Annotated in this window: 49 protein-coding genes and 1 pseudogene (1 of these 50 only partly in view); 28 read left to right on the top strand and 22 right to left on the bottom strand. The window is 59.6% G+C overall.

Features of this window, described 5'->3' with window-relative positions:
• The 4 genes from pdxA to B3N48_RS19995 form a co-directional block, all read right to left on the bottom strand.
• Positions 1 to 929 carry the 5' portion of a 4-hydroxythreonine-4-phosphate dehydrogenase PdxA gene (gene pdxA / locus B3N48_RS20010; RefSeq protein ID WP_296186748.1) on the bottom strand. It extends 73 nt beyond the left edge of the window, so the window shows 929 of its 1002 coding nt (coding positions 1–929); its start codon is at positions 927 to 929; the stop codon falls past the left edge of the window.
• Positions 922 to 2217, bottom strand: a complete 1296-nt coding sequence (locus B3N48_RS20005) for a four-carbon acid sugar kinase family protein (protein WP_296186746.1) — start codon at positions 2215 to 2217, stop codon at positions 922 to 924. Before B3N48_RS20005 ends, pdxA begins: the two co-directional genes overlap by 8 nt.
• On the bottom strand, positions 2214 to 3218 hold the full coding sequence (locus tag B3N48_RS20000; protein ID WP_296186745.1) for a 2-keto-3-deoxygluconate permease: 1005 nt from the start codon (positions 3216 to 3218) through the stop codon (positions 2214 to 2216). The genes B3N48_RS20005 and B3N48_RS20000 overlap by 4 nt, the downstream gene beginning before the upstream one ends.
• Before the next feature lie 171 nt (positions 3219 to 3389).
• A complete protein-coding gene (locus B3N48_RS19995; RefSeq protein WP_296186743.1) occupies positions 3390 to 4010 on the bottom strand; it encodes a helix-turn-helix domain-containing protein in 621 nt (206 codons plus the stop codon).
• 385 nt (positions 4011 to 4395) lie between these two features.
• On the opposite strand from B3N48_RS19995, the gene B3N48_RS19990 reads away from it, so the two are divergent.
• The 12 genes from B3N48_RS19990 to B3N48_RS19935 all read left to right on the top strand — a co-directional run bounded on the left by B3N48_RS19990 (position 4396) and on the right by B3N48_RS19935 (position 17456).
• Positions 4396 to 5439 (top strand): ABC transporter substrate-binding protein, encoded by a 1044-nt coding sequence (locus tag B3N48_RS19990; RefSeq protein ID WP_414704262.1) that lies wholly within the window; start codon positions 4396 to 4398, stop codon positions 5437 to 5439.
• A 32-nt stretch (positions 5440 to 5471) separates the two neighbouring features.
• Positions 5472 to 6239: a class II aldolase/adducin family protein gene (locus tag B3N48_RS19985; RefSeq protein WP_296186740.1), complete on the top strand. Its 768-nt coding sequence runs from the start codon at positions 5472 to 5474 to the stop codon at positions 6237 to 6239.
• A gap of 80 nt (positions 6240 to 6319) precedes the next feature.
• The gene (locus B3N48_RS19980; protein ID WP_296186736.1) at positions 6320 to 6781 is read left to right on the top strand and encodes an Lrp/AsnC family transcriptional regulator; all 462 of its coding nucleotides are present in this window, start codon (positions 6320 to 6322) and stop codon (positions 6779 to 6781) included.
• Positions 6782 to 6912: 131 nt separating this feature from the next.
• Positions 6913 to 8607: a flavin monoamine oxidase family protein gene (locus B3N48_RS19975; RefSeq protein ID WP_296186735.1), complete on the top strand. Its 1695-nt coding sequence runs from the start codon at positions 6913 to 6915 to the stop codon at positions 8605 to 8607.
• Positions 8608 to 8617: 10 nt separating this feature from the next.
• On the top strand, positions 8618 to 9418 hold the full coding sequence (locus B3N48_RS19970) for a carbon-nitrogen hydrolase family protein (protein ID WP_296186733.1): 801 nt from the start codon (positions 8618 to 8620) through the stop codon (positions 9416 to 9418).
• A gap of 204 nt (positions 9419 to 9622) precedes the next feature.
• Positions 9623 to 12058, top strand: coding sequence for a pyrroloquinoline quinone biosynthesis protein PqqF (gene pqqF / locus B3N48_RS19965; RefSeq protein ID WP_296186732.1), 2436 nt, complete (start codon positions 9623 to 9625; stop codon positions 12056 to 12058).
• A gap of 174 nt (positions 12059 to 12232) precedes the next feature.
• Positions 12233 to 12307, top strand: a complete 75-nt coding sequence (pqqA, locus tag B3N48_RS19960; protein WP_003422658.1) for a pyrroloquinoline quinone precursor peptide PqqA — start codon at positions 12233 to 12235, stop codon at positions 12305 to 12307.
• Between the two features lie 119 nt (positions 12308 to 12426).
• On the top strand, positions 12427 to 13338 hold the full coding sequence (pqqB, locus tag B3N48_RS19955; protein ID WP_296186730.1) for a pyrroloquinoline quinone biosynthesis protein PqqB: 912 nt from the start codon (positions 12427 to 12429) through the stop codon (positions 13336 to 13338).
• 139 nt (positions 13339 to 13477) lie between these two features.
• Positions 13478 to 14233: a pyrroloquinoline-quinone synthase PqqC gene (gene pqqC / locus B3N48_RS19950; RefSeq protein WP_296186729.1), complete on the top strand. Its 756-nt coding sequence runs from the start codon at positions 13478 to 13480 to the stop codon at positions 14231 to 14233.
• Complete coding sequence (gene pqqD / locus B3N48_RS19945; RefSeq protein ID WP_296186727.1) at positions 14230 to 14505, top strand: pyrroloquinoline quinone biosynthesis peptide chaperone PqqD; 276 nt, start codon at positions 14230 to 14232, stop codon at positions 14503 to 14505. The genes pqqC and pqqD overlap by 4 nt, the downstream gene beginning before the upstream one ends.
• Positions 14477 to 15664 carry a pyrroloquinoline quinone biosynthesis protein PqqE gene (gene pqqE, locus B3N48_RS19940; protein WP_296186725.1) on the top strand — a complete coding sequence of 396 codons (1188 nt, stop codon included), beginning with the start codon at positions 14477 to 14479 and terminating at the stop codon, positions 15662 to 15664. The genes pqqD and pqqE overlap by 29 nt, the downstream gene beginning before the upstream one ends.
• Positions 15630 to 17456, top strand: coding sequence for a S9 family peptidase (locus B3N48_RS19935; protein ID WP_296186723.1), 1827 nt, complete (start codon positions 15630 to 15632; stop codon positions 17454 to 17456). The genes pqqE and B3N48_RS19935 overlap by 35 nt, the downstream gene beginning before the upstream one ends.
• Before the next feature lie 191 nt (positions 17457 to 17647).
• On the opposite strand, the gene B3N48_RS19930 is transcribed toward B3N48_RS19935, so the two are convergent.
• From B3N48_RS19930 to bioB, 10 genes are all read right to left on the bottom strand, one after another.
• Positions 17648 to 17809 carry a YqaE/Pmp3 family membrane protein gene (locus tag B3N48_RS19930; RefSeq protein WP_045484381.1) on the bottom strand — a complete coding sequence of 54 codons (162 nt, stop codon included), beginning with the start codon at positions 17807 to 17809 and terminating at the stop codon, positions 17648 to 17650.
• 487 nt (positions 17810 to 18296) lie between these two features.
• Entirely contained in the window at positions 18297 to 20075 is a 1779-nt protein-coding gene (locus tag B3N48_RS19925; protein ID WP_296186719.1) for an acyl-CoA dehydrogenase C-terminal domain-containing protein, read from the bottom strand.
• A gap of 224 nt (positions 20076 to 20299) precedes the next feature.
• A complete protein-coding gene (locus B3N48_RS19920; protein ID WP_296186717.1) occupies positions 20300 to 21595 on the bottom strand; it encodes a GGDEF domain-containing protein in 1296 nt (431 codons plus the stop codon).
• A 319-nt stretch (positions 21596 to 21914) separates the two neighbouring features.
• A complete protein-coding gene (locus tag B3N48_RS19915) occupies positions 21915 to 23720 on the bottom strand; it encodes a phenylacyl-CoA dehydrogenase (RefSeq protein ID WP_296186715.1) in 1806 nt (601 codons plus the stop codon).
• 355 nt (positions 23721 to 24075) lie between these two features.
• Complete coding sequence (locus tag B3N48_RS19910; RefSeq protein WP_296186713.1) at positions 24076 to 24372, bottom strand: pyrroloquinoline quinone biosynthesis protein PqqE; 297 nt, start codon at positions 24370 to 24372, stop codon at positions 24076 to 24078.
• Between the two features lie 148 nt (positions 24373 to 24520).
• On the bottom strand, positions 24521 to 25201 hold the full coding sequence (gene bioD, locus B3N48_RS19905; protein ID WP_296186824.1) for a dethiobiotin synthase: 681 nt from the start codon (positions 25199 to 25201) through the stop codon (positions 24521 to 24523).
• An 88-nt stretch (positions 25202 to 25289) separates the two neighbouring features.
• On the bottom strand, positions 25290 to 26138 hold the full coding sequence (bioC, locus tag B3N48_RS19900; protein WP_296186710.1) for a malonyl-ACP O-methyltransferase BioC: 849 nt from the start codon (positions 26136 to 26138) through the stop codon (positions 25290 to 25292).
• Positions 26131 to 26862, bottom strand: coding sequence for an alpha/beta fold hydrolase (locus B3N48_RS19895; RefSeq protein ID WP_296186707.1), 732 nt, complete (start codon positions 26860 to 26862; stop codon positions 26131 to 26133). Before B3N48_RS19895 ends, bioC begins: the two co-directional genes overlap by 8 nt.
• Positions 26855 to 28060, bottom strand: a complete 1206-nt coding sequence (gene bioF / locus B3N48_RS19890) for an 8-amino-7-oxononanoate synthase (protein WP_296186706.1) — start codon at positions 28058 to 28060, stop codon at positions 26855 to 26857. The genes B3N48_RS19895 and bioF overlap by 8 nt, the downstream gene beginning before the upstream one ends.
• Positions 28061 to 28232: 172 nt before the next feature.
• A complete protein-coding gene (gene bioB / locus B3N48_RS19885; protein ID WP_296186704.1) occupies positions 28233 to 29288 on the bottom strand; it encodes a biotin synthase BioB in 1056 nt (351 codons plus the stop codon).
• 108 nt (positions 29289 to 29396) lie between these two features.
• Here bioB and B3N48_RS19880 point away from each other — a divergent pair, with 108 nt between their 5' ends.
• From B3N48_RS19880 to B3N48_RS19865, 4 genes are all read left to right on the top strand, one after another.
• A complete protein-coding gene (locus B3N48_RS19880) occupies positions 29397 to 30131 on the top strand; it encodes a ComF family protein (protein WP_296186703.1) in 735 nt (244 codons plus the stop codon).
• A 218-nt stretch (positions 30132 to 30349) separates the two neighbouring features.
• Positions 30350 to 31114 carry a TOBE domain-containing protein gene (locus B3N48_RS19875; protein WP_296186702.1) on the top strand — a complete coding sequence of 255 codons (765 nt, stop codon included), beginning with the start codon at positions 30350 to 30352 and terminating at the stop codon, positions 31112 to 31114.
• 104 nt (positions 31115 to 31218) lie between these two features.
• Positions 31219 to 33147, top strand: coding sequence for a PhoX family protein (locus B3N48_RS19870; protein WP_296186700.1), 1929 nt, complete (start codon positions 31219 to 31221; stop codon positions 33145 to 33147).
• Positions 33148 to 33394: 247 nt separating this feature from the next.
• Entirely contained in the window at positions 33395 to 34369 is a 975-nt protein-coding gene (locus B3N48_RS19865; protein ID WP_296186698.1) for a serine/threonine protein kinase, read from the top strand.
• Positions 34370 to 34640: 271 nt separating this feature from the next.
• On the opposite strand, the gene B3N48_RS19860 is transcribed toward B3N48_RS19865, so the two are convergent.
• Complete coding sequence (locus B3N48_RS19860) at positions 34641 to 35159, bottom strand: glycine cleavage system protein R (RefSeq protein WP_296186696.1); 519 nt, start codon at positions 35157 to 35159, stop codon at positions 34641 to 34643.
• A gap of 433 nt (positions 35160 to 35592) precedes the next feature.
• On the opposite strand from B3N48_RS19860, the gene B3N48_RS19855 reads away from it, so the two are divergent.
• The gene (locus B3N48_RS19855; RefSeq protein WP_296186695.1) at positions 35593 to 37770 is read left to right on the top strand and encodes a malate synthase G; all 2178 of its coding nucleotides are present in this window, start codon (positions 35593 to 35595) and stop codon (positions 37768 to 37770) included.
• 200 nt (positions 37771 to 37970) lie between these two features.
• Here the strand turns inward: B3N48_RS19855 and B3N48_RS19850 are convergent, their stop codons facing one another.
• Complete coding sequence (locus tag B3N48_RS19850) at positions 37971 to 38417, bottom strand: response regulator (protein ID WP_166595652.1); 447 nt, start codon at positions 38415 to 38417, stop codon at positions 37971 to 37973.
• A gap of 224 nt (positions 38418 to 38641) precedes the next feature.
• On the opposite strand from B3N48_RS19850, the gene B3N48_RS19845 reads away from it, so the two are divergent.
• The 10 genes and pseudogenes from B3N48_RS19845 (at position 38642) to B3N48_RS19800 (ending at position 49428) form a co-directional block, all read left to right on the top strand.
• Complete coding sequence (locus B3N48_RS19845; RefSeq protein ID WP_296186691.1) at positions 38642 to 40576, top strand: putative nucleotidyltransferase substrate binding domain-containing protein; 1935 nt, start codon at positions 38642 to 38644, stop codon at positions 40574 to 40576.
• Between the two features lie 10 nt (positions 40577 to 40586).
• On the top strand, positions 40587 to 41306 hold the full coding sequence (locus tag B3N48_RS19840) for a 3'-5' exonuclease (RefSeq protein WP_296186688.1): 720 nt from the start codon (positions 40587 to 40589) through the stop codon (positions 41304 to 41306).
• A gap of 264 nt (positions 41307 to 41570) precedes the next feature.
• Positions 41571 to 42089 (top strand): RNA polymerase sigma factor, encoded by a 519-nt coding sequence (locus B3N48_RS19835; protein ID WP_296186685.1) that lies wholly within the window; start codon positions 41571 to 41573, stop codon positions 42087 to 42089.
• The gene (locus tag B3N48_RS19830) at positions 42086 to 43075 is read left to right on the top strand and encodes a FecR family protein (RefSeq protein ID WP_296186683.1); all 990 of its coding nucleotides are present in this window, start codon (positions 42086 to 42088) and stop codon (positions 43073 to 43075) included. The genes B3N48_RS19835 and B3N48_RS19830 overlap by 4 nt, the downstream gene beginning before the upstream one ends.
• 198 nt (positions 43076 to 43273) lie before the next feature.
• On the top strand, positions 43274 to 45709 hold the full coding sequence (locus tag B3N48_RS19825; RefSeq protein ID WP_296186681.1) for a TonB-dependent siderophore receptor: 2436 nt from the start codon (positions 43274 to 43276) through the stop codon (positions 45707 to 45709).
• A gap of 82 nt (positions 45710 to 45791) precedes the next feature.
• Positions 45792 to 46925: a PepSY-associated TM helix domain-containing protein gene (locus B3N48_RS19820; RefSeq protein ID WP_296186678.1), complete on the top strand. Its 1134-nt coding sequence runs from the start codon at positions 45792 to 45794 to the stop codon at positions 46923 to 46925.
• Positions 46922 to 47113 carry a hypothetical protein gene (locus B3N48_RS19815; protein WP_296186677.1) on the top strand — a complete coding sequence of 64 codons (192 nt, stop codon included), beginning with the start codon at positions 46922 to 46924 and terminating at the stop codon, positions 47111 to 47113. Before B3N48_RS19820 ends, B3N48_RS19815 begins: the two co-directional genes overlap by 4 nt.
• A 280-nt stretch (positions 47114 to 47393) precedes the next feature.
• Positions 47394 to 47882: pseudogene (locus B3N48_RS19810) on the top strand (Hcp family type VI secretion system effector).
• A gap of 12 nt (positions 47883 to 47894) precedes the next feature.
• Positions 47895 to 48380, top strand: coding sequence for a hypothetical protein (locus tag B3N48_RS19805; protein WP_296186675.1), 486 nt, complete (start codon positions 47895 to 47897; stop codon positions 48378 to 48380).
• 433 nt (positions 48381 to 48813) lie between these two features.
• Positions 48814 to 49428, top strand: a complete 615-nt coding sequence (locus tag B3N48_RS19800) for a glutathione S-transferase (protein WP_296186822.1) — start codon at positions 48814 to 48816, stop codon at positions 49426 to 49428.
• A 177-nt stretch (positions 49429 to 49605) separates the two neighbouring features.
• Here B3N48_RS19800 and creD read toward each other — a convergent pair whose 3' ends face one another.
• The 4 genes from creD to B3N48_RS19780 all read right to left on the bottom strand — a co-directional run bounded on the left by creD (position 49606) and on the right by B3N48_RS19780 (position 53876).
• The gene (gene creD, locus B3N48_RS19795) at positions 49606 to 50979 is read right to left on the bottom strand and encodes a cell envelope integrity protein CreD (RefSeq protein ID WP_296186674.1); all 1374 of its coding nucleotides are present in this window, start codon (positions 50977 to 50979) and stop codon (positions 49606 to 49608) included.
• A 199-nt stretch (positions 50980 to 51178) separates the two neighbouring features.
• A complete protein-coding gene (creC, locus tag B3N48_RS19790) occupies positions 51179 to 52600 on the bottom strand; it encodes a two-component system sensor histidine kinase CreC (RefSeq protein WP_296186673.1) in 1422 nt (473 codons plus the stop codon).
• Positions 52600 to 53283 (bottom strand): two-component system response regulator CreB, encoded by a 684-nt coding sequence (gene creB / locus B3N48_RS19785; protein WP_296186672.1) that lies wholly within the window; start codon positions 53281 to 53283, stop codon positions 52600 to 52602. The genes creC and creB overlap by 1 nt, the downstream gene beginning before the upstream one ends.
• 92 nt (positions 53284 to 53375) lie before the next feature.
• Positions 53376 to 53876 (bottom strand): ATP-dependent zinc protease, encoded by a 501-nt coding sequence (locus B3N48_RS19780; RefSeq protein WP_093468517.1) that lies wholly within the window; start codon positions 53874 to 53876, stop codon positions 53376 to 53378.
• A 193-nt stretch (positions 53877 to 54069) separates the two neighbouring features.
• Between B3N48_RS19780 and B3N48_RS19775 the strand changes: the two genes are divergently transcribed.
• Positions 54070 to 54963, top strand: coding sequence for an acyltransferase (locus B3N48_RS19775; protein WP_296186669.1), 894 nt, complete (start codon positions 54070 to 54072; stop codon positions 54961 to 54963).
• A 248-nt stretch (positions 54964 to 55211) separates the two neighbouring features.
• Here the strand turns inward: B3N48_RS19775 and B3N48_RS19770 are convergent, their stop codons facing one another.
• Entirely contained in the window at positions 55212 to 55772 is a 561-nt protein-coding gene (locus tag B3N48_RS19770) for a DUF2780 domain-containing protein (RefSeq protein WP_296186668.1), read from the bottom strand.
• Positions 55773 to 56284: 512 nt separating this feature from the next.
• Positions 56285 to 57484, bottom strand: a complete 1200-nt coding sequence (gene fdhA / locus B3N48_RS19765) for a formaldehyde dehydrogenase, glutathione-independent (protein ID WP_296186667.1) — start codon at positions 57482 to 57484, stop codon at positions 56285 to 56287.
• Positions 57485 to 57671 lie beyond the last annotated feature (187 nt).

Here is a 57671-nt window from a genome sequence, read left to right as displayed (position 1 = left end):
TTGCCTGCGATATCGAACGCGGTGCCATGGTCCACGGACGTGCGAATGACTTCCAGACCCACTGTCACGTTGACCCCCGCTTCGAGGCCCAACACTTTCACCGGGCCATGACCCTGGTCGTGATACATCGCCACCACCAGATCGAAATCGCCACGACCGGCGCGGAAGAACAGCGTGTCTGCCGGCAACGGCCCCGTCACGTCCAGCCCTTGCGCTTGCAGGACTTTAACGGCCGGGATGATTTTTTCTTCCTCTTCGCCATAGCCGAACAGGCCGTTCTCGCCCGCGTGAGGGTTGATGCCGCACACGCCAATACGCGGTCTGGCGATGCCCGCTTTGATCAAGGTGGCGTTGCCGCGCTCGATAGTGCGCTGGACCAGTCCCGGCTCGATTTTGCGAATCGCATCGATGATGCCGATGTGAGTGGTCACGTGAATGACGCGCAAGTGCGGCGCGACGAGCATCATCGAAACTTCATCGACATGGGTCAGGTGCGCGAGCATTTCGGTATGACCGGGGTATTTGTGGCCCCCCGCGTGCAGCGCTTCTTTATTGAGCGGCGCAGTGCAGATGGCGTCGATCTGACCGGCCTCGGCCAGTTGCACGGCACGGGCGATGTACTGAAACGCGGCATCCCCGGCAATCGGCGACAGTTGGCCAAACGGCAGGTCAGTTGGGATCAGGTTCAAGTCGATGCAATCGATAACCCCCGGCTCGTATTGAGCTTCGGAAGCTTCCTTGATCCGACGGACCTTCGCGTTGCCGTTGACGATTGTGTTTGCCAGCTCCAGGCGCCCGGCATCGCCGATGACCAAGGGCCGGCATTGTTGATAGACCACGTCATGAACGAGGCTCTTGACGACGATTTCCGGGCCAACGCCCGTCGCGTCGCCCATGGTGATGCCGATGACGGGCAGATAGTTACTCATGATATTTACCTTGTGACGCAGAAGTCGGGACAGGGTCTGCGCTGTATCGCGCAGGTTCTACAGCGTTATTCATGTGCAGCCAGGCGGCGTAAAGCGCGTGGTCGGTGCCGAACGCGCCAGCCTTGGTCACGACGCCGGGGCGATGACCGTCTTGAGTTGAAATGGGCAGCCCGAATGCGACGCCGGCTTCGATCTCGCACAGCAACTGCAGGCTGCCGATGCCCGCTGCGCCGAGCATGGCGCGCGCGGTCTCGCCGCCAGTGGCCACCAGACCGCCGACGTGAGCAAAATGCGGGCGCACCATCGCGGCCAGTTGAGTCGAGAGTTGAGCGCCCTCGGCAGGATTGAACGCGTCGTCGCGGCCTATGCGCAGCAGCAGATCGTCGCCACCGCGCAGGTACGCACGAATCCGCAGTTCCCAGCCGGCCCAATCCCCATGCGCTGGGCCCTGCCGCAGCACCGCTGGCGGCACTACCAATTCGCCAATGTCCGCGCGTTCTTTCAGCAAGGCGCATTGGCGTTCGGAAACGCTCGACAGGCTGCCGACCAACACCAATGTCGGCGCATATTTTTCACGTGGAGCGACGGGCGTTTGTGCGGGCGTGGATAGCAGATACGGCAGCGCAGCGAGCTCGCGCGCCAGTCCACCCGAGCCCACCCAGAACAGCGGCGCGTTGATGGTCGTCGTGGCGACCGCAAGGGTACGCAGGTCTTCAGTGGTCTCGGCATCCACAATCAGCGCATCGGCTTCGCTGTGGGCGACTTCGGTGATGTGCTGCAGCAGTGCGGCAGAACTCCCCCGCAGCGCCTCCAACGAGAGCTTGGCGACACGCAGGCCGGCATCGCCCAACATCGACGCGATGTCTGCCGAGCGATCAGCGTGCTCGAGTTTCCAAGTGTCAGTGGTTTCCAGCGGCTGCCCGTTGACCATCACTCGGCCGCTCAAGGTCGTGCGACCTGTGGCGGGAAAGGCCGGGGCGATGATGGCCAGCCCGACGTGCGGCTGCAAGGCGGCCACCTCAGCGGCCCAGTTGCCGCGCAGGGTCGAGTCGATTTTTTTGTACAGACGTTGCCCCGGTTTGCGCAGGGTCTGCCAAGCGGTCAGCGTGCGCTCGCCTGCCTGCGCCACCGACAAGCGACGGGTGTCGGTGTCGATGGCGACCACACTGGCCGCACCCGTGTCGTGGGCGGCGTCAAGGGTCACCACCGTGCTCAGTCCTGCGCCGGCAAAGGCGATCGCGCAATCTGCCGCGCCCGACAGATCATCGGCAATGATCAGCAGTGTCATCGAACGACCTCCCGCTCCGTATTCACGTCCGCGGTTTTTGCCGGGTGACGCTCTTTGTAGCGTTTGGCGACGGAGGCCGTGAGAATCGGCGACAGGACAGCCGTCACCACCACACAGGCAGCCACCAGCAAGGTCGCGGAATTGGCGGCCTCGGTGTAAACCGGGTTAGCGGCGGCCACGAGTGCGGGCACCGCCGCCGCGTTACCGGCCGTGTTCGCGGCTGCGACGCCTGCCACCCCCGTACCGCCAGACACGCGATCAGCGAAATACAGCGGGATACCGGTCAGCACCACCACGGCCAAGCCGAGGCCGATACCGAGCAGCCCGGCTTGCCAGACCTTATGCAGGTCCAGACTTGCGCCCAATGCCAACGCAAAGAACGGGATCATCACCGGCACGGCCTTGGCCAGAAAGTCGCGCATCTCGCGGTCAAGATTTCCCAACAGCATGCCCAGGAGCAACGGCAGAATCGCGCCGACCAGGGTTGGCCAGGGGAACGCGGCCAACCCGGCAACGCCCAATGTGACCATGGTCAAGAACGGGCCGGATTCCAGCGACATCACCGAGTACGCGCCCACGTCTTCGGAACGCCCGTACTGGCCCATCAACGCCATGTACAGGCCGCCGTTGGTGTCGTTCATCGCGGCCACGACCGCCAGAGTCGAAAGTCCGGCGAAGATGCCTGAGGTGATCGGCTGCTCGCCAAGGAAGTGGCCCATGATCACGCCGATCACAATCGCGGTGCCAACTTTGGTGCCGAACAGCACCCCGCCTTTTTTCAGCAGGTAAGGCGTGGCTTTGATGTCGATGCTGGCGCCCATGCACACGTAGAACACCGCGAGAATCGGCAGTGAACCGGTAAACAGTGCATTGGTGAACGAGCCGAAGAATTTCGGCATGTCAGGGAGGAAGGTCGCAACGAGTGAGCCAATCAACAGCGGCACGATCATCATGCCGCCGGGTACACGTTCAATACTGCGCTTGATAGGAATCTGGGCCATGGCGGGTACTCTTTGTTTTTATAGTGCGTGCGATGAATGCGTTTGAGTTGAGCGAAATGATCATATGCCTGATCGATTTGCTCAAAAGAGCTTATTCCAACGCCACGAAATGCGCAAATCGATCATTAGCATGATCGATTCGAGCATTTTTTATGAGGACGGGTAAGAGAATCAGTACGTGGGTGGGGTAATGACCCAGAGCACCACAGCATCGCTATCGCCGGGGTTGCCGTAACGGTGGGGCTCCTGACTGGAGAACCGGAAACTGTCGCCTTCTGCAAGCTGGAAGTGCCGCTCGCCTACCCACAACTCGAATGTGCCGCTCAGCACGTAGCCGACTTCCTCACCTTCGTGGGTATAGCTGGTGCGGTTGTAAGCGCCGGGCGGGAATCGCGAATGGACCATTTCGATCTGGCCGCTGGGGCTAGGCGTGAGCAATTGGTCGTAGATGCCATCGTCGTAATGAATGTTTTGTCGGCTCTCCTTGCGCACCACGTACCCGGCATCCGCTTCGCTGACGTCGGATTTGGTGGAGAAAAACCACTGGATGTTCACACCCAGGCAACGACCGATTTTCAGCAACGTGTCCACCGATGGGCGCGACAGGTCGCGCTCCAGCTGGCTGATGTAGCCCACTGAAAGCTGACTGCGTTTTGCCAGCTCGGCGAGAGTCAGCCCTTGGCGCTTGCGCAGGCCACGAATGCGCTCGCCCAGAAAGCTTTCGCCCGCCGTCAGGTGTTCGGCTTCTGAATCTACCGTCTTGGCGCGGTCGTGGATTTTTCCATTGCTCATCGTGCTGCTCCGATACCTGTGTGCGAGGTCCGCCAAACGTGGCGCAGTTTAAGCGGCTGAGGCTGAAAAAAGTCGATCCGCACAAGGCACTGGGATCGATTTTTGGGCGAAGTGAAAATTTAGCTATTTTTTTCACTAAAAAATCATTGTGATCTTCTTTTTTCATAAACCGTGGATTAGTCTCTAGGCACCCCGCTGTCAGTTTCGCGGGCCTAAAACAAAAATGAACACCCTGCGGACGGCGGGTCCGTCGTCACACATGTGCAGCCTTGCTTTCCCGTTTTTCAAACCATTGCCTGTTTCTATCCGTTTACCCCTGTGCAGCCGGGGTACGCCCTTGTGCGCCTTCGTCTGCGAAAAAAGAGCCCTACGGCCGTAAGGAAAAATGTCGATGAACAGTAAGAAACTGAAAATTGCATGTGCGGTATTGATGCTTGCTCCTTTGTCCGCATTCGCCGCCGAAAACCTGGTGATCGTGGGCTTCGGCGGTGCGGCGCAGAAGATTCAGAACACCACCCTCTTCGAGCCCTTCGCCAAAAAAGCAGGCGTGAGCGTGGTGCAGACCGAATACAACGGGGAAATGGCCAAGATCAAGGTGATGGCCGAAACCGGGCACGCGGACTGGGACGTTGTGCAAGTCGAAGCCCCGGACCTTGAGCGTGGGTGCGCCGAGGGACTGTTCGAGAAGCTGGAATGGCCGAAGCTGGCGGGCGGCCAGTCATTGATAGAAGGCGCCCAGCAAGAATGTGGCTCTGCGGCGCTGGTCTGGGGCATGCCGCTGGTGTACGCCACCGACAAAGTCAAAACGGTGCCTTCAAGCTGGGCGGATTTCTGGGACACCGACAAATACCCTGGCAAACGCGGCCTGCGCAAAGGCGCCATGTACACCCTCGAGTACGCACTGCTGGCGGATGGCGTAGCCCCCGCCGATGTCTACAAAGTGTTGAGTACTCCGGCTGGCGTCGATCGTGCATTCGCCAAGTTGGACAAACTCAAACCCTACATCCAGTGGTGGGAAGCTGGCTCGCAACCGATGCAATGGCTGGCGTCGGGCGACATCGTCATGACCACCACTTTCAGCGGGCGCGGTGCAGTGGCGGCCAGCGAAGGCCTGAAAGTGGCGCCGATCTGGAAAGGCTCGCTCTACAGCATGGATTACTGGACCATCGTCAAAGGCTCGCAGCACAAGGACGCGGCGAACAAATTCATCACCTACGCCAACGATCCGGTGCCGCAGCAAGCCTTTTCTCAAGCCATTGCCTATGGCGTGACCAATAAGGCCCTGAGCGACAAACTGGACCCGAGCAAAGCCCCGTGGATTCCGACTTCGCCGCAAAACATGGCCGTCGCAGTGCCGTTGAATATCGAGTTCTGGGTCGATCACGGTGAAGAGTTGGAAGAACGCCTGAATGCCTGGCTCGCACGCTGAATAGGCCAGTGACCGACACCCTCGGAGGAAACATGACACACGCGTACAGCCCGCAGGAATGGCAACTCAGGCAGGAACTGGCGGCCTGCTATCGCCTGATCGCACACTTCAAGATGACCGATCTGATTTACACCCATCTGTCCCTGCGTATACCGGGGCCTGAGCATCATTTCCTGATCAACCCGTATGGACTGATGTTCGAAGAAATCACAGCCTCCAATCTGGTGAAAATCAACCTCGACGGCAACAAGGTCGAGGCCTCTCAGTACCCGGTCAACCCGGCGGGATTCGTGATTCACAGCGCGATCCACCGGGCTCGGGACGACGCACAATGCGTGCTTCATACGCACACCAAGGCGGGTTGTGCAGTGGCGGCGCAGGAGGAGGGCTTGCTGCCGGTGAATCAGATTTCGATGGAGTTCTATGGCCGCGTGGGCTATCACGACTATGAAGGCATCGCGCTGGACTTCAGTGAGCAGCAGCGTCTGGTGGCGGACTTGGGCGATCACTCGGTCATGATCCTGCGCAACCACGGCTTGCTGACCGTCGGGAGCAGCGTCAAGCAAGCGTTCCTGCGCATGTATTACCTGGAAAAAGCCTGCGAAATTCAGATCGCGGCGCAGGCGGGTGGCACGTTGCGTTTACCCCCGGAGGACGTACGCGTGCGCACTGAGCGCCAGTTCAACGCGCCGGGCCAAGGGGTGGCGGAAGGTGAGTTGAGCGACGCGGATTCGGTCGATTTTGCCTGGGCCGCGCTGTTGAGAATGCTGGATCGCGTGGCGCCGGACTACAAACACTAACGTCACCGACCTTCGGTAGCAGCCTGCCATCCATCCTCGGCAACGGGTAACATCACCCGCTTGCCGATGGAGATCTCCCCTTGTCCGACTCACGCCCACCCGCCCTTGATGACGTCGACCGTCAGTTGATCGCTGCGCTGCAAATCAATGCGCGGGAGCCGGTCGCCAATCTCGCCCGCCAGTTGGGCATTGCCCGAACTACTGTCACCTCGCGTCTCGCCCGTCTGGAGAGAGCGAAAATCATCACCGGCTATGGCGTGCGTCTCAGTCAGCGAGTGGTAGACGGGGGGTTGCAGGCCTACGTCGGCATCACGGTGCAACCGCGCTCGGGCAAAGAAGTGTTGCGCCGTTTGAGCGCCCTGGCCCAAGTGCAGCAGCTGTGCGCGGTGAGCGGCGAGTTCGACTACGTCGCCTGGTTGCGCACCGATTCGCCTGAACAGCTGGATCAATTGCTGGACCTGATCGGCAGCGTCGACGGTGTGGAAAAGACCACGACTTCAATCATCCTCAGCAGCAAAATTGATCGTGGACAGCCCGTCTGATGGTCGTTACGACGTATGAAGTCGTCATATCGCACAGAATCGCGACGAAACGACGACACTTTGCGTCTTATTAACGTCGCAACTGTTATCTAGACTTTCCCCTTTCGCGCCACAGCCGATTAAGGTCAGTCATGAAGAACAATCGCCACCCCGCCGACGGCAAAAAACCGATCACGATTTTTGGCCCGGATTTCCCGTTTGCCTTCGACGACTGGATTGAGCATCCCGCAGGGCTGGGCAGTATTCCAAGTGACAACCTCGGCAAAGAAGTGGCGATCGTCGGCGCAGGCATTGCCGGACTCGTTGCTGCCTACGAGCTGATGAAACTGGGCCTCAAACCGGTGGTTTACGAAGCCTCAAAAATGGGCGGTCGTTTGCGCTCGCAACAATTCGAGGGCGCCGAGGGCATCATCGCCGAGTTGGGCGGGATGCGTTTTCCGGTGTCGTCCACCGCGTTTTATCACTACGTCGACAAGCTCGGCCTTGAATCGAAGCCCTTCCCCAACCCGTTGACCGCAGCGTCTGGCAGCACGGTGATCGATCTGGAAGGCACGACGCATTACGCACAGAAGCTGTCAGATTTGCCTGCGCTGTTTCAGGAAGTGGCTGACGCCTGGGCGGACGCCCTGGAAGATGGCGCGCAGTTCGCCGACATTCAGCAAGCCATTCGTGATCGTGATGTGCCGCGTTTGAAAGAGCTGTGGGACAAGCTCGTCCCGCTGTGGGACGACCGCACCTTTTACGACTTCGTCGCCACGTCCAAAGCTTTCGCAAAACTTTCGTTCTATCACCGTGAAGTGTTCGGCCAGGTCGGCTTCGGCACGGGCGGCTGGGACTCGGACTTCCCGAACTCGATGCTGGAAATCTTTCGCGTGGTCATGACCAACTGCGACGATCACCAGCACCTGATTGTCGGCGGCGTCGAGCAAGTGCCGCTGGGCATCTGGCGGCATGCGCCGGAGCGTTGTGCTCACTGGCCTGAAGGCACCAGCCTCTCCACCCTGCATCACGGCGCCCCCCGCACCGGGGTCAAACGCATCGCCCGCGCCGCCGACGGCCAGTTCGCGGTCACTGACAATTGGGGCGACACCCGTCACTACGACGCCGTGCTAGCCACCTGCCAGAGCTGGCTGCTGACCACACAGATCGAATGCGAAGAGTCGCTGTTCTCGCAAAAGATGTGGATGGCGCTGGACCGCACCCGCTACATGCAGTCGTCGAAAACCTTCGTAATGGTCGATCGCCCCTTCTGGAAAGACAAAGACCCGGAAACCGGTCGCGACCAGATGAGCATGACCCTCACTGACCGCCTGACGCGCGGCACCTACCTGTTCGATAACGGCACCTATTCCAACGGCACCGAGAAGCCGGGAGTAATTTGTCTGTCGTACTCGTGGATGAGCGACGCGCTGAAAATGCTGCCGCACCCGGTGGAAAAACGCGTGAGCCTGGCGCTCGGCGCTTTGAAAAAGATCTACCCAAAGGTGGATATCGCCGCGCGCATCATCGGAGATCCGATCACCGTGTCGTGGGAAGCTGACCCGCATTTCCTCGGCGCATTCAAAGGCGCGCTGCCAGGCCACTATCGCTACAACCAGCGGATGTACGCGCACTTCATGCAAAAGGACATGCCTGACGAGCAACGCGGCATTTTCATCGCGGGCGACGACGTGTCCTGGACACCCGCCTGGGTAGAGGGCGCAGTGCAGACCTCGCTCAATGCGGTGTGGGGCATCATGACCCATTTCGGCGGCAAGACCCACGCCGAGAACCCAGGGCCGGGCGATGTGTTCCACGAAATCGGCCCCATCGTGCTACCCGAATAAGGAGACCGCCATGCGCGTTGCCCTGTATCAATGCCCGCCTGTGCCATTGGACGTGAGTGGCAATCTGTCGCGGCTCCGGACACAAGCGACGGAAGCGGCTAAACAGGGCGCCGCGCTGTTGGTGCTTCCGGAGATGTACCTGAGCGGCTACAACATCGGCGCACAGGCCGCTCACGACCTGGCGCAGCCCTGCGATGGGCCTGCCGCTCAGGCGATTGCCGACATCGCCAAAGAAAACGGCATTGCCATTCTGTATGGCTATCCCGAGTTGAGTGCCGAAGGGCGTGTCTATAACGCCGTACAGTTGATCGACGCGCAAGGGTCATCTCGCTGCAACTACCGTAAGACGCATCTATACGGCGACCTGGATAAGTCGATGTTCAGCGCAGGCGACGAGCATTTTCCGGTGGTGGAATTCAACGGCTGGAAGCTCGGATTTCTGATTTGCTACGACGTGGAATTTCCCGAGAACACACGGCGTCTGGCGTTATCGGGCGTCGACCTGATTCTGGTGCCAACCGCCAACATGGCCCCCTACGATTTCGTCTGTGAAGTCACCGTTCGGGCCCGGGCGTTCGAGAACCAGTGTTATCTGGTGTACGCGAATTACTGCGGCAGCGAAGGCCAAATTCAGTACTGCGGACTGAGCAGCATTTGCGCGCCGGATGGCAAACAGATCGGGCGCGCGGGACATGAAGAGGCGTTGGTCATTGCCGATCTGGATCGGCAGGTGATGAGCGAGTCGCAGGCGATCAACACTTACTTCAAGGATCGGCGGCCGGGGTTTTATTCGGGGTTGGCCAAAAACTGAAAGGCGGTTGTGCTCCTCTGGCCACTTGCCTTCTGTGGGAGTGCCTTCGCTCACGAATGGGCCGGTACATCTCCAACAGACTCAACGAACGAGAGTAAGCCTTCGTGCGCAAGCTCACTCCCACAGCTACTGGGTGGCTACACCCGAATCTCTACAATCCGCTAGCATGACGAATCACTTTCCTACGCTATCGCGGATATCTTCATGCCGGTGCCCGATTCAACCACCCATCGTTCTCTGACCTTGCCCAACGGCTTGCGAGTGGTGCTGTGTTCCGCGCCGCGCCTGAAGCGTTGTGCAGCGGCGTTGCGGGTGGCGGCGGGCAGTCATGATGTGCCGACACAATGGCCCGGCTTGGCGCACTTTCTTGAGCATCTTTTCTTCTTGGGCACAGAGCGGTTTCCCGCAGATCAGAATCTGATGGCCTACGTGCAGCGCCACGGCGGGCAGGTGAACGCCAGCACACGCGAGCGCACCACCGATTTCTTCTTCGAGTTGGCTCCGCCGCTGTTCAATGCGGGGGTGGAGCGGCTGTGCGACATGCTCGCTCATCCGCGCCTGCGCCTGGCCGACCAGTTGCGCGAACGAGAGGTGCTGCACGCGGAATTCATCGCATGGTCGCGCGACGATGGGTCTCGCGATCACCTGAAACGCCTTCAGCCGCTCTCGGCCCTGCACCCGCTGCGCGGGTTTCATGCGGGCAATCGCTTCAGCCTCCCCGTTCCACGTCCGGCGTTTCAGCGGGCGTTGCAGGATTTCTACCAAACGTTCTATCAGGCCGGTCAGATGACCCTGAGCCTTGCCGGCCCGCAGACGCTGGAAGAATTGCAGGCAATGGCGACAACATTTGGCCGCGTTTTCCCTGCCGGCCGTAGGGTCGAACAGCAGAAACCGCCTGCATTGATGCATAAGCAAGCCGGTGAGTCGCCGAGCGAAGATGAGCCGCGTCAGATGCATTTGATGTTCGCGTGCGAAGGCCTGCCGCAGGGACACGAACAGGCGGCGGTATTTCTTTGCACCTGGGTGAACAATGCGCAGCCGGGCGGGTTGGTGGCGCAACTGCGGGAACGAGGGCTGATTGAGTCGCTGAAGGCTCATGTGGTGTATGCGTTTGCCGGACAAGTCTTGTTCGAGATCGAGATTGCGCTTGCTGACGCCATCGCGAGCGATTCCACTCCTACAGATCACCTGCAGCCGCCTGCAGGAGTGAGCGTGCTCGCGAAAACGTCGGTGCAAGCCACGCACATCTACGGCCTGATCTTCAATTGGCTGACGTTCTTCAAAGCGAACTACCCCGCACTGCTTGACGAATACGAGCGGCTGCAACAGCGGCATATGGACGTCAGCAACGCCCTCGCCCTTGCGAGGCATTACAGTGCGGGTCACGCACCCTCGGGCGTGCAAGCCGAAGCCATTGACGCGCTGCTTGATCAACTCACGCCAAGCCACCTGCTGTACCCCATCAGCCCCGCCGCTATCAATGACGTCACTTGGCACCTGCCCAGTCCCAACCCGTTCTTGCGCGAAAGCGAGACGCCCGAAACCGCTGTGTCGTTACCGCCTGCACTGACCGTCAGCGATGCTCTCCCAGCCATCGGCGAAGCCACGATTTACTTGCGCTGGACGCTCCCCTCACCGCAGCCCACGTTGCATCGCATGCTCGTCGAAAGCCTCAAGCCTCTCATTGCCGACGCACAACAGGCGGGCGTCACGCTGGCGTTTGAAGCGTACGGCCCTTACTGGCAACTCAAACTGAGCGGTTTCGCCGACCCTTTCCCGGCCATCTTGGAGCAAGGGCTGACACTCCTTGGCGAACCGTCTGATGAATCCCTCGCCCGTTACGCAGCGCCAAGCCGCGAGCCCGCGCCGATTCCGATTCGCCAATTGCTCAAGACCTTGCCTGATCATTTTTTGAACAGCCCAGTCGGCAAGGAATCGATCGACCTGCGAAGCATCTGGTCAAACGCGCGTTGGACGGGGTTTGCCGCTGGATTCCCACACAATGACCGAGGACCATTAGCCCTCGCGCTGACGCGTATTCCGGGCATCCCCGAACATCATTCGGCGTCTGCCGCGCTGCAGGCCGCGGATCAACGTTGGCAAATCGAGACGTCAGAATCGTCCGAAGATGCTGTGCTGATGTTTTACCCGACGCCGACAAACAGCATCGAAGATGAAGCGGCCTGGCGATTTTTCTCACATTTGACGCAGGCACCTTTCTACCAACGCCTTCGCGTCGAACTGCAGTTGGGCTACGCGGTATTCAGTGGTTTCCGACAGATTGCCGGGCATGGCGGGATGTTGTTTGGCGTGCAATCCCCCAGCGTCAGCGCGTCGCAATTGGTGGAACACATCAAGACGTTCATGAACACGTTACCAGCGCAAATCGAAACCGCTGATGTACCGGCGCAACTCCTCGCGCTACAGAACCAGCTCGACCCTGCCGTCATGGACTTTCAAACCTCTGCCGAAATGTTGTGGCAGGCGCACCTTGCAGGGCACGGCGCCGACTACGTCGCTCGTCTGCAACATTCATTTGCACATCTTCATCGAGAAGACATATTGGACGCCGCGAAAAGGGTAGCGCTGTCTTGCACCCCTCTATTGTGCCTATCCAACCGCGCCGGGCCAGGCAGATAGGGACGCAAAGGCCTACGATCATTGCCTGAGATGCAAAACGCTTTCTCCGAACTTTCATCATTGGCCCTGCGATATTTTTAGTAACATAGCTGCCTAAGCATTTGAACGTCTCCTCTTGCAGGTGTACTAAAGATGTACCTACCCACCGCTGCATTCACCCGGAAGGAGTTTCCTATGTCGTGGACTAAACCTGCTTACACCGATCTGCGTATCGGCTTTGAAGTCACCATGTATTTCGCTAGCCGTTGATGGTTGCGCGATGAAAAGCCTCGGTTCGCCGGGGCTTTTTTGTTACAGGATTAAAGATTTTCAGGCGTGGCGTTCAGCACGTCTTCGGGCAGCACAGCCCTCTTTGGTACGGAGTACACATGCACATCCAGATTCTCGGCTCGGCGGCAGGCGGCGGTTTTCCTCAGTGGAATTGCAACTGCGTCAACTGCGCAGGCTTCCGCGAGGGTAGCCTGAGGGCTCAGGCGCGCACTCAGTCGTCCATCGCCTTGTCAGATGACGGCGTGAATTGGGTCTTGTGCAATGCGTCTCCCGACATCCGCGCGCAGCTTCAAGGCTTTGCGCCCATGCAGCCGAATCGTGGTCTGCGCGACACCGGCATCAGTGCCATCGTCCTGATGGACAGCCAGATCGATCACACCACAGGCCTGCTGAGTCTGCGCGAAGGTTGCCCGCACCAGGTCTGGTGCACGGACATGGTTCACGAGGACCTGACCACAGGGTTTCCGCTGTTCAACATGCTCAAGCACTGGAACGGCGGCTTGGTCTGGAATCGCATCGAGCTGGGGGGCAGCTTCGTCATCCCCGCCTGCCCTAACCTGCGGTTTACGCCTTTTCCTCTGCGCAGCGCCGCACCGCCCTACTCGCCCCACCGATTCGACCCACACCCCGGCGATAACATTGGCTTGCTGGTCGAAGATACACGGAGCGGCGGCAAGCTGTTTTATGCACCAGGCCTGGGCAAAGTCGACGACGCCCTCATGGAGAAAATGAGCGGCGCCGACTGTCTGTTGGTAGACGGCACGATGTGGGACGACGACGAGATGAAGCGTCGCGGCGTAGGCACCCGCACGGGTACAGAGATGGGCCACCTGGCACAGAACGGCCCCGGCGGCATGCTGGAAGTGCTGGAAAAACTGCCGACGCAGCGCAAGGTGCTGATTCACATCAACAACACCAACCCGATTCTTGATGAGGACTCCCCCGAGCGTGCCGAACTGGCCCGCCGCGAGGTTGAAGTCGCCTTTGATGGCATGAGCATCGAGTTGTAGGAAAACGCAGGTCAACCTGAGGGCGTGAGCTTGCTCGCGAAAGCGTCGGATCAGCCAGCATTTAAGGCACAGACATATCGCATTCGTGAGCAAGCTCACTCCCACAGGATCTGCAGAAACTCTTGAGGAAAAGTCCGACATGAGTGAGCAAACGCCACTGTCCCCTGCCGAATTCGAACAGGCCCTTCGCGCCAAAGGCGCGTACTACCACATCTATCACCCGTTCCACGTGGCGATGTACGAAGGCCGCGCTACTCGCGAGCAGATTCAGGGCTGGGTCGCCAACCGCTTCTATTACCAGGTCAACATCCCCCTGAAAGACGCCGCGATTCTGGCCAACTGCCCTGACCGCGAGATTCGTCGCGAATGGATTCAGCGCCTGCTCGACCACGACGGCGCCCCCGGCGAAGACGGCGGCATTGAGGCGTGGTTGCGTTTGGGGCAGGCCGTAGGTCTGGATCCTGACCAACTGCGTTCGCAGGAATTGGTCCTGCCAGGCGTACGATTTGCCGTGGATGCTTATGTGAATTTCGCCCGCCGCGCCAACTGGCAGGAAGCGGCGAGCAGCTCGCTGACGGAGCTGTTCGCGCCGCAGATTCACCAGTCGCGTCTGGACAGCTGGCCGCAGCACTATCCCTGGATCGATCCCGCAGGTTACGAATACTTCCGCACCCGCCTGGGTCAGGCCCGTCGCGACGTTGAACACGGCCTTGCGATCACCCTGCAGCACTACACGACCCGGGAAGGCCAACAGCGCATGCTGGAAATCCTCCAGTTCAAACTCGACATTTTGTGGAGCATGCTGGACGCCATGAGCATGGCCTACGAACTGAATCGCCCGCCTTATCACAGCGTCACCGACCAGCGCGTCTGGCATAAAGGAATCGCCCTATGACCTTCAATCGTAACCAGGTGCCAAGCTGGCGCCGGGGCTACCGCTTCCAGTTCGAGCCCGCGCAAAACGGCCATGTGCTGCTGTACCCCGAAGGCATGATCAGGCTGAATGAAAGCGCCAGCGAGATCGGCAGCCTGATCGACGGCCAACGCAGCGTCGGTGAGATCATCGCGCTGCTCGACGCTAAATTTCCCGGCGTTCCCGAGCTCGGCACCGACGTCGAGCAATTCATGGAGGTCGCCCGTGCCGAACACTGGATCGAACTTGCCTGAGTCCGCGATCAACGACACCAAGATCCACATCCCGCCCACCCCTCCGGTCGGGCTGCCATTGTGGCTGCTCGCCGAGCTGACCTACCGCTGTCCGCTGCAATGCCCGTATTGCTCCAACCCGCTGGATTTCGCCAAGCAGGGTCAGGAGCTGACGACCGAACAGTGGTTCAAAGTGATGGCCGAAGCGCGGCAAATGGGCGCCGCGCAGATTGGTTTTTCCGGTGGCGAGCCGCTGGTGCGTCAGGACTTGGCCGAGCTGATCGCCGAGGCGCGACGGCTGGGCTTCTACACCAATCTGATTACGTCGGGCATCGGCCTGACCGAGCAGAAAATCATCGACTTCAAGGAAGCAGGTCTCGATCACATCCAGATCAGCTTTCAGGCCAGCGACGAGCAGGTGAACAACATGCTCGCGGGGTCGAAAAAAGCCTTCGCGCAGAAGCTGGAAATGGCCCGGGCCGTGAAGAAACATGGTTACCCGATGGTGCTGAACTTCGTTACGCATCGGCACAACATCGACAAAATCGACAAAATCATCGAGCTGTGTGTGGCGCTGGAAGCCGATTTCGTCGAATTGGCGACTTGCCAGTTCTACGGCTGGGCGCAGTTGAACCGCGTGGGCCTGCTGCCCACCAAGGATCAACTGGTGCGTGCCGAACGCATCACCAATGAATACCGCGAGAAGCTCGCCGCCGAGAACCACCCGGTCAAGCTGATCTTCGTCACCCCTGATTACTACGAAGAGCGGCCGAAAGCCTGCATGAACGGCTGGGGCAATCTGTTCCTGACGGTCACGCCCGACGGCACCGCCCTGCCTTGCCACGGCGCGCGGCAGATGCCTATTCAGTTTCCCAACGTGCGCGATCACACGATGCAGCACATCTGGTACGAGTCGTTCGGCTTCAACCGCTTTCGCGGGTACGAATGGATGCCCGAGCCATGTAGGTCGTGTGACGAGAAAGAGAAGGACTTTGGCGGCTGCCGCTGTCAGGCCTTCATGCTCACGGGGGATGCCAGCAATGCAGACCCGGTGTGCAGCAAGTCGCCGCAACACAGCCTGATCACCCAAGCCCGCGACGAAGCCGAGTATGCTAGCCAGACCATCGAGCAACTGGCTTTCCGCAATGAACGAAACTCTCGCCTCATCGCCAAATCCTGACCTCTTTTCTGCCGCCCAAGCTGTGGCGGCAGGCATCGATTTCGCCGAACTGAGCGTCAGCCCAGCAGGCCTTTTCTGGAATGAATTTCGCCCTCAGGATGCCGCTTCACGCATTTGGCGCTGGCACGACGGTACAACCACCTGCCTGACGCCGGACGGTTTCAGCGCTCGTAGCCGGGTTTACGAATACGGCGGCGGATCGTTCTGCCTCACCGACGACGCAGTGGCGTTCGTCAACGAGGCTGACCAGCAGATCTACGTTCAATCTTTCGATTCCAACGTCCCGCAAGCACTGACCGAAGGTGACAAACGCTACGGCGATGTCCGATTCGCTCGTGGACAAATTCTGGCCGTTGAGGAAGAAAAAGACGTTCACCGTCTCGTGGCGATCAATCTTGTGGATGGCCGGCGCGAGGTGCTGGCCGAGGGCGCCGACTTTTACGCATCGCCAACCCTGAGCCCCGATGGTCAGCGGCTGGTGTGGATCGAATGGTGGCGCCCCCATCAGCCGTGGACGTCTACCCGGTTGTTAAGCATGGAGCGCCAGCCCGATGCGACGTGGGGGCGCGCGCATTGCCTGGCGGGAGGACTCGGTCTTGAAGCGCTGCAACAACCGCGTTTCGACGCCCAGGGCCGCTTATATTGCCTGACCGACCGCGCCGGGTTCTGGCAGCCGTGGGTCGAGACGCTGGAAGGGCTGGAAGCCTTGCCTGCAGCCAAAGCCGACCATGCGCCAGCGCCTTGGCAGCTGGGCGGGTCGAGCTGGCTGCCGTTAAATGATGGCGCTTACCTCGCCACTTGGTCCGAAGAAGGAACGGGGGTGCTGGGGGTGCGTTCGGCTGACAACACGCTGGAAAGTTTCGGCGCTGATTACAGCCGTTTTCGCAGCCTGGCGATGGACGATCAGTACCTGTATTGCATCGCCGCATCGGCCGTTAGTCCTTCCGCCGTGCTCGCGATCAGCCGCAACGATAAGCGCATTCAAGTGCTGGCTGGCGGTGTCGCGCCCCTGCCTGTCGAGCGCATTAGTCGGCCGCAAACCCTGCGCTATCCAAGCGGACATGCAGAAGCCCACGGGTATTTCTACCCGGCCATGAACGGTGAAGCGAGACCGCCGTTGGTGGTGTTCATCCACGGCGGGCCTACGTCGGCCTGTTACCCGGTGCTGGACCCGCGCATTCAATACTGGACGCAGCGCGGCTTCGCAGTTGCCGATCTCAATTACCGAGGCAGCACCGGCTACGGCCGAGCGTACCGTCAGGCGCTGTTTCTGGAATGGGGCGTGGTCGATGTGGAAGACGCCTGCGCGGTGGTCGAGCATCTTGGCAATCAGGGCTTGGTTGATCCGGACAACGCGTTCATCCGCGGCGGCAGCGCAGGCGGCTACACGACCTTATGCGCGTTGGCGTTCAAGGATGTGTTCCGCGCAGGCGCGAGTCTTTACGGCGTAAGCGATCCCTTGGCGCTGGCCGAGGCGACGCATAAGTTCGAGGCAGATTATCTGGACTGGCTGATTGGCGATCCGGACATCGACATGGCCCGTTACAAAGCGCGCACACCGCTGTTACATGCTGACCGGATCAAAGTGCCGGTGATCTTCTTCCAGGGCGAACTCGACGCCGTGGTCGTTCCCGCCCAGACCCGCGACATGCTTAACGCGCTACAGGAAAAGGGCATCCCCGCCGAAGCTCATTTCTACCCCGACGAACGCCATGGCTTTCGCAAGGCCAGCAATCAGGCTCATGCGCTGGAGACCGAATGGGCGTTTTATCGGAAGGTGATGGAGGGGTGATGCGCTCGCTTTCTAAGGGACGACGCTGACTTTTGTGGGAGCCGGCTTGCTGGCGAATCTGACTTCTGTGGGAGCCGGCTTGCTGGCGAAGGCGATCTGTCTGTGACGCTTAGGGCGACTGAGACACCGCTCTCGCCAGCAAGCCGGCTCGCACAGGTATTGCGGCGTACACCGCAATACCTGTGCAGGGCTTATTTCCGGCTGGCAATGATGTAAACGGCGTGGATGATGCCGGGGAAATAACCCAGCAGCGTCAGCAGGATGTTGAGCCAGAACGCGCCGCCGAAGCCGACTTGCAGGAACACGCCCAGGGGTGGCAGCAGAATGGCGATGATGATGCGAATGATGTCCATGGGTGGAGCTCCTGATTAAGAAGATGGCCCATCGGGCCACACAGCTAATCGACTCTGCTGCGCTACAGGGGTTCCACAGCTTGAGTCAGGGAGTCTCTATCCGGTGGATAAAAAGTCGCCTTGGTTCTTTGGTGAAGATGCCGCTACAAATCGGGCAGGTGTCGTGCGACGCACTGAGGCAGCAAACGAGGTTCGAGCTTGGAACATGAAGAGGCAGAGCATCCCGGACCGGGGGCTGCGCACGCGCTAGGCGATTTTGAGAAGCCAGATAAAAGAAAACCCCGCCGAAGCGAGGTTTTCCAGACTGTTTCCCTTTTGACTTCCCTTTCTTCCTACCGTCCTGGCAGGCATTCCCTACGTGTCCCTGTTGTCTGTTTGCGCATCCTGCGCGACGTCCATGTGTGTAGATTAACTTTGGATCCCATGATGCGATAGAGCTATTTGTCATCACGTCGTGTAAGCCAAAGCTTACATGACGTGTTCGGGATCAGAACTGTGCGGCGTCCAGCAGGTACAGCGATTCACTGCCAGCCCGCACCGATGCGGCAAGCGACTGTATCCGCGGCAGAAGACGCGCGAAATAGAAACGCGCGGTGCCCAGTTTGCTGGCGTAGAAATCTTCCTGTGTCTCTTTACCCAGCGCCGCCTTTGCCGACATCGCCCACATGTAGGCGTATGCCGTGTAGCCGAAGACATGCAGATATTCGACGGACGCAGCACCGATTTCGTTAGGGTTGCTTCGCGCGCGATCCAGTACCCATTCCGTCAATTCATCAAGAGTCGTCAGCGCGGCGCTCAGAGGCTTGGTGAACTCGCCCAAAGACGCATCAGACGACGCGATGAACGCTCTGACTTCGTCAGAGAACAACCGGTAATGCGCGCCGCCAGTAGCGACGATTTTGCGCCCCATCAAATCCAGAGCCTGAATGCCGTTGGTGCCTTCGTAAATCTGGGTGATGCGCACGTCACGGACCAACTGCTCCTGGCCCCACTCGCGAATGTAGCCGTGGCCGCCGAACACTTGCTGACCCAGCACGGTGGTGTCGAGCCCCATGTCGGTGAGGAATGCCTTGGCGACTGGCGTCAGCAACGCAACCAGCGCGTCGGCACGGTGGCGAACGTCGTCGTCTTCGCTGTACTTGGCAGTGTCCAGTTGCAGGGCGACGTAGGTTGAAAACGCACGACCGCCTTCGTTCAGCGCCTTCATGGTCAGCAGCATGCGACGCACGTCAGGGTGAACGATGATCGGATCAGCGATGGTGTCTTTGGATTGTGCGCCGGTGGGTGCACGGCTTTGCAAACGATCGCGGGCGTATTCGATAGCGTTCTGATAAGAGCGCTCGCCAGACGCCAGCCCTTGGATACCGACGCCAAGCCGCTCGTAGTTCATCATCGTGAACATTGCCGCCAGGCCTTTGTTCGGCTCGCCAACCAGATAGCCTTCAGCTTGATCGAAATTCATCACGCAGGTCGCGGACGCCTGGATACCCATCTTGTGTTCAATCGAGCCGCACGAAACGCTGTTGCGCGCGCCCAGGCTGCCGTCGCCATTGACGAAGAATTTGGGCACCAGAAACAGCGAAATGCCTTTCGGCCCCGCAGGCGCGTCTGGCAGTTTCGCCAGCACCAGATGGATGATGTTGTCGGTCAGATCGTGCTCGCCACCGGTGATGAAAATCTTGGTGCCGCTGATCTTGTAGGAACCGTCCGTTTGCGGCTCGGCCTTGGTGCGAATGATCCCGAGGTCGGTCCCGGCATGGGCTTCGGTGAGGCACATTGAACCGGCCCAGATGCCTGCGTACATGTTTGGCAAGTAGGTGGCCTTCAGCGCTTCGCTGGCGTGGGTGTTGATCGACACGCACGCGCCGGAAGTCAGCATCGGGTACAGGCCGAAGGCCAGACTCGACGAGTTGACCATTTCCTCGACTTGAGCCGAAACCGCCTTCGGCATGCCCATACCGCCAAACTCGGGGTTGCCACCCACTCCGACCCAGCCGCCTTCGGCGTAGGTTTTGTAAGCCTGAACGAAACCTTTCGGCGTCGTGACAACGGTGTCAGCCCAGTGGCAGCCCTCTTCGTCAGCCGCACGACTCAGCGGCGCGACTGATTTGCCGGTGACCTTGCCGGCCTCCTCAAGAATCGCCTCGACGGTTTCCGCATCCACTGCTTCGGACAGCTCGGGCAACGTGGCCCAGAGTTTGGAGACTTCGAACACTTCATTGAGGACGAAGCGCATATCGCGTAACGGCGCTTTGTAGTCGGCCATGGCAAACCTCGCAAACAGCAACAGATACCGGGGGAAAGAGACGCAACGGGGGAGCTTGCAGCGTCGGTGTGTCAGTGATGCCGAGTGTACAGGAACACCATTTGCGACACATAGGGTCGATTGGTGACCATTTATCGCATTTTGGTCACTAATAGGTTTGAAACGCGTGCGAGCCTTCACAGAGGACGTGAAAGCCATTGATTACAAAGAGAAAGAAATGAACCCTAGCTGGCGGCGGCCATTCGGACTGCGCCACGTTTATTCATGTGGCTATGCGCGATGACACAGTTACGACCCGCGCCTTTGGCGGCATAGAGCGCCTGGTCAGCAGCTTTGAGCACCTCTTCAGGATTGCGATGCTCGGGCAATCGTTCGGCAACGCCCATGCTCACCGTGACTGAAACCGTGGACGCCTGGGAGCCCGCGCGCCGTTGACGTCCTTGCTGGTCGTCTTGCGGGCGGCTGTCCTGATTGCGCAGATGGATCGAGTAATTGGCGATGGTCTCGCGAATCACTTCCAGGTGCGGCATGCATTCGTCCAGCGTCTTGCCAGCAAAGACGATCGCGAATTCTTCCCCTCCATAGCGATAGGCGCGTCCCCCGCCATTGGTGATCTTCGACAGTTTGCTCGCCACCAGGCGCAGCACTTGATCGCCCACATCGTGACCATGGGTGTCGTTGAATTTCTTGAAATGGTCGACATCGCTCATCGCCAACACGTAGTTGCGGCCCAGACGCTGCATCCGCTCGTTGAGTGCCCGCCGGCCCGGCAATCCGGTCAGCTCGTCGCGGAAGGCCATTTGATACGCCTCATGTGCGACCCCGGCCGCGATCATCAGCATCACCTGACTGCACATGATGTTCAGCGTGAACGGCAAAATGAAGGTTTTCGGCAACGCCCAAAACAGCCCGAGCAGGCCCACCAATTGCGCGGCATGCAGGGGCCTTGGCTTGTGAATGTATTGCGTGATCAGCAACGCGAAGGCGATGAGGAAGGTGGCGTAAGACAGTTGGATCAGGCTCATCCATTCGCCATGCAGCGCGGGCCAGCGAATGTCGGCGAGCCAGGCGAGCAGGCTGTCCGGAAAGCTTTGCTCAAGCCCCAGTGCGACGCTGCCGACGGCGACCAGGACGGCCAGACGCGCGACCAGATCCTGCAACAGGTGCGTGCGTTCTTCCCACGCTGCAAACAGCCCGAACATGATCGGCAGCAATAGGCAGCAGAGGTGGAACACGACCGCCGCGTCTTCTCGGACTTTTCCGTTGTCACGGTAGTAATCAGTCTGCGTGTCGAGCAGGAAATACGCGATGTACACGGTGATCATCAGGAACAGCTCACGCTGGCGCTTGTAAACGCCGCAATACGCGCCGCCGAGTAACAGCACCAACGTGGGCAGCACATTGAACAGCGAAGTGAAGAAGACGTTGAGGTCCTTCACATACGCGGCCGCAAGCCCGGCGATCAACAGCGCCAGTGAGGGCACAAAATGGCTGAGGCGTGCAGCTGAAGGGCGCAGCAAGAGGCCGGTCTCCGACTCGTTCAAATCAATGGCATTGTGCCTGTATCGGCCGAATAACAGATTTAATGAGGAGAAATTGTGAGATGGATCACTCTTTTTTATGACGTTCCTGATCGCACAGTCACATTGATGCCCGCTCAGATACCTGACTGTGGGAGCCGGCTTGCTGGCGAAAGCGGTGTATCAGTGCACAAATGGTGGCTAACCCTGCGCATTCGCCAGCAAGCCAGCTCCCACAGGGAAGCGTGAACATGCCGAGCACAAAAAAACCGCCTGCCCCGAAGGACAAGCGGTTTTGCATGTGGAGCGCAGTGTTGACTCAGTACGCCAGACCGAAGTGCTCTTCGTTCATGTCCATCAGGTTGTTGGCGCCCGACAGCATGGCCGCCACGTGGGTGCGGGTGCGTGGCAGGATGCGCTGGAAGTAGAAGCGCGCGGTTTGCAGCTTGGCGGTGTAGAAGGCCTCTTCGGACGTGCCCGCAGCCAGTTTCTCGGCGGCGACACGTGCCATGTCAGCCCAGAAGTACGCCAGGCAAACGTAACCGGAGAACATCAGGTAATCCACCGAAGCGGCGCCGACTTCTTCGCGATCCTTCATGGCTGCCATGCCGACCTTCATGGTCAACTCGCCCCATTCTTTGTTCAAGGCAGCCAGCGGCGTGACGAATTCGTTGACCGCTTCGTTACCTTCCTGCGCCTGGCAGAATTTGTGGACGATTTTGGTGAAGCCTTTCAACGCCTCGCCTTGGGTCATCAGCACCTTACGACCCAGCAGATCGAGGGCCTGAACGCCAGTGGTGCCTTCGTACAGCATCGAAATACGGCTGTCGCGAACGTTCTGCTCCATGCCCCACTCGGCAATGAAGCCGTGGCCGCCGTAGATCTGTACGCCGTGGTTGGCGGACTCAAAGCCGACCTCGGTCATGAACGCCTTGGCGATCGGGGTCATGAATGCCAGCAGGCCATCGGCTTGCTTTTTGGCGTCGGCGTCTTCGCTGTATTTGACGATGTCGACCTGCTTGGCCGTGAAGTACACCATCGCGCGAGTGCCCTCGGCGAAGGCCTTCATGGTCAACAGCATGCGACGCACGTCAGGGTGGACGATGATCGGATCGGCGGCCTTGTCCGGCGCTTTCGGGCCGGTCAGCGAGCGCATCTGCAGACGTTCGCGCGCGTATTTCAAGCCGCCCTGGAAACCGATTTCGGCGTGGGCCAGACCTTGCAATGCGGTGCCCAGACGTGCGGTGTTCATGAAGGTGAACATGCAGTTCAAGCCCTTGTTCGGCGGGCCGATCAGGAAGCCAGTGGCGCCGTCGAAGTTCATTACACAGGTAGCGTTGCCGTGGATGCCCATCTTGTGTTCGATGGAACCGCAGTTGACAGCGTTGCGCTCGCCGACGCTGCCGTCAGCCGCTGGCAGGAATTTCGGAACGATGAACAGCGAGATGCCTTTGGTGCCCGCAGGCGCGTCCGGCAGGCGGGCCAGCACGATGTGGACGATGTTATCGGCCATGTCGTGTTCGCCAGCGGAAATGAAGATTTTGGTGCCCGAGACTTTGTACGAGCCATCGGCCTGAGGTTCAGCCTTGGTGCGCAACATGCCCAGGTCGGTGCCGCAATGAGGTTCGGTCAGGCACATGGTGCCGGTCCACTCGCCCGACACCAGCTTGGTCAGGTAAGCCTCCTGCTGTTCGGGGGTGCCGTGTTCGGAAATGGTGTTCATTGCGCCATGAGACAGGCCTGGGTACATGCCCCACGACCAGTTGGCTTCGCCGACCATTTCGCTGACCGCCAGGCCGAGCGACTCAGGCAGGCCTTGGCCACCATGGGCGACGTCATGGGCCAGGCTCGGCCAGCCGCCTTCGACGAACTGTTTGTACGCTTCCTTGAAACCCGTTGGGGTTTTAACGCCGGATTCGCTCCAGGTGCAGCCTTCGTTGTCACCTACGCGATTCAGCGGGGCCAATACCTGCTCACAGAACTTGGCGCCTTCCTCGAGAATGGCGTCGACCATGTCAGGCGTGGCGTCCTGGCAGGCTGGCAGACTCTGATAGTGCGCTTCGTAGCCGAGCAGCTCGTCACGGACGAAGCGAATATCACGCAAGGGGGCCTTGTAGTCAGGCATAGCGATAAACCTCTGCTGATGAATCCTGGATTTGGATGACCGAAGGGTCACTGTAGGGACTTGCCCCTGCACCGAGGTGTCGTTGTTATTCGGTGGTCAAACAGATGTTTGAAACATACGTTTACGCCTAATTGATGTCAAGGGTGCGCCGTGCACCTTTCATCGACGGCATGAAAAACGTCACGCCGCTGTTCAGACGCAATGGGTCGGATCAAAAGAGTTTAGGCGCGCCAAGCCCGTGAGGCAGACAGCAGTCTGCCGCGATTCAGCCGGGTGATAGGGCGTAATTCAGCGGGAGGCAAACACAAGAACGCGCACAGAGCGTGCGCGCTTTGAAGAAGGATTTTGCAAAGAATCAGACGAAGGTGTCGATCAACGTGCCAAGCGCTTCATCGGACGCTTTTTCGACTTTGGCGCCCAGTTGAACCTGAATGCGGCCTTCAGTCAGCTCAACAACATTAGTGGCCATGTCGGAACGTTGGGGACGATCGACCGAACGCAGGCGCTCAAGCTGGAAATCGGAGGACTGACTGCGGCCCGACACTTCAGTCGCCGGGCTCGCCAACTGAGAGGCGGCCTGATCGACACGATCCTGCCCGACCTGCATTGCACTCAGGCCTGGATACAGCGTGTTGTTCAGCGTGATTTGCATGATCGAAATCCTCTGTTCATAAAACGAACAATGCCATTAAAGCAGCAACGCCAGTGAAACACCCGGCAAAAACACTAATGGCATTGCGCCTTGTGATAGAGGTCACAACCCGGCTGCTCGGGCATAAACAGAACGGATCAAATCGACGCTAATCCAGCAACTCCAAATGCAAATGCTCGGCGATCTTTTCAGGCGAGGCTTTTTTCATGTGCGGCACGCGCCCCAGGCAGGGGGCCGGCAGGCGTTCGGCCAAGGTGGCAAGGTTTTCTTCGAGGCGGGAGGTTTTGGGATCGATGATGTTCGCCACCCAACCCGCCAGTTGCAGGCCATCGTTGGCGATCGCCTCGGCGGTCAGCAACGCGTGACTGATGCAGCCCAGACGCACGCCCACCACGAGTATCACAGGAAGTTTCAACGCGATGGCCAGGTCCGACAAATTGGCCTGATCCGCCAGCGGCACACGCCAGCCACCCGCACCTTCGATCAGGGTGAAGTCAGCATTTTTGTCGAGAATGTGGCGCATCGGCCCGAGCAGCGATTGCACGGTCAGTGCGACACCTGCCTCGCGAGCAGCGAGGTGCGGAGCGATGGCCGGTTCGAACGCGACCGGGTTAACTTCGTTGTAGGTCAGCTCAACCGAACACTCAGCGCGCAATGCAACGGCATCAGGATTACGCAGCCCCTTGGGTTTCACGTCACAGCCGGAGGCCACGGGTTTGCCTGCGGCAGTGCTCAGCCCGGACTGTCGCGCAGCATACAACAGCCCCGTGGCGACAGTGGTTTTGCCAACGTCGGTGTCGGTTCCCGCGATGAAATACGCAGCGCTCATCTTGGCGACCATCCGTTCAGATTTTTTCAAACTGTTACTCACTCACTATAGCGCTCACACGAACGACGCTTGTAAAACCGGTCATTTTTTAAACAGCGCTCGGCTTTTCCAACACGGCGTAGACCACTTGATACGTCGCAGGGAGGCCTTTCTCCTGTCTGAATGCCTCGTAGGCCTCGATCAACGCCTGAATGCGCGCGCGGCCAGTCAAACCTCCCGGCCTGCCGGGATTGATATTGTGAGCGCCCAGGGCCTTGAGTTCGTGGGTCAGGCTGCGCACGTCGGGATAATGCAGGACATGGGGCAGAACGCTCACGCTGTGCACCTGCAACCCGCTGGCCGCGCACAGCCGCTGATAATCTTCAAACGCGCGGAAGCGATTAACGTGCACCAGGCCGTCCACAGCCTGCCAGCTGTCGCGCAGTTCATACAGGGTGCCGACGCACAGGCTGGCAAAACCGAATACTCCACCGGGCGTTAACACGCGTCTGGCTTCGGACAGCACAGAATCGAAATCCGAGCACCATTGCACGGCCAGGCTGGAAAACACCAGGTCGACGCTGGCATCGCGCAACGGCAGATTCTCTGCATCACCCGCTACGTAATGATCCGCCCCGCCCAAAGGCCGCGCGTGACGGAGCATGCCCTCGGCAATGTCCAGCGCAAGGCCTTCGCTGTGGGGAAACCGTTGCGCCAGCACGCGACTGAAATAGCCGGTGCCGCTGCCCAGATCCAGCCAGCGCGCAGGCATCACTTCAGGCAAGCGCGACATCAGTTCACTGCCCACCGCCCGCTGCAACTCGGCAACGCTGTCGTAGCTGGTCGCCGCTTTGGAAAACGATGCGGCCACTTGGCGCTTGTCAGGCAGAGGGTTCTGGTTTTTTGCCTGCTGCTGTTTCACGGCTTTCAACACCGCACAGTGGGAAAGATCAGTCATCACCGGACTCATGTAGAAATGCCTGGACCGCCGCCGCCACGCCATGGGGGTTTTCCAGAATGAACGCGTGGCTGGCCTGCTCGATCACGCCGACTTCGATATCCGGCAACAGTGTGAGCAGGTCAGCCGACGCTTCGGCAGGCACCAGCGCATCGAGGCCGCCGAACAGGTGCAGTTGCGGGCCGCGATAGGCTTGTAGCGCGGTGCGGGTGTCCATCTGCTCGAGCAATTTGAGGCCCTCGATCAGCCCAACGCTCGTGCCGTGAGGCGCACCGGCCTTGAGCTGTCGGGCCAGGGCGCGCGGCTCTTCGGCACCCTGCACGCACATGAGACTGAAGCGCTTGAGCGTGGAATCGGGATGGGCTTTGCAGCCTGCAATGAACGCGTCGAAATCGGTTTGTGGCATCGCGTTCGGCCACTGGCTTCGCGCGACGAAACAGACGTTACTGGCGAACGTCGCCAGCCCGCAGCAGCGTTCGCCACGTCGCGCCGCCAGCTCCGCGGCCAGCATGCCTCCGAGGGACCAGCCGCCGAGCCAGGCGTTATCTGGCAGGGTCGAATCCAGCTCATCTAGCCATTCGCTGAGGTCGTCGGTGTCCAGATCCGGCAGCGGTTCGATCTCGACGTGCAGATGTTCGTCCAGCCCGCGCAAAGCGGCCGCCAGCGGCTCCAGCGGTGAAACGCCGAGCCCCCAGCCTGGCAACAGGATCAAGCGATCACGCATTGTGTGGCTCCACCGATTCACATGTGCTGTTCGAATCCAAGGCAAGCAACGGATAGCACTGCTCCAGTGCTTCTAACAATAGCTGCACCTGAGCTTCGCTGTGAGCAGCAGACAGCGTGACACGTAAACGCGCACTGCCCGAAGGCACAGTGGGTGGACGAATCGCAGTGACCATCAGCCCGCGCTCGCGCAGCAGTTGTGACAGGCGCAAAGCACGGTCGCTGCTGCCGATGAGGATCGGCTGAATCGGCGTAACGCTGTCCATCAGCTCAAGCCCGATGGCCCGAGCGCCCTCGCGGAACTGCTTGATCAGCGCCTGCAAATGCGCGCGACGCCAATGTTCCGTGCGCAACAGCTCAAGGCTTTTCAGCGTTGCGCAGGCCAGCGCGGGCGGTTGACTCGTGGTGTAGATGTAGGGGCGAGCGAACTGGATCAACGTTTCGATCAGTGCCTCGCTCCCGGCCACGAACGCGCCTGCAGTGCCGAAGGATTTGCCGAGGGTGCCGATCAATACGGGCACGTCTTCCATGCTCAATCCGAAGTGTTCGACGATGCCCGCGCCAGTAGCGCCCAGCGGGCCGAAGCCGTGAGCATCATCGACCATCAGCCAGGCACTTTTGGCCTTCGCGACCTTGGCCAGCGCAGGCAGGTCGGCGATGTCGCCGTCCATGCTGAACACGCCATCCGTCACGACCAGCGTATCGCCCACGGCCTTTTCCAGCCGGGTGTTCAGGCTATCGGGATCATTGTGCAGATAACGGGAAAACCGCGCGCCGCTCAGCAAACCGGCGTCCAGCAGCGAGGCGTGATTGAGGCGATCTTCCAGCACCGTATCCCCCTGCCCCACCAGCGCGGTCACGGCGCCGAGGTTCGCCATGTAGCCATTGGAGAACAGCAGCGCGCGCGGGCGACCCGTCAGGTCGGCCAGGGCTTCTTCGAGTTCATGGTGCGGCGTGCTGTGGCCGATCACCAGATGCGAAGCCCCGCCGCCCACGCCCCAACGCTCGGCGCCTGCTTTCCAAGCAGCGATCACGTCGGGGTGGTTGGCCAGGCCCATGTAGTCGTTGTTGCAGAACGCCAGCAGTGGCTTGCCGTCGACGATGACTTCAGGGCCCTGCGGACTCTGCAACAGGGGACGTTGGCGATAAAGGTGTTCAGCGCGACGGGCAGCGAGACGTGCGCTCAGATCGAAAGACATGCAGGCCTCGGGTTAGATGCGATACGCGTTTCGCTGTCGGAGTGAGCTTGCTCGCGATTGCATTGTTTCAGCCACCATCGATGTGTCTGATCGACTGCTATCGCGAGCAAGCTCACGCCTACAGGTCCGCGCGTGCCGCAAGTTTCATGACAGGCAAACGTTAGGAAGGGAATCAAACCGCCGCGTCGTAGAACATCTCGCTGCTTTTCTGTTCGATCAATGCCTGTTCGATCGCCGCCTGATGCACCTCGTCCGAATGCTCTTCACGTGCTTCCGGCTGAATGCCCAGACGCGAAAACAGCAGCATGTCTTTATCGGCCTGCGGGTTGGCGGTGGTCAGCAGTTTGTCGCCGTAGAAAATCGAGTTGGCGCCTGCGAAAAACGCCAGGGCCTGCATTTGATCATTCATCGCTTCGCGACCGGCAGACAGGCGTACGTGAGATTGCGGCATCAGAATGCGCGCGACGGCCAGCATGCGAATGAAATCGAACGGGTCGACGTCTTCGGCATTGGCCAACGGCGTACCGGCAACTTTCACCAACATGTTGATCGGCACCGACTCCGGGTGCTCTGGCAGGTTGGCCAACTGAATCAGCAGGTTGGCGCGGTCGTCCAGCGATTCGCCCATGCCCAGAATCCCACCGGAGCAGATCTTCATGCCGGCATCGCGCACGTACGCCAGTGTTTGCAGACGCTCGCTGTAGGTGCGGGTGGTGATGATGCTGGTGTAGAAATCCGGCGAGGTGTCGAGGTTGTGGTTGTAGTAATCCAGTCCCGCGTCGGCCAACGCTTTGGTCTGGTCCAGATCCAGTTTGCCGAGGGTCATGCAGGTTTCGAGGCCCATGGCTTTCACGCCTTTGACCATTTCCAGCACGTACGGCATGTCTTTGGCCGACGGATGCTTCCACGCGGCGCCCATGCAGAAACGGGTCGAACCGATGGCCTTGGCGCGGGCCGCTTCTTCCAGGACCTGCTGGACCTGCATCAGCTTTTCTTTCTCAAGACCGGTGTTGTAGTGGCCGGATTGCGGGCAGTACTTGCAATCTTCCGGGCAGGCGCCGGTTTTGATCGACAGCAACGTAGACACTTGAACGCGGTTCGCATCGAAATGAGCGCGGTGCACGGTTTGCGCCTGAAACAGCAGGTCATTGAACGGCTGTGTGAACAGCGCCCTGACCTCGGCTAAGGTCCAGTCGTGACGCAAAGTGGCATTGATGCTGGCGCTCATAGGCGGCTCCTTCATGTATTCGGCAAGTACCCGGGCGGTTCGGCAATCGGCCAGAACCTGAAAGTCCACAGGCGCAACACGGATGTTCGGCATAGTTAAGGAAGCGACATGCACTGTCAACCACACAGCGGGCATCAGGTTTACATCTGGTTAAAAAACGTACAAACCTGCTTATTGTGCGATGAGCAGACTGACTCGGACATCGCCCTCTGCACACAGTGCGAAAGCGACCTGCCCTGGTTGATCGATCAATGCGATCGTTGCGCGTTGCCGATGTCCATGACAGACCTGACCTGCATGCAGTGCCTGCGCCACTCCCCGGCCTTCGACGAAGTCATCGTGCCGTGGCGTTATGACTTCCCCATCGACGCGCTGGTCACACGCTTCAAACACCAAGGCAGATGGCCGCTGGGCCGACTGCTCGCGGACTTGCTCGCGCGCACGTTGCAACATCGATTCGACGAAGACCTCACCCCGCCCGATGTCTTGGTGCCCGTGCCACTGGCCAGCAAGAGACTGCGCCAGCGGGGCTACAACCAGGCAGCGATGCTCGCGAACTGGCTTGGGTCGCAGCTGCGGCTACCGGTTGACGAGCGCCTCATCAAACGGACGAAAGAGACCCCTGCGCAGCAGGGGTTGAACGCCAAAGCGCGCAAACGCAACCTTCGTGACGCGTTTACCCTCGCTACCCCCTCGAAAGTCATCGATCAACACATCGCCCTCATCGACGATGTCCTGACCACGGGCTCAACCGCTGATGCGCTGGCAAATCTGTTGAAAAGGGCGGGCGCGAAGAAAGTCGATGTGTATTGCCTGGCGCGCACGCCGAAGCCTGGTGACTGAGTGATGAGCGCTGCGATGCATACCATCGCCCAAAGCGCCTACATTTTTTTGCGAATGAATTCGCTCCAACAGCATTAAGAAGAGGACGCAAGTGCCATCTCGATATGAACACGAGAACAGTGGGGGAGCGAACCATTGATGGCGAAGCGGGACCGTCTGTTATGGCATCTTTTGTCATACACTCGGCCGACCATCCCCGACAGAACGTCTAACCCGACATGTCCTTCCCTCCTTCCCTCACCCAACACATGGTCCGCCGCCCCCATCGCATTGCGCTGTTGCAGCACATTGCCGAGCAGGGTTCGATCACGCGTGCGGCGAAGAGCGCGGGGTTGAGTTACAAGGCGGCGTGGGATGCGATCGATGAGCTGAACAATCTGGCGCAACAGCCGCTGGTCGAGCGCAGTGTGGGCGGGCGTGGCGGTGGCGGCGCGAAGTTGTCGGTCGAAGGCGAGCGGGTGTTGCGGCTTTATCAGCGCTTGCAGGCGCTGCAAACCCAGCTGTTGGAGACGCCGGAAGAGTCGAGCGATCTGGCGTTGCTCAGCCGTTTGATGTTGCGCACCAGCGCACGCAATCAGTTGCACGGTCGGGTCGACAGCATCACCCCTGCCGGTCGCAACGACATGATCGGGCTGGCCCTCGCTGGCGGGCTTTCTATCGAGGCGCAAATCACCCATGACAGCACGTTGCGATTAGAGCTGGAAAAAGGCGCAGACGTGTTTGCGCTGATCAAAGCCAGCTGGCTGGAATTGCTGGCACCAGATCAGCCCGCAACACTTGGACACAATTGCCTGAATGGCAAAATCGACCAGATTCTTGATGGGGAAGATGGCCCCAGCGAGGTCCGAGTCGCCCTGTCGAACGCTCAGATCCTGTGCGCGGTCGCTCAGCCCGACCATCTCAACACCTTGAAGCTAAAGGTCGGCAGCAACGTTAGCGTGCAGTTCGCACCTTCCAATGTATTGATCGGAACGCCGCTGTAGATTTCGCGGACGGCGCGTGTGAAGGGCCTGCGCCGTCATGGAACGGACACAATAGCGTCATCGGGACTGAATAAGGTTTTCGCCAAAACCGCAGGAAGCCCGTGATGAAATTATTAGAAGAACACCAGTCCACCGACCTCGAAGCGCTGGTCCGGCAGCACAGCGTCGGCCTCACCCGCCGAAGCTTCATCAGCGCAGGCACGCTGTGCGGCGCCGCTATGTTTTTGGGTGGCAGCGTGCTCAGCCGCAGCGTAATGGCCGCCAGTGGCAGTGCAGGCAACAATGCCTTGCTCGGTTTCGACAGCATCCCCGCCTCTACCGCCGACAGCATCACGCTGCCTGCCGGTTACACCGCTTCGGTGTTGATCAGCTGGGGGCAGCCACTTCACACGGGCGGCCCGGCCTTCGACCCTAGCGGCCAAGGCACGGCCAGCGCACAAGAACTGCAATTCGGCGATAACAACGACGGCATGAGCCTGTTCACCTTTCCCGGTGACGATGCCCATAACGCCACGCGCGCGCTGATGGCCATCAATAATGAGTACACCAATTACCGCTACCTGTTCGATCACGGTAAAGACCCGCAATCCGCCGCTGACGTGCACAAGGCCTTGGCCAGCGAAGGGGTTTCGGTCATTGAAGTGAAACGCGAGAACGGTCTGTGGACGTTCGTGCAAGGCTCGAAATACAACCGCCGCGTGCACGGCAACACGCCGATTCGCCTGAGCGGCCCGGCGGCAGGGCATGAATGGCTGAAGACCGCCGCTGACACGACCGGCGAGAAGGTGCTCGGGACGTTCCAGAATTGCGCCAACGGCAAGACACCCTGGGGCACGTATCTGACATGCGAAGAGAACTTCACTGACTGCTTCGGTAGCAGTGATCCTGCGCAGACATTCGACGCCGCTGCCAAGCGCTACGGTGTGGTCGCCGCCAGCAAAGAAGTGAATTGGCACCCCCACGACCCGCGTTTCGACGTCGCCCAGCATCCCAACGAATTCAACCGTCATGGCTGGATCGTGGAAATCGATCCGTTTGACCCGACGTCGACCCCAGTGAAGCGCACTGCGCTGGGCCGCTTCAAACATGAAAACGCAGCGCTCACCGAGACCAGGGACGGTCGCGTGGTGGTGTACATGGGCGATGATGAGCGCGGCGAATTCATTTACAAATTCATCAGCCGCGACAAGGTCGATCACAACAACCCGAAAGCCAATCGCGACCTGCTCGACCACGGCACGTTGTATGTCGCGCAATTCGATAACGGTGACAGTAACGCCGATCATCCGAAAGGTCGGGGCAAATGGGTCGAGCTGACCCACGGCAAAAACGGCATCGACGCATCGAGCGGCTTCACCAGTCAGGCAGAAGTGCTGATTCATGCGCGTCTGGCGGCCAGCGTCGTGAAAGCCACGCGCATGGACCGGCCCGAGTGGATCGTGGTCAGCCCCAAGGATGGCCAGGTCTACTGCACGCTGACCAACAACGTCAAACGCGGCGAAGAAGGCCAGCCGGTGGGTGGGCCGAATCCCCGGGAAAAGAATCAGTACGGGCAGATTCTTCGCTGGCAGGAAACCGGCTCGGACGCGGCGTCGATGGACTTCACGTGGGATCTGTTCGTGGTGGCCGGTAATCCTGGCGTGCACGCAGGCAAGCCACAGGGCGGCTCCAGCAACATCACTGCGCAGAACATGTTCAACAGTCCGGACGGCCTGGGTTTCGATAACGCCGGGCGATTGTGGATTTTGACCGATGGCGATTATTCCAACGCGGGCGACTTCGCCGGGATGGGCAACAACCAGATGCTCTGCGCCGACCCCGCCAGCGGTGAAATCCGCCGTTTCATGGTAGGTCCCGTGGGCTGTGAGGTGACTGGCATCAGCTTCGCGCCGGATCAAAAAGCGCTGTTCGTCGGCATCCAGCATCCCGGCGAGAAAGGCGGCTCGACCTTCCCCGAGCACTTGCCCAACGGCAAGCCGAGGTCGTCGGTGATGGTGATCACGCGCCAGGACGGCGGGGTGATTGGGGCGTGATTCCCAGCGTGCCTGCATAACGTGTTCGATATGAGTACGGTCCCTGTGGAAGTGAATGTGCTCACGAAAGCGGAATACCGGGCACCATAACGTGCCCACGGCCCCGCATTCGTAAGCAAACTCACTCCCACAGATCGCGTCCGGCCCTCTCGTATCGGGATCGGTCATAACGCGATGTGTCGGCCATCCCATCCCTGAGTTACCATGTCTGGCCCGACGCGGCAGCCTGCCGCGCGCAGGAGTCAGCATGGCCCATCCCTTCGAAACGCTTACACCCGACCTTGTGCTGGACGCCGTTGAAAGCATCGGCTTTGTCAGCGACGCCCGCATTCTTGCGCTCAACAGCTATGAGAACCGCGTCTATCAAGTCGGCATCGACGAAGGTCAGCCGCTGATCGCCAAGTTCTACCGGCCTAACCGCTGGACTAACGAAGCGATCCTCGAAGAACACAGCTTCACCGCAGAATTGGCCGAAGTCGAAATCCCGGTGGTGGCGCCCCTCACACACAACGGCCAGACGCTGTTCGAACACGCCGGGTTTCGCTTCACCCTCTTCCCCCGTCGTGGCGGTCGCGCACCAGAGCCTGGCAACCTGGACCAGTTGTATCGCCTTGGCCAGCTGTTGGGCCGGATCCATGCCGTCGGCGCCACCCGCCCGTTCGAGCATCGTGAAGCGTTGGGGGTGAAGAACTTTGGTCATGACTCGCTGAATTATTTGCTGGAAAACGATGTTATTCCCCGCAGTCTTTTGCCTGCCTACGGGTCAGTGGCGAAAGATCTGCTCAAGCGTGTCGAAGATGCCTACGCCGCAACGCCGCATCAGAACATCCGCATGCACGGCGACTGTCACCCCGGCAACATGATGACCCGCGACGAGATTTTTCACATCGTCGACCTCGATGACTGCCGGATGGGGCCCGCCGTGCAAGACGTCTGGATGATGCTGGCGGGTGATCGTCAGGATTGTCTGAGTCAACTGTCGGAACTGATGGACGGCTACAACGAATTTCACGATTTCGACCCCCGCGAGCTTGCGTTGATCGAACCGTTGCGCGCCTTGCGCCTGTTGCATTACAGCGCGTGGCTAGCCCGTCGCTGGGACGACCCAGCGTTTCCTCACAGCTTCTCCTGGTTCGGCACCGAGCGTTACTGGGGAGATCAGGTGCTGGCCCTTCGCGAGCAAATGGCCGCCTTGAACGAACCGCCTCTGAAACTGTTCTGAACCGTCAACGGGTCATCGTCTGCATGGCCCCGGACCTTGGAAAAAGCTGATCAAAAAACGCACAACACTTTCCAAGCCCCTGCCGACGTGGCTTGCAGCGATGTTTGCGCAGGTTATCCACAGCCTCATTCAAGCTATTTGTGCACAAGCCCCTGATTCTGCTGATTTTTTGATCAATCGCCTCGGCGTCGCAGCTGTCGTGGGCTCCAGGCCTGTATCCGCAGGTTATCCACAAGCCAGTGCATGGAAAAACTGAATAACTTGCCGCTGCTCACTGCTCTGCCATGATCTTCAATTCCACCATCAGCTCATCGGCCAGGGTTTCCAACCGCTGCTGCAGCGCATCAAGCGCCAGATTCTCAGGGAGGCCCAACAGCGCATGGGCGCGGAAAAGGGTTTCGCTGCTCATGGGTGCTGGCTCGACATTGGTCACCAACTGCTCGACGTTGACGCCCTGCTCACTCAACACCCGGGTCACGTCCCGTACGATCCCGGGCCGATCATTGCCTACCAGTTCCATGGTGATAGGTTTCGGATTGGAAACGCGCTCGCCGCCCATCTCGGCAAATTGGACGCGAATTCCATGAGACGAAAGTGCCTGTAGCGCGCTTCTCAGATCGCCTTGCACATCGGCAGGCACATCAACGCGGACAATGCCAGCAAACTGTCCGGCCAGATGCGCCATACGGCTTTCCAGCCAATTGCCACCGTGATTTGCAATACAGGAGGCGATCCTTTCGACCTGCCCCGGTTTATCCGGAGCGATGACGGTGACGATAAGCTGATCCACGGTGAACTCCTTCTGCTTTGAGGTCCGCTGGCCGGAAACCGGCGCCTGCGCGGCTGCCGGGCAAGTATAGGCAAGCCTGGGAGGTATGCCCGAGTGCTTCCTCAGGAAACATTTTGTGTACCGTTTTTACATTTATCTGGAACAATTAGTCATTTTTTTGAGAACATCCGTAACCCCAGCGTGACCCTGTGTGAGAATTCGGTCGCTTGGTGACAGATTAGGCCTGGATTTTCACACTGCGACACATCATGTAGTATTCCGCCGCGACCACTACATAACCGTTGGAACGATGCCTGACTCGGCATCCTGCCCGTCAACACCCATAGCCCAGCCGCCTGCAACGGCATGTTCTGGCACGGGAACGCAGCGATGTCGGTGGCTTTAACAAGAAAGCGCCAAGAGGCGCGGATAGCTGAGCAGAGTGAGGCAAGCAATGACTGAACACGTTCAAGTCGGTGGCCTTAAGGTCGCCAAAATCCTTCTGGATTTCGTGAACAACGAAGCCATTCCTGGAACCGGTATCGAAGCTGCCGCGTTCTGGGCCGGTGCCGACGCGCTCATCCACGAGCTGGCGCCTAAGAACAAAGCCCTGCTCGCCAAACGTGACGACTTCCAGGCGCGTATCGATGCCTGGCATCAGTCCCATGCCGGCAAGGCCCACGATGCTGCCGCATACAAGACGTTCCTGCAGGACATCGGTTATCTGCTGCCAGAAGCAGCGGATTTCCGGATCTCGACGCAAAACGTCGACGAAGAAATCGCCTCCATGGCCGGTCCGCAATTGGTGGTCCCGGTGATGAACGCCCGTTTCGCACTGAACGCGTCGAACGCCCGCTGGGGTTCGCTGTATGACGCGCTCTATGGCACCGACGCCATTGCGCAAGCGGGTGGCGCGGAAAAGGGCAAGGGTTACAACAAGGTCCGCGGCGACAAGGTCATCGCCTTCGCTCGCGCCTTTCTCGATGAAGCCGCGCCACTGGCCGCGGGTTCTCATGTCGATTCCACCAGCTATAAGATCGTCGACGGCGTGCTGATCGTCGGTCTCAAGGGCGGCAGCAACACCGGCTTGCGTGACGACGCGCAGTTGACCGGCTTTCAAGGCGATGCATCGTCACCGACGGCGATCCTGCTCAAGCACAACGGCCTGCATTTTGAAATCCAGATCGACGCCACCAGCCCGATCGGCCAGACCGACGCAGCGGGCGTCAAAGATGTGCTGATGGAAGCTGCGCTCACCACCATCATGGACTGCGAAGACTCCATCGCTGCCGTGGATGCGGACGACAAGGTCGTGGTCTACCGCAACTGGCTGGGCCTGATGAAGGGCGATCTGTCGGAAGAAGTGTCCAAGGGCGGCAAAAGCTTCACCCGCACCATGAACCCGGATCGCGTCTACACCTCGCCAAAAGGCGAAGCGGTAACGCTGCACGGCCGTTCGTTGCTGTTCGTGCGTAACGTCGGTCACCTGATGACCATTGACGCGATCCTCGACAATCAGGGCAATGAAGTGCCGGAAGGCATTCTCGACGGGCTGCTGACCAGCCTGGCGGCGATCCACAACCTCAAGGGCAACACGTCTCGCGCCAACAGTCGCACCGGCTCGCTGTACATCGTCAAACCAAAGATGCACGGGCCGGAAGAAGTGACATTCACCAACGAGCTGTTCGGTCGTATCGAAGACGTGTTGAGTTTGCCGCGTAACACGCTGAAGGTCGGGATCATGGACGAGGAGCGCCGCACTACGGTCAACCTCAAGGCGTGCATCCAGGCGGCCAGCGAGCGCGTGGTGTTCATCAACACCGGCTTCCTGGACCGTACGGGCGATGAAATTCACACCTCCATGGAAGCGGGTCCCGTCGTGCGCAAGGCGCAGATGAAGGCTGAAAAATGGATCGGCGCGTACGAAAATTCCAACGTCGATATCGGCCTCAAATGCGGCCTGCAAGGGCGCGCGCAGATCGGTAAAGGCATGTGGGCGATGCCGGACCTGATGGCGGCGATGCTGGAGCAGAAAATCGCTCACCCGCTGGCCGGAGCCAATACTGCCTGGGTGCCGTCGCCGACAGCGGCCGCGCTGCACGCGCTGCACTACCACAAGGTCGACGTGTTCGCCCGTCAGGCCGAACTGGCTCAGCGTGCACCAGCGTCGGTCGATGATATTCTGACCCTCCCGCTGGCGCCAAACACCGACTGGACACCGGAAGAGATTCAGAACGAGTTGGATAACAATGCTCAAGGGATTCTGGGGTACGTCGTGCGCTGGATCGATCAGGGCGTGGGCTGCTCGAAGGTGCCGGACATCAACGACATTGGCCTGATGGAAGATCGCGCAACCCTGCGCATCTCCAGCCAGCACATCGCCAACTGGCTGCGTCATGGCGTGGTCAGCGAGGCGCAGGTGTTGGAAAGCCTCAAACGCATGGCGCCGGTGGTGGATCGGCAGAACGCCGGCGATGCGCTGTACCGCCCGCTGGCGCCGGACTTTGACAGCAACATCGCCTTTCAGGCGGCGGTCGAACTGGTGATCGAGGGCACAAAACAGCCGAACGGCTATACCGAGCCTGTGCTGCATCGCCGTCGCCGGGAGTTCAAGGCGAAGAACGGGCTGTAAATCAAGCCCAAACCAAAAAGGCGGTGAGTCCCAGGACACACCGCCTTTTTTATTGCCATCGATGTTCGGTTTATCGGACAACTGCAGACCAACCTGAGGGAGCCGGTTTGCTGGCGAAGGCGGAGGGGCTGCCGACTTGATTCAACTGACCTAACGCCTTCGCCAGCAAGCGGGCCCCCCACAGCGGGGGGCTTTTCACCCTACGACATCCCCAATTCCCGCTTCACCAACCTCAAGAGCTGTTTGGTGTTGATCGGCTTGAGCAGGAAATCCACCACGCTCAGGTGCATGGCGTCGATGGCATCGCGCACATGGGCGTCGCCTGAAACGATGATGATTGGCAACGCAGCCCGGTCCGAATCCCTGACCTGTCGAATCAGATCCAGCCCGTCGCACGGCGCCATCCGCAGATCGGTGATCAGCAGCGCAATGGACGGTCGGGTTTGCAGCAGGTGCATGGCACTGGTGCCCCCCGCGGCGGTAATACAACTGATGTCGTTGAGGCTGAGGATTTCGGCAAGAATCTCCCGAGCGTCCTTGTCGTCATCGACGATCAGTACCCGTTGTGGCGATTGCGATGGAGGCGCCATCATGACCTCATTGAGGGCTTCGCGCTCTTCATCACTCAAAATATCGTGATCGAACATACCCGTCTCATCTTCCCGTCGACTTCATTCTGACCGCGCAAACAGACTGAATACGCTGCGCACTTTGTCGGCTTCATGCCTGGCCATTCAGCCCCTGCCTGATGCGGTTTTACACCACGCGCCCTCGCACTCCAACGCCTTTCCTGCGACCTAAGACTTACGTCCAATGGGCACCCTCGGATAAGCGGTCGACCATGGAGCCATAACAACAAGCGGTATCGGTCATGAGCAAAGCGGACGCTTTCACCCAGGCAGGCAAAACAGCCGTGTTGCAAAACATTCACGGCACGATGCAATTCCTGCAGAAATTCCCGCCATTCAATCAGATGGAAAACGCCCATCTTGCCTATCTGGTCGAGCAATGCCAGCTGCGTTTCTACGCTACGGACGAGAGCATCATCAAGCCTGGCGATGGGCCAGTAGAGCACTTTTACATCGTCAAGCAGGGCCGCGTCGTCGGGGAACGTCCGCATTCCGCGAAGGGCGGCACCGAAACCACCTTTGAAATCACCACCGGCGAATGCTTTCCCCTAGCGGCGCTGTTAGGCGAACGGGCCACACGCACTGAGCATTTGGCCGCTGAAGACACGTTTTGCCTGCAACTGAACAAGCAGGCGTTCATCAAGCTTTTCGCGCTTTCCAGCACCTTCCGCGATTTTGCGCTGCGGGGCGTCAGCAGTTTGCTTGAACAGGTGAATCAACAAGTAAAGCAGAAGGCCGTGGAAACACTCGGCACTCAATACTCGCTGAACACCCGCCTTGGCGAACTGGCGATGCGGCACCCGGTCACCTGTTCGCCAGAAACCCCGCTGCGTGAGGCCGTGAAGCTGATGGACGAGCAGCAGGTCGGCAGCATTGTGATCGTCGACGAGGACAAAGCACCGCTCGGTATTTTCACCCTGCGCGACTTGCGCCAGGTGGTTGCGGACGTAGGCGCCGATTTCGGCCAGGCCATCCAGCACAGCATGATCCAAGCGCCCTTCTATTTAAGTCCCGACGCCAGCGCGTTCGACGCCGCCATTGCCATGACCGAGCGGCATATCGCTCACGTCTGTCTGGTCAAGGATCAGCGTCTGTGCGGCGTGGTGTCAGAGCGCGATCTGTTTTCCCTGCAACGGGTAGACCTGGTGCATTTGGCGCGGACCATCCGCAACGCCCCGCGCATCGATTCGCTGAGCAACCTACGGGGCGACATCGTCCAGTTGGTCGATCGCATGCTCGCCCATGGGGCGTCGTCGACGCAGATCACCCAGATCATCACGCTGCTCAACGACCACATGGTCTGCCGGGTCATCGAGCTGACGCTGGAAGAAAAAGGTGATCCCGGCGTTGCGTTCAGCTGGCTGTGCTTCGGCAGCGAAGGTCGCCGCGAGCAGACGCTGTATACCGATCAGGACAACGGCATTCTGTTCGAAGCCAAAGACGCCGCCGAAGCCGCCGAGATTCGCGGGCGCCTGTTGCCCATCGCCGAACGCATCAACCAGAGTCTCGCGCTGTGCGGCTTTGCGTTGTGCAAGGGCGGGATCATGGCCGGCAACCCTGAGCTGTGCTTGTCGCGGGTTGAATGGGCGCGACGCTTTGGCGCGTTCATTCGTGAGGCGACGCCAGAGAACCTGCTGTCATCGAGCATTTATTTCGACTTGCGGGTGGTCTGGGGGGACGAAAGCGGCGGCGATCAATTGCGCCAGAGCATTCTGGCGCAAGTGGCCGACAACAAACTGTTCCAGCGAATGATGGCCGACAACGCGTTGCGCCAACGGCCGCCTGTGGGCCGTTTCCGGGATTTCGTGGTGGCGCGCAAAGGCAGCGAAAAAGATACGCTGGACCTCAAAACACAAGGCTTGACGCCCTTCGTTGACGGTGCACGGTTGCTGGCATTGGCCAACGGCATCCCGGCAAACAACACCCTCGAACGGCTGCGCCAACTGGTGGCCAAAGACGTGATCGACCCACTGGACGGCGCAGCGTATGAAGAGGCCTATCACTTCATTCAGCAGACCCGCATGCAACAGCATCAGCAGCAAAGCCGACAGAATCTGCCGTATTCCAACCGGATTGACCCGGAAGTGCTGAACCATTTGGATCGTCGTATTCTGCGCGAGTCTTTCCGTCAGGCGCAGCGCCTGCAATCGAGCCTGACGTTGCGTTACCAACTTTAAGCGACCGACCATGAACCTGTTTCAGTGGCTCAAGCCACCCAAACGCGCCAAGGCGCCCGACCTCACGCCTGAACAGCAGCAGCGCCTGCACAGCCTGCCCCACGCCGCGCCGCTCAATGAGAAATCGCTGCGCCAGCAACGCTGGGTGGTGATGGACCTGGAAACCAGCGGCCTGAATATGAACCGCGACGAAGTGCTATCGATCGGCGCGGTGGTGATCGAAGACGGCGCCATCGACCTGGGTCAGCTATTCGAGCGCACATTGCTGCGTCCCGATCACAAACTCAGTCCCAGCGTGTTGATCCACGGGTTGGGGCCGAGCGCCATTGCAGCAGGCAGCGAGCCGGTCGATGCGTTGCTGGATTTCATGGCGTTCGTGGGAGACAGCCCCATGCTGGCGTTTCATGCACCATTCGATCAGCACATGCTGGGCCGTGCCTTGAAGGAAAGCCTCGGCTACAAGCTGCAACATGCTTTTTTCGACGTGGCCGACATCGCACCCATGTTGTGTCCGAAAGCGTGCTTGCGACAGGCCGGACTGGACGACTGGACCGGCTTTTTCGGGCTGCACGCCGACGAACGTCATCACGCGAGCGCCGATGCGCTTGTGACTGCGGAACTGGCGTTGATTCTCATGAGTCATGCGCGACGTCAGGACATGGACAGCCCTCTGTTGCTGGAGCAAGGATTGGCGAAGTGGCGACGCCGGCAGCAGTCGCACTCGTTTTGAACGGGTACTCACCCTCTTGAGGCTGGCGACATCTCTGTGGGCGTGAGCTTGCTCGATAGTGTGAATCTGACACCTCATATCGGTCTGGCAGAGGCCGTCGCGAGCAAGCTCACGCCTGCAACAGCGCCGGTCGCACCTTCTGAGTTGCCATTTCCTACAGCAACCGCTCAATTCATTTCGATAAGCGCCAATTGCCAGCACTCATTGGCTCTGACACAATCGCGAATAATTCTCGTTAGTTACTTTGTTCTCTTCGGTGCGTCCGTGTCGTCACTCCAAAGTCCTCAGCATCAGCTAGTCGGAACGCTCTATCGCGACCATCGCAGCTGGTTGCTGGCGTGGTTGAAACGAAACGTTGCCTGCCCGCAGCGCGCCGAGGATTTAAGCCAGGACACATTCATTCGCTTGCTCGGCCGTGAACAGCTGGAGACCCCGCGTGAACCCAGGGCGTTTCTCGTGCAGGTGGCTAAAGGTCTGTTGTTCGATCACTTCCGCCGCGCCGCGCTGGAACAGGCCTACCTCAGCGAACTGATGCTGCTTCCCGAAGCCGAGCACCCTTCGCTCGAAGCGCAACAACTGATCCTCGAAGACCTCAAAACCATCGACCGCATGCTGAGCACGCTGTCGAGCAAGGCGCGGGCGGCATTTCTGTTGAATCGTCTGGACGGCATGAGCCATGCCGAAATTGCCGAACACGTCGGGGTTTCCGTGCCTCGCGTTCGTCAATACCTGGCTCAGGGCATGCGCCAGTGCTATGTCGCGCTGTATGGCGAGCCGACATGAGCATCCCGACGCGACCGGTCCCTTCCCACGTGCTCGACGCCGCCATCGCCTGGCAGTTGTGCCTGGACTGCGGACAAGGCAGCGAGGCCGAGCGTGAAGAGTTCGCGAAGTGGTACGCGGCCAGCGAAGAACACGCCCGCGCCTGGTTGCAACTGGGCATGCTCGATCAACGCTTCATACGCACAACCGGCCCTGCTCGCACGGCGCTGATCCGTCCTCGCGAAGGCCTTGGCTGGAAAATCCGCAAAATGGGGCGTGGCGTTGCCGGTTTTGCCTTGGCCCTTGGGTTGACGCTGTTCTTTGCCGATCGCGTATTGCCCGTGAATTACTGGCTGGCCGATCAACGCACGGCGACCGGTGAGCAGCGCACCATTCGGCTGTCGGACAACACCCTCATTCGACTCAATACCCATAGCGCATTGGACGTCAAATTCGACGCCAAGCAGCGCCGGGTCATTCTTCAGGAGGGCGAAATCTTCGTCGAAACCGGCAGCCATGAAGACCCACGGCCGTTTATCGTTGAAACCGACGAAGGCCAGATGCGGGCGCTGGGGACGAAATTTCTGGTCAAGCGGCGGGGCGACGGCACGCTGCTGAGCGTGCTGCAATCGGCGGTGGCAGCCCACCCGCAGGCTACCGACAACGAGATGATCCTGCGCGAAGGCCAGCAAATGTTGATTCAGCGCCACAGCCTCGGCCCGAAGGTGGCCATGGCGCCCGGGACCGATGCATGGCTTCGCGGCATGCTGGTGGTGGACAACACGGCGCTGAAGGACGTGATCGCCGAGCTGGGCCGTTATCGCTCGGGTTATCTGGGTGTTGCGCCGGACGTCGCCGACCTGCGCATCACCGGCAGCTTCCCGCTGAACGACACCGACCTCGCCCTCAAGGCTCTGATGCCGACGCTGCCTGTGGCCATCGAACAGCGCACACATTGGTGGGTGACCGTGGTGGCCAGCGAGAACAAACAAACGCGCAAACTGTGAGAGCACGTCTCTGAATCCCGCGAAGACTGCGACTGCACGCGCGCATTCGTAAGCAAGCTCACACCCACAGAGGTAAGCCGTTGTAAACCTTGAGAACGGTCAAAATTGTAAATCTAAATTATTTTCGTTCGGCCCTATCACTTTTCAACTTTCGTGCGGCACATAGGCATTGATAACAATTCCACTCAGGAGCCGCCCATGTCCCGCACGCTTCAAACCCTCCTGCGACCCAGCCTGTTGGCGGTCGCCGTTGCCCTCGCTGTGCCGTTCGCAAGTACGCACGTCATGGCCGCTTCGCAGGCGTCTAGCGTTCGTGCGTACAACCTGCCTGCAGCCCCGCTCTCCACGACCTTGACTCAGATCGCAAGCCAGTCAGGCATCGCGCTGTCGCTGGATCCGTCGCTGGCCGCGGGTCGTACGTCAGCGCCGGTACAGGGCCAGTTCGATGCGCCAACCGCGATGGCTCAGGCACTGCGGGGCACGGGACTGCAACTGAGTCAGACGACGGCAGGCACGTACAGCCTGGTCGCTGCGCCGGAAGGTGTGATGGCGCTGCCTGAAACCAGCATCCAGGGTCGTCAGGACGGGTTCGAGAGCGCGTGGGGGCCGGTCGAGGGCTATGCCGCCACCCGCACCGCTGCGGGCACCAAAACAGATACCGCGCTGGCCGAAGCCCCGCGCTCGATCTCCGTTGCCACTCGCCAGCAGATGCAGGACCGCGCCGTACAGAACCTGGACGATGCCGTGCGCTACATGCCCGGCGTGGTCGCCAGCAGCTACGGCAGCGATAGCCGCGCCGAATGGCTGAAGATCCGCGGCTTCGAACCCACGCAATTCCTCGACGGCCTGCCGCTGCCGAAAGGCGCCTACGTCATGCCGAAAATGGAAACCTGGGACCTGGAGCGCGTTGCCGTGCTGCGCGGTCCGGCGTCCTCGGTCTACGGCCAGACCCCGCCCGGCGGCATGATCGACATGGTCAGCCGTCGCCCACAAGCCGAAGCCAGCCATGAAATCCAGGCTCAGGTCGGCAGCTACAACCGCAAACAGATCAGCTTCGACAGCACCGGCAAGATCGATGATGCGGACACCTTCGAATACCGCGTCAGCGGCGTGGTGCGTGACAGCGGTACCCAGATCGATCACACAGACGACAAACGCTACAACATTGCCCCGAGCCTGACCTGGAACATCAACCCGGATACCAAGCTGACGCTGCTCAGCATGTTCAACCGGGACGATACGGGCGTCACCAGCCAGTTCCTGCCAATCGAAGGCACCAAATACCCCTCTGCCGTTGGCCGGATCAAGTACCACGAGAACCTCGGCGACCCGAAGTGGGAAAACTACGACAAGACCTATTACGCACTGGGTTATGCCTTTGAAACGCGCCTGAACGATGTCTGGCAGTTCAAACAGAACCTGCGTTACACCAAAAGCGACCTGACCTTTCACACCATCACGGCGGGTGGTTACTTCGGCTCCGTGTCAGATGACGGAACGGTGCAACGTGGCGCCAATGTCGTGAACGAGGACATGAGCCAGTTCGCCTTCGACAACAATTTCCAGGCCGACTTCGATACCGGCGCGATCAAGCACACCGTGTTGCTGGGTGCCGACTATCAGCGCATCAATCACAACTACAAGTGGCTGTACGGCAGCGCGCCGACCAGCAATATCGTTCGCCCGATTTATGGCCAGGATTTCAGCAACGTTGCCTACACAGCGTTCCAGAACTACAACCAGAAAACCGATGACTTCGGGGTCTACGTTCAGGACCAGATGACCCTCGATAACTGGCGTCTGACCCTGGGTGGCCGTCAGGATCTGCTCAAAACCGACAGCACGTTCTACAACTCCAATCAGTCGGACGACCGCACCGACAGCGCCTTCACCGGCAACGCCGCACTGAGCTACGTCTTCGATTCTGGCTTCACACCCTACGTGTCCTACGCCGAGTCGTTTCAGGCCGAACAAGGTGGGGCCAATGGCAACGCGTTCAAGCCAGGCACTGGCAAGCAATACGAAGCGGGCATCAAATACCAGCCTCCGGGCACTGATCTGCTGTTCACCGCAGCGGCTTACGACCTGACCCGCCGCGACATCGTGCTCAGCGACATACTGGGCGTGCAGCGTCCTTTGGGCGAAGCGAAAGTCCGCGGCTTCGAACTGGAAGCCGTGGGTAACGTCACCGACAATCTGAAGGTGACAGCGTCTTACACCTACGCCAACAGCAAGATGACCAAAGTCACGGACCCCCTGGACAAGAACCGTCCATTGCCGCTGACGCCTGAAAATGCCGCTTCCATCTGGGCTGACTACACGTGGCACACCGGTCTGCTCGATGGCTTCGGCTTGGGCTTCGGCGCGCGTTACATCGGCGAGACCGACAACATCGCCATTGGCAGCTACGGCTTTGTTGCAGATTCGAATTACGGCCACAGCAACGCCTACACCGTGTACGACGCTGCCGTTCATTACGATCTGGGCCGCATGAGCAACTCGCTGAAAGGCGTGAGCGTGGCGCTAAATGCCAACAACGTCTTCGACAAGGAATACATCTCCACCTGCGACGGCTTCTACTGCTACTACGGCGACCGCCGCAATGTACTCGCCAGCGTGAACTACAAATGGTAATCGTTTAAACTCCTGAAGCCGTAAAACAAGGGCCGCTCGCAATAGCGGCCCTTTTGCTTTCGCTCAACCCGGTACCCGCACCATGAAGAGCCAAACCATCCGCCGCTGGTCGTTCATCCACACGTGGAGCAGCCTGGTCTGCACGCTGTTTCTACTGATGCTATCGATCACCGGCTTGCCGCTGGTGTTTCATCACGAGATCGAGCACCTGCTCGGCGATGCGCCTGACATCAAAGAAATGCCCGCCAACACGCCGCGCATGGACCTTCAGCAGCTGGTCACAGCGGCCGAAGCCCACCGCCCTGGCGAAGTCGTGCAGTACTTCGGCTGGGACGAAGACGAGCCCAATGGCATGTATGCCTTCATGGGCAAAACCGCGGGCGGCGACCCTAACGACACGCACACCTTCATGCTCGACGCGCGCACCGGCGAAGCGGTCGAGACGCCTTCGGCCAATGGCGGCTTCATGATGGTGATGCTGCGTTTGCACGTCGACATGTACGCCGGGCTGCCCGGCAAGCTGCTGCTGGCCTTCATGGGGCTGCTTTTTGTATTAGCGATTGTTTCAGGCGTCGTGCTGTACGCGCCGTTCATGCGTCGGTTGGATTTCGCCACCGTTCGCCCGAACAAATCGAACCGCGTGCGCTGGCTCGACCTGCATAACCTGATTGGCGTGGTGACGCTGACGTGGGCGACCGTAGTGGGCGTCACCGGGGTACTCAACGCCTGCGCGGACCTGGTGATTGCCCAATGGCGCAACGACTCACTGGCCGCCATGGTCGCGCCCTACAAAGACGCGCCGCCGCTGACCGATCGGGCTCCAGCGTCCCGTTTGCTGGATATCGCTAAATCCACCGTGCCCGGTGCCGAGCCTTCGTTCATCGCGTTTCCCGGTTCGCGTTTCTCCAGCGAGCATCACTACGCGGTGTTCATGAAAGGCGACACGCACCTGACGTCGCACTTGCTGACGCCCGTGCTGATCGACGCGAAAGACCTGACCGTCACGGCCATCGTCAGCAGCCCGTGGTACATGGATGCGCTGCTACTGTCGCAACCGCTGCACTTCGGCGATTACGGCGGCATGCCGATGAAGATCCTTTGGGGCGTGCTGGATGTGCTGACCATCATCGTGCTCAGCAGCGGCCTGTATCTCTGGTGGGTGCGCCGACGAGCAGCCGCGACCGCCACTGTGCGTCAGGCAGTGGAGGCGGCATGACCCGACATAAGAAACATTCGGCGTTCTGGAAGACCTTCGGCAAACCGACCTGGATCGCCGCCCTGACCGCCGCCGGCCTGTTCGCTGCGCTTCTGGGCGACGGCGCGTGGGATGTGCTGTCTTGGGTCGGCATGGGCATCCCGGCGTGGCTGAGCCTCAAGGGACTGGTGGTGCGCAAACGGGTATAACCTTGAGAAACCTGCGTTTGCACGATTGACACACAGAACCCGTGTTCAAACCTGTTCGCAACAACGATGGGCAGAGATGCGGGTATCGGCGCTCGCCCATCGCATCCCGCCAGACACCGCCCGATTAAAGACCTGACATGGCTGTCAGAAAACACCCTCAAAACGCTATAACACGTCCTACCTCCCCCGGCCCTTAAGCCCCTCAAGCAAGCGCGCCCCATTGCTACGATCAGTGTTGAGCCCTGACAGGGGATCCTTAATAGCGACAGGGAAGCACAACATGGCGCTCGACGCTTTTTTAAAGATTGAAGGCATTCCTGGCGAAGCCCTGGATGAACAATGCAAGGACTGGATTGAAATCACCGGGTATTCATTCGGCAGCTATCAGAGCGCGTCCGTGACGGCGAGCTCAGCAGGCGGCGCGACATGAGGACGGACCACGCTGAGCAATTTGACACTGACCAAAACGCTGGACAGGTCGAGCTGCAAATTGATGGCAGCCAACTGCGCTGGAGAGCACTTCAAAGAAGTGAAGCTTTCCGTGCATCGTGCAGGGGGCGACAAGATGAAGTTCTACGAAATCATTCTCGAAGAAGTGATCATCGCTGAATACAACCAGCACGCCAACGGCGGTCTTCCCACCGAGCTCATCCAACTCAACTATGGCCGAATCCGCTCAACCTACACCCTGCAAAAAAGAAATGATGGCAGCGCTGCAGGTACCGTGACTGGCGGATGGGACAGGATCGGCAACAAGCAATATTGCTGAGTGGGGCATGTCATGGAATTCGAACGCACTCAACATGTCGGGCATTACGGTGTCGTGTTTACCCTCATTCACTTCACCGTGCAGCCGGGCGATGCAGTAGCCTTGAGAACGATCAAGTTCCCGGAGATAACCAGTAGCAACTACGAAGTCACCCGGCTGATAGAGGAAACGTACGATCGAATGCCCGCGCAAGGGCGGCCTTGCCGGATGGTGCTTGGAGTATCACACCCTATGAGCCGAGCCTCTGCTGACTTGCTCAACGAGCAGAAAGCTACGATAGCAAGTCTGGTTGGCTATATGGGTGGAAAACTGGCGTCATCTTTGGGTAGCGTTGCAGCAAAAATCGCGGGAGTATCAACCTCCTCAGCGACCAAAAAAAGGCTGCCAAACTTTCACGCCGGGGACGTCATCGTCAGTATTGACGCTCAAGTGTCAGGTGGTATCGGCCCACAACGGTCGTCAGCATCTTTGGTTATTAAAGTAAACGGCGGCCGCTAGTGGGGACGTGTATATCTCTCGCAATCGTAGCGATTGTAACCTGGGGTGTGCATCGAATCGTGATACCTAGGTTCTATCAATGCCTGGCAGGTCTTGCGCTTATCACCTTCTACTTCAAATACGTGATTTCATGGATTGTCGCTGTGGAAGAGGTACAGGCTACGTACTTTGTGGATTATCAAATGCTGCTCTTTGGCATCTTTTTTCTTGGGGTGGACCTGCTGATATACAGCTGGTGGCGTAACGAAAAACCCAAGTAGCCATTCGCACCGCAAGGCTGCACCGAGGATCGACGCAAGGTCTGCTGCTTATTGGAAAATTGCGAACGGATCGAATTTATCGATCCGCACGCGACAGCGAGACATTGCATGGCATCAAGCCTCTGACTAGTCTTAAGGCCGGTTCGCTCAGAGGAATGTCCATGTCTCCCAGCATGACGCTGTATCACAACCCGGCCTCGCCATTCTCGCGCAAAGTGCGGGTTCTGCTTCACGAAACGGGACAGACAGGCAGGGTCAACCTCAAGCCGGTGAATGTCACGCCCGTCAATCCAAACCCCGAGGTGTGCCACGACAATCCCTGCGGAAAAATCCCCGCGCTGGTTCTCGCGGACAACCACGTCATCCACGACAGCCGAGTGATCCTCGATTATCTGGACCATCAGCACGTCGGCAATCCGCTGATCCCGCGAGAAGGCTCGGCTCGCTGGCGGCGTTTGACCTTGGCGTCGTTGGCCGACGCGGTGCTCGACGCTGCCGTGTTGATCCGCTACGAGACCTTTCTTCGCCCTCAAGACAAACAGTGGGAGGAATGGCTGGCGAACCAGAGCGAGAAGATTGCCCGCTCCCTGGAGTATTTCGAAAACGAGGCTGTGACTGAGTTGAGCGCGCACTTTGACATTGCCTCGATCAGCCTCGCCTGTGGCCTGGGCTATCTGGACTTTCGCCAGCCGGATCTGGGCTGGCGCAGCACCTACTCCCGTTTGGCCAGCTGGTATTACGATGTCAGCCAGCGCCCGTCGATGTTGGAAACACAGCCACCCGTTTGAGTGTTGCCTGTAGGGGCGCGCTTGCCCGCGAGCGCTTGATACCTGCCCGCGATGGTGGCACTGACCCACCCCCATCGCGGGCGAGCGCGCTCCTACAGATCACATTGAGTTCTTGGGCAAGCCATCCTGAAAGCCGCTCGCCTAACTGCTGATCCTCCCGCAACCCCAGCCAGCGACTCATTCGGCCACCCCCGAAGGGACGTCGGCAGGTTTGGCCGGGCGTTGTGCGATGGCGTACCAATCGAGTTTGCGGGTCAGCACCATGAACACCCCCAGCAAACCGAACAGCAGCAGCGAGCCCATCAGCAATGCGTAATCCTCAGCACTGAGCAACCCATAGAGCAACGCGTACAGCGTGCCAAGTCCGATACCGAAACCGACCCCATGGACCACGCCGCCCAGCACATGGGAGACGTAAAAGCTGATGAGCGCGACGCAGACCGTGGCGGACAGCAGGTACGCCAGACCAAAACCGATGTGCTCAGACAGCGACAATAGCAGCAGGTAAAACAGCGCCAGCGCCGCGCCGACCAGCGCGTATTGAACCGGGTGTACGGCCAGCCCCTTGAGCACTTCGAACAGCAGGAAACCAGCGAACGTCAGCGCGATGAACAGCAGCGCGTATTTGATCGAGCGATCCGCCTTCAGGTACTGATCGACCGGTGAGATGAAGCTGACGCCGAAGCTGCGGGCCGTGAGCTCAGCGCAAATTTTCGACGCCGAGCAGTGATTGAGAATGTCCTGCACATTGGTCGAAAAGAACGAGGTTTCCCAAGTGGCAGTGAAACCGGTGTCGGACACGTTGCGAGCGCTGGGCAGGTAATCGCCGATGAAGCTGGGGTGCGGCCAGTCGGCTGACAGAGCCACGCGGCTGGATTTGCCCACGGGCGTGACCTGAAGCTGCCCAGTGCCTTGCAGGCGCAGATCGAACGCGAAGCTCAGCGTCCTGTTTTCAGCGCCGTTTTCCGTTGGCAGCATGACCCTTACGCCCTCACCGAGCAGCGGAACATCCGTGCCGGGCACGAAATCGAATTTTTTGCCGTTCAGGTCCAGTTTCAAACCGTCTTCAATCCCACGGACGTCGCTGATGCCAATCGCCAGGAACGGCTCGTCAAAACGGTAGTTCTTGTACGCGTCGCCTAACCCGAAACGTTCAGGCAAAACGAAATTGCCCTTGATTGTGTTGGTCGCGTGATACAGCCGCGCCTCGTAAATGCCCCGCGCGCGGACCTCAGTCTGGACCTCGCCGTCGAGGGCGAATTGATCGGGGAGAAAATACAGCCGCCCTCGCTCTTCGACGGGCTCTTCGTAACGTTGTTGAGTGACGTCGCTGTGGCGAGACACCTGAATGGTCCTGCGATAAGGCACGATCAGCACGGGGCCGGTCAGTTGTTGGCTATAGCTGGAACTGCGAGCGATGTCGTGGATCACAACGCTGCGCCGACCCTGTCGGTCCTGAATGATCCCGTTGATCATCATCAGCGGAATCAGCAGGAGCAGCATCAGCAACCCGATCATTCCCAGTTTGTACAACGACATGCCTTTGTTCATGCGACTCTCCCGGTTTTCGATGGGGAGAGTGTGCAAAGCCGATGTGGAGGGATGATGGGGTGAATATGGAGAGTGTGTGGAGAAATCCGGTGGTATCTGGCCGAAGGCCGTGGGACCCGCTTGCTGACGAAGCCGATATGTCAGCCAACTGCCACGCCGCTGACCCAATACATTCGCCAACAAGCCCGCCCCCCAGGCATCAGGTCGCGAGCGTCAGAACCACTCGCACGCCGCCTTCAACATTGCCAATACGCAGTTCACCACCGTGCAGCTGTGCGACTTCCTCAACGAAATTGAGTCCAAGTCCCGTGCTTTTACGGCCACTGTCAGGCCTTGGCAGCGAATAAAAGCGCTCGCTCAGACGTGGCAATGCGTAGTCAGGAATGGCGTCGGCGCTGTTGAACAGGCTGACACGCACCCGCTCGCCCTCTTGTTCGGCAGTGAATCGTAATGTGCCGTCGTTCGGGGTGAAATCCAGCGCATTCTCCAGCAAGTTGGCGAGCGCCTGCCGCAATAGAAAAGGTTCGCCGGTGATGCACAGGCCAGGCGTGATCAGTTGCTCGATCTTCAACTGCTTGCGTTCGATTCGCCCCCACTGGGCGGCGAGAATGTCATCAACCAACGCCACAACGTGCACCACGACAGGCTCCTCCAGCGTCTGCCGCTGCTCGACCGTCGCCAGATTCAACAGCCGCTCGATCAACTGCTGCATGCGTGAGCTTTCACTGTCGATGTTGTCGATGAAACGCCGGCGTTGCTCGCCGGGCATGTCCTCGTGAAGCAATTCCGTCGCACCGCGAATGGCCGCCAACGGGCTCTTCAGCTCATGCGTCAACGTATGCACGTAGCGCTCAACGTAGGCTTTGCCCTCCAGCTGCGTACGCATGTGTTCAACCGCGTGTGAGAGTTGCGCCAGCTCGCCGCCTCGGTAATGCGGCAACTCGGCGCGCCGCCCTTCGCTCACCGCCTGCGCATAGCTCGTCAGGCGCCGTAACGAATAGCTCAGCCAGCCTGACAACAGCGCCGCAAACATCGAGCCCAAGACCATCAACCCCGCGCCATACCACAGCAAACGGCGCTCGGTTCGGTCCACATAAGGCTGCAGAGAGCTGTTGGGCTTGGCGACCGTTACAACGCCGATGATCCGGCCGTTGTCATGAATCGGCGCGCCGACGTGCATCACGGAGGAGTTCGGGTCTTGCGGATCACTGCGGGTCGAGCGCGCACCGTACTCCCCTCGTAAGGTCAGGTAGACGTCATTCCAACGGGAATAATCCTGCCCCACGGCTTCGCCGCTGGAATCGAGCAGCACGATGCCTTTGGCATCGGTGACATAGACGCGGTTGTTCACCTGATTTTTCGGCAAACCCCAGATGGTCGCGGCGGGTTGACGCAGGCCGTAGGCCTTCAGCACCTCGGGAAATCGGCTTTGGCTCAGGGTGCCGTTCTTGACGTCTTCGCGCAGGACTTCGGCGAGCAGGTTGGCGGTGTCGACCAACGTTTCTTCCGTTGACTGACGAACGCCGGGGCGCACTTCCTTCATCACCGTGCTGAGGACGAAATAGCCGGTCAGTCCGATGAACAGCGCGTAGACCAGAAAAATCCGGATGCTCAGGCGCATCAGCTGCGATCCGGACTGAAGCTGTAGCCCAAGCCGCGATGGGTCTGGATCTGCTCCGCTTCGGCCTCGATCACTCGTAATTTGGCCCGCACGCTCTTGATGTGACTATCGATGCTGCGCTCATAACCAGCGTCGCTGGGCACGCCGACCGCATCGAGCAACTGCTCGCGGCTGAACACTCGCTGCGGTTGCTTGAGCAAGCACTGCAGCAGCCGGAATTCGTGACGGGTGAGGTTCAGTGGCTGTCCGCGATAGCGAATGAGCATGCGATCGGTGTCGATCAAAAAATGACCAGCAGTGGGCGAAGGTGACTCGGCCCGAGGCGCCATGCGCTTGAGAATGGCCCGAACCCGCGCGGTGACTTCCCGAGGGCTGAAGGGCTTGACCACATAGTCGTCTGCACCGATTTCAAGGCCCACCACCCGATCGAGTTCGCCATCGCGGGCGCTCAGGAACATCACCGGTACTTCGGAGAAACGGCGCAGTTGCTTGCAGGCTTCGAAACCGCTGATATCGGGCAGGCCGATGTCCAGGATGATCAGGTCCGCAGGGGTCCGGCGTTGATGCTCGACCGCCGCCTGCCCCAGCGTCAGCCAAGTGGTGGTGAAACCCTCGCCCTGCAAGGCATAGACGAGGGTGTCGGCGATGGCGGCTTCGTCTTCGACAATCAGAATGTGAGGCATGGCATCCGAGCGCTTGGAGTAAAGCCGGAACGGTGCCGGATATCAGCACCACACGTCAATCCGCGCCGCTTGCCGTCAACCTTGCGCCGTTATCAGCACTCTGGCTTGTCAGCGGTGTAGCGACGGGCCGGGTTCACCGCGGCACCGAACTCACGCAGCGCCTTGGCCCCGATCAACAGCGGGTAGTTGAAGTGGCTGCGATCCACGAGGTTCACTTCAACAGTGCGTTTGACGTTACCCAGGCACAGTTCGAGATCCACGACCGGGCGTTTGGTCGGATCGACCGGCTCATCCTCGTCCTCGCCGTCCGAGCGGCCTTTGATCCGGCTGATGCGCGACACCTTGTGTTCGTAGACTTTGTTATCGGCGTCTTTGGTCGCCAGACGGAAGCGCACCCAATCGTCGCCATCCCGCTTGAACAGCTCGATATCCTTGGCCGACAACGAAGCAGTGAGCGCGCCGGTGTCCATTTTCGCCTTGAAGGTCTCACCAAATTCCGAGACCTGGATGTACTCGTAGCGACCGTACAACGTCGGTTCGGCGGCCATGACAGGCAACGCCAGCAAAGACAGAAGCGCCAGAAGGGATTTCACGTAACAGATTCCTCGCAATGGGATGGGCATCAAACGCGCCCGATTTTAGACCGCAACTTTGGTGTTCGTTCGCTTACAAAGAAGAAGTCAAGTTACAGGTAACGCCGTGAAACATTTGTCCACACCCGCTGGATTTGGCTGCATTGCCCAAGCTGCTTATCATGCCTGCCCTTCCCTCAACCCTGAGTGATTTATGCGTCACCTGCTTACCGGAATCGCTGTCACGCTGCTGCTTCTGCTCAACACACTGGTGCTGTTCGGGCCGCTGATGGTCTTCGCGTTGCTCAAACTGGTGTTTCAGAGCGAGATGCGCGACCGCTGCTCGTGGGCCGTGATGTGGATTGCCGAGACCTGGGCCGAAATCAACAAGCTGATCTTCAAGCTGTGCATCCCGACCCGGTGGGAGATCAACGGCGACAAGGGCCTGCGCGACGACACGTCGTATCTGGTGATCAGCAACCATCAATCGTGGGTCGACATTCCGGCGCTGGTGCAGGCGCTGAATCGCCGAACGCCGTTTTTCAAATTTTTTCTCAAAAGAGAACTGATCTGGGTGCCGTTCCTCGGCCTGGCGTGGTGGGCGCTCGACTACCCGTTCATGAAGCGCTACACCAAAGCCTTTCTGGCCAAACACCCCGAGCTGAAAGGCAAGGACCTGGAAATCACCCGGGAAGCCTGCGAGCTGTTCAAGCGCCAACCCGTGACCGTGGTGAACTACCTGGAAGGCACCCGTTTCACACCGGCCAAACACGCGGAACAGGGGTCACCCTATCCCTACCTGCTCCGCCCCAAGGCCGGTGGCGTGGCATTCGTCCTGGCCGCGATGGGAGAACAACTCGACGCCGTGCTGGACGTGACCGTCGTGTATCCCAGCGAGCGCATTCCCGGCTTCTGGGACCTGATTTCAGGGCGGGTCCCCAAAGTGATCATCGACATCAACACCCGTGAGCTCGACCCCGCCCTGTGGCAAGGCGACTACGAAAACGACCCGGTGTTTCGCGAATACGTACAGGACTGGGTGAACCGGCTGTGGACCGAAAAAAACGCGAGGATTGCCGAGTTGCGTGGGAATGAATCCACCCGATAAGTCGTGGCAGGAGCGCGCTTGCCCGCGATAGTAGTTCATCAGATACAGCGATGCTGACTGACACGCCCCGTTCGCGAGCAAGCTCACTCCTACAGCAATTGCGGTGTCCCGAGGGACGAGCGCACCCGCAACAAGCCTTCACGCAGAGATTCCAGCAGCGCTCCTTTCGTGTAGGCGTGAGCTTGCTCGCGATGGCGATGCATCTGTCGACGATGGTGTTGCGGCTGCCCACGCCTTCGTGGGCAAAATCACTTCGCCCCCCACACCCCACTCAACGCCGACAGCGCAGAGCCGCTGGCGCCTTGCTGACCGAGGTACTGCAAGATCAGCGGGACGAACTGGCCGACCATGCTGCCGTCCATGCCCAATGCGCCGAAAGCTTTAGTCACGTCGCCCATGCTTTGCACGTTACCGAGCGCATTGTTGACGGCGGACTGGCTGCCGGCGTTGCCAAGCATGCCACCCAGCCCGCCGAGGCTGCCAAGTGCGGAGGTACCGGCGAGTTGGTCAAGGCCAGGGACCGACTTGCTGAGTTGCGAGTAATCATTGCCAGACAGTTTGTTCTTGGCCAGGCCCAGCAGTGCGCCGGTGCCGCCGACGGCTTGCTGTGGGGAGACGTTCAGTTGTGTGCCAAGGGTGTTGAGCAGTCCGGCAGCTTCAGGCGCAGCGGTGGCTTTCTGTTGGCCGCCGGTGGCGCTGGAAACGGCATTGGCCGCGTCGTTCAGATTGAATGCCAGAGCCGGTGTCGCGGCGAGTGCCATCAGAGTCGCCAGAACAGCGCCGCGTGCGTGTTTGCGTGAAACGTTCATTGAGCCAACCTCACGTACAGGAGAACCGGCCAAGGCCGGCATAACTCCGCGTTGGACCGCTGCTCAGGGGGAAGTTCAAACGTGCCCGCCCTCGTCGTGTGCCCACACTCGACAATTGCCGCGCCCTTAACCTTTCTCGATATAAGCCCGGCTTGAACGAAGAAATGCGCGCCGTCTCGGGCTCACCAAGTAGACCTTGCTCAACGGCCAGCAGGCCTCGCGGCAAGGTCGTTCACGGCGTCGCGACCTCAATCAAACGTTGCGGCTCGAAAACCCGCGCGAGTTGGCGGGTCCACAGCGCCGATCCCGCTTTGAGGGGTGGGCGCTTGCTGAACGCGTTGGCAAAACGCTCGCCGTTACGCAACTTCTCTCGCAGAAACAAGCCGGAACAGAAATCAAAAATTCCCTAAGCAAATACGGAAACGCCTTACACCGTCTAAAGCTGGGACCTGCGCCAAACGTAAAAAGGCGACCCGAAGGTCGCCTTTCATTTACCGGCATTGGCTGCTGGCTTACGCCGCGCTGAACATCTTGTGTGGGTCGATCACGAATTTCTTCGGCACGCCTGCGTCGAATTCGCCATAACCGCGTGGCGCGTCGTCAAGGCTGATGACTTGCACGCCGACCACTTCGGCGATGTTGATGCGGTCCCACATGATGGCTTGCATCAGGGCGCGGTTGTACTTCATCACCGGCGTCTGGCCGGTGTGGAAGCTGTGGGACTTCGCCCAGCCCAGGCCGAAGCGAATGCTCAGGCTGCCCACTTTCGCGGCGGCGTCCACGGCGCCCGGGTCTTCAGTCACGTACAGACCCGGAATACCGATCTTGCCAGCCACGCGCACGACGCCCATCAGGGAGTTCAGGACCGTCGCCGGGGCTTCGGACTTCACGCCGTCATGACCATGACCGCGGGCTTCAAAGCCGACGGCATCCACAGCGCAGTCCACTTCAGGCTCACCCAGCAGTGCGGCGATCTGTTCGTGCAGCGGGGTGTCTTTGGAGAGGTCGGCGATTTCGAAACCTTGCGCCTTGGCGTGGGCCAGGCGCACCGGATTGACGTCGCCGACGATCACCACCGCCGCGCCCAGCAGACGTGCCGAGGCAGCCGCCGCCAGACCGACAGGACCGGCACCGGCGATGTACACCGAGCTGCCGGGGCCGACGCCAGCCGTCACGGCGCCGTGGTAACCGGTTGGAAGAATGTCGGAGAGGCAGGTCAGGTCGCGGATTTTCTCCATGGCCTTGTCACGGTTCGGCAGTTTGAGCAGGTTGAAGTCGGCGTAGGGCACGAGGACGTATTCGGCCTGGCCGCCGGTCCAGTCGCCCATGTCCACGTAACCGTAAGCGCCACCGGCACGGGCCGGGTTGACGGTCAGGCAGACACCGGTGTGTTGTTCCTTGCAGGACCGGCAGCGGCCGCACGCCACGTTGAACGGAACCGACACCAGGTCGCCGATTTGCAGGTTCTCGACGTCGCTGCCCTTCTCGATCACTTCGCCAGTGATTTCGTGGCCCAGCACCAGACCAACTTGGGCGGTGGTACGGCCGCGAACCATGTGTTGGTCGGAACCACAAATGTTGGTGGAAACGACGCGCAGGATAACGCCGTGTTCGATCTTGCGACCCCGTGGGTCCTGCATTTTGGGATAGTCGATTTTCTGTACTTCGACCTTGCCTGCGCCGAGATACACCACACCACGATTACCAGACATGCTTTCACCTCGCTGAATTGTTGTTATGGATACAGCTGTGTCGCGGAGAAATGCGTTGCTTGGGTGTTGCCGCAACGCAATGGTTGCTCTGGGTAGTTCGTTTGTTCTTTTCGATCTTGCGTCGCTTGTAAATCCGCCATCGCGAGCAAGCTCACTCCTACAGTGGATCGCATAACCTGTAGGAGTG

It is taken from the genome of Pseudomonas sp. UBA1879 (genome assembly GCF_002338065.1).
Classification (GTDB): Bacteria; Pseudomonadota; Gammaproteobacteria; order Pseudomonadales; family Pseudomonadaceae; genus Aquipseudomonas.
The sequence above is the reverse complement of the archived record's forward strand: the minus strand, read 5'-3'. Positions and strand labels throughout refer to the sequence as shown.

What these genes read in the sequence shown, in the direction of transcription:
- B3N48_RS20005 (WP_296186746.1), bottom strand. Translation starts at nt 2,217, where the DNA reads ATGACACTGCTGATCATTGCCGATGATCTGTCGGGCGCGGCAGATTGC.
- B3N48_RS20000 (WP_296186745.1), bottom strand. Translation starts at nt 3,218, where the DNA reads ATGGCCCAGATTCCTATCAAGCGCAGTATTGAACGTGTACCCGGCGGC.
- B3N48_RS19995 (WP_296186743.1), bottom strand. Translation starts at nt 4,010, where the DNA reads ATGAGCAATGGAAAAATCCACGACCGCGCCAAGACGGTAGATTCAGAA.
- B3N48_RS19990 (WP_414704262.1), top strand. Translation starts at nt 4,396, where the DNA reads ATGTCGATGAACAGTAAGAAACTGAAAATTGCATGTGCGGTATTGATG.
- B3N48_RS19985 (WP_296186740.1), top strand. Translation starts at nt 5,472, where the DNA reads ATGACACACGCGTACAGCCCGCAGGAATGGCAACTCAGGCAGGAACTG.
- B3N48_RS19975 (WP_296186735.1), top strand. Translation starts at nt 6,913, where the DNA reads ATGAAGAACAATCGCCACCCCGCCGACGGCAAAAAACCGATCACGATT.
- B3N48_RS19970 (WP_296186733.1), top strand. Translation starts at nt 8,618, where the DNA reads ATGCGCGTTGCCCTGTATCAATGCCCGCCTGTGCCATTGGACGTGAGT.
- pqqF (WP_296186732.1), top strand. Translation starts at nt 9,623, where the DNA reads ATGCCGGTGCCCGATTCAACCACCCATCGTTCTCTGACCTTGCCCAAC.
- pqqB (WP_296186730.1), top strand. Translation starts at nt 12,427, where the DNA reads ATGCACATCCAGATTCTCGGCTCGGCGGCAGGCGGCGGTTTTCCTCAG.
- pqqC (WP_296186729.1), top strand. Translation starts at nt 13,478, where the DNA reads ATGAGTGAGCAAACGCCACTGTCCCCTGCCGAATTCGAACAGGCCCTT.
- pqqD (WP_296186727.1), top strand. Translation starts at nt 14,230, where the DNA reads ATGACCTTCAATCGTAACCAGGTGCCAAGCTGGCGCCGGGGCTACCGC.
- B3N48_RS19935 (WP_296186723.1), top strand. Translation starts at nt 15,630, where the DNA reads ATGAACGAAACTCTCGCCTCATCGCCAAATCCTGACCTCTTTTCTGCC.
- B3N48_RS19930 (WP_045484381.1), bottom strand. Translation starts at nt 17,809, where the DNA reads ATGGACATCATTCGCATCATCATCGCCATTCTGCTGCCACCCCTGGGC.
- B3N48_RS19925 (WP_296186719.1), bottom strand. Translation starts at nt 20,075, where the DNA reads ATGGCCGACTACAAAGCGCCGTTACGCGATATGCGCTTCGTCCTCAAT.
- B3N48_RS19915 (WP_296186715.1), bottom strand. Translation starts at nt 23,720, where the DNA reads ATGCCTGACTACAAGGCCCCCTTGCGTGATATTCGCTTCGTCCGTGAC.
- B3N48_RS19910 (WP_296186713.1), bottom strand. Translation starts at nt 24,372, where the DNA reads ATGCAAATCACGCTGAACAACACGCTGTATCCAGGCCTGAGTGCAATG.
- bioD (WP_296186824.1), bottom strand. Translation starts at nt 25,201, where the DNA reads ATGAGCGCTGCGTATTTCATCGCGGGAACCGACACCGACGTTGGCAAA.
- bioC (WP_296186710.1), bottom strand. Translation starts at nt 26,138, where the DNA reads ATGACTGATCTTTCCCACTGTGCGGTGTTGAAAGCCGTGAAACAGCAG.
- B3N48_RS19895 (WP_296186707.1), bottom strand. Translation starts at nt 26,862, where the DNA reads ATGCGTGATCGCTTGATCCTGTTGCCAGGCTGGGGGCTCGGCGTTTCA.
- bioF (WP_296186706.1), bottom strand. Translation starts at nt 28,060, where the DNA reads ATGTCTTTCGATCTGAGCGCACGTCTCGCTGCCCGTCGCGCTGAACAC.
- bioB (WP_296186704.1), bottom strand. Translation starts at nt 29,288, where the DNA reads ATGAGCGCCAGCATCAATGCCACTTTGCGTCACGACTGGACCTTAGCC.
- B3N48_RS19880 (WP_296186703.1), top strand. Translation starts at nt 29,397, where the DNA reads ATGCACTGTCAACCACACAGCGGGCATCAGGTTTACATCTGGTTAAAA.
- B3N48_RS19875 (WP_296186702.1), top strand. Translation starts at nt 30,350, where the DNA reads ATGTCCTTCCCTCCTTCCCTCACCCAACACATGGTCCGCCGCCCCCAT.
- B3N48_RS19870 (WP_296186700.1), top strand. Translation starts at nt 31,219, where the DNA reads ATGAAATTATTAGAAGAACACCAGTCCACCGACCTCGAAGCGCTGGTC.
- B3N48_RS19865 (WP_296186698.1), top strand. Translation starts at nt 33,395, where the DNA reads ATGGCCCATCCCTTCGAAACGCTTACACCCGACCTTGTGCTGGACGCC.
- B3N48_RS19855 (WP_296186695.1), top strand. Translation starts at nt 35,593, where the DNA reads ATGACTGAACACGTTCAAGTCGGTGGCCTTAAGGTCGCCAAAATCCTT.
- B3N48_RS19850 (WP_166595652.1), bottom strand. Translation starts at nt 38,417, where the DNA reads ATGTTCGATCACGATATTTTGAGTGATGAAGAGCGCGAAGCCCTCAAT.
- B3N48_RS19845 (WP_296186691.1), top strand. Translation starts at nt 38,642, where the DNA reads ATGAGCAAAGCGGACGCTTTCACCCAGGCAGGCAAAACAGCCGTGTTG.
- B3N48_RS19840 (WP_296186688.1), top strand. Translation starts at nt 40,587, where the DNA reads ATGAACCTGTTTCAGTGGCTCAAGCCACCCAAACGCGCCAAGGCGCCC.
- B3N48_RS19830 (WP_296186683.1), top strand. Translation starts at nt 42,086, where the DNA reads ATGAGCATCCCGACGCGACCGGTCCCTTCCCACGTGCTCGACGCCGCC.
- B3N48_RS19825 (WP_296186681.1), top strand. Translation starts at nt 43,274, where the DNA reads ATGTCCCGCACGCTTCAAACCCTCCTGCGACCCAGCCTGTTGGCGGTC.
- B3N48_RS19820 (WP_296186678.1), top strand. Translation starts at nt 45,792, where the DNA reads ATGAAGAGCCAAACCATCCGCCGCTGGTCGTTCATCCACACGTGGAGC.
- B3N48_RS19815 (WP_296186677.1), top strand. Translation starts at nt 46,922, where the DNA reads ATGACCCGACATAAGAAACATTCGGCGTTCTGGAAGACCTTCGGCAAA.
- B3N48_RS19805 (WP_296186675.1), top strand. Translation starts at nt 47,895, where the DNA reads ATGGAATTCGAACGCACTCAACATGTCGGGCATTACGGTGTCGTGTTT.
- B3N48_RS19800 (WP_296186822.1), top strand. Translation starts at nt 48,814, where the DNA reads ATGACGCTGTATCACAACCCGGCCTCGCCATTCTCGCGCAAAGTGCGG.
- creD (WP_296186674.1), bottom strand. Translation starts at nt 50,979, where the DNA reads ATGAACAAAGGCATGTCGTTGTACAAACTGGGAATGATCGGGTTGCTG.
- creC (WP_296186673.1), bottom strand. Translation starts at nt 52,600, where the DNA reads ATGCGCCTGAGCATCCGGATTTTTCTGGTCTACGCGCTGTTCATCGGA.
- creB (WP_296186672.1), bottom strand. Translation starts at nt 53,283, where the DNA reads ATGCCTCACATTCTGATTGTCGAAGACGAAGCCGCCATCGCCGACACC.
- B3N48_RS19775 (WP_296186669.1), top strand. Translation starts at nt 54,070, where the DNA reads ATGCGTCACCTGCTTACCGGAATCGCTGTCACGCTGCTGCTTCTGCTC.
- B3N48_RS19770 (WP_296186668.1), bottom strand. Translation starts at nt 55,772, where the DNA reads ATGAACGTTTCACGCAAACACGCACGCGGCGCTGTTCTGGCGACTCTG.
- fdhA (WP_296186667.1), bottom strand. Translation starts at nt 57,484, where the DNA reads ATGTCTGGTAATCGTGGTGTGGTGTATCTCGGCGCAGGCAAGGTCGAA.